Origin of the sequence: Staphylococcus sp. 17KM0847, from assembly GCF_013463155.1 — a bacterium.
GTDB lineage: Bacteria > Bacillota > Bacilli > Staphylococcales > Staphylococcaceae > Staphylococcus.
Genome location: NZ_CP040781.1, coordinates 519042 through 576712 on the forward strand (window position 1 = coordinate 519042; position 57671 = coordinate 576712).

Consider the following 57671-nt stretch of genomic DNA (forward strand, 5'->3'; position numbering starts at 1 on the left):
ATATCAGATGTCATCGTACCGAACTTTGATATCATCTCATTAATTTTTGTAGTGACTTCATTAGGTAATTTATCACGTTGCTCCAAAGCAAAATTAATTAAAGTTTGTGTTTCTCGTTGAATATAAGGGAGTTGATGAATTAAATTTTCAATTTGTGTGGCAATGACTGGTCCAACGACACCAACTATTGCACCACCCATAGCAGTGAGTGCAAGTAAAATGATTGTAATACTTGCCCATCTCGGAATATGTCTTTTTTCCATCATCTTTTGGAAGGGTAGACAAATGTAAAAAAGAAAGCCACTAAGTAGTAAAGGGAGTAGAATAGATTGGATGATGACGACGATAGGTTTAAATATGAAATGAACATCTAAAAATAACTTGATAAGTAAAAAAAGTAGCAACAAGGCTACACCGGAACGAAACCAAACTTTATTGGTCATTACTGTACCTCCTATATTATAAAATACTCATTATACAGTATATCCCAAAAACAATAAGCAATAAAGATACAACAAGACATAAAACAATGTTTCTAAGTAAAAAAAGTTGGTCATTTAAATGGTACTATAATTGTAAATTGAGAGAAGTAAATATCAGTAACATAAATTAAATTTGAAGAATAGAGTAGCTGTTTAATAGCATTTTGAGTTGTGTAATTGCTATCAAAAGATAAGTCTATCCTTATAGTTACTTTTAAGATTTTATTGCACGGAGCTTATTTTATGTGTATACTTATCTCATATTTATCAGAAAATTTTTGAAATTAGTTTTTTAAAATAATGGGGGTATGTGTATGGTCGAAACAATCGTGGGATGGTTGAATACAATTGTCTGGAGTAAGCCGCTTGTATTCGGATTGTTACTGACAGGTATTGCATTTAGTCTGATGACACGCTTTTTACAATTGAGGCATTTTAAAGAGATGATTCGTTTAATGTTTCAAGGTGAAAAGTCACCAACCGGTATTTCAAGCTTTCAAGCGATTGCGCTGTCACTTGCAGGACGTGTCGGTACAGGTAATATTGTAGGGGTTTCAACGGCGATTTTTATCGGAGGACCCGGTGCAGTATTTTGGATGTGGGTGACCGCATTTTTAGGTGCAGGTACAGCATTTATTGAGTCTGCACTTGGACAAATTTTCAAGAGAGAAGAAGATGGTGAATATCGAGGAGGACCGGCATACTTTATCGAGCAAGGTATTGGGGGTAAGTTCGGTAAAGGATACGGTATCTTGTTTGCTGTGGTAACAATTCTATCAGTAGGTTTATTGTTACCGGGTGTACAATCTAATGCAATTGCAAGTTCTATGCATAATGCATTCGGACTACCGTCTTGGGTCATTGCATTAGTACTGGTTATCATTTTAGCACTTATTATTTTTGGTGGCGTAAAATGGATTGCAACAGTTGCAACAGCTGTCGTACCTGTAATGGCTATCTTATACATATTAATGGCAGTCGTTATTATCTTTTTAAATATTCAACAAGTTCCAGCGTTATTTGCACTTATCTTTAAATCAGCATTCGGCATGGAAGCAGCCTTTGGTGGGATTATTGGTGCAATGATTGAGATTGGTGTGAAAAGAGGTTTATATTCTAATGAAGCAGGTCAAGGAACAGGACCTCATGCAGCAGCAGCAGCAGAGGTATCACATCCTGCAAAGCAAGGGCTAGTACAAGCATTCTCTGTTTATGTAGATACACTATTTGTTTGTACAGCAACAGCGCTAATTATTTTAATTTCAGGGACGTATAATACGACAGATGGGGGTACAGCGTCAGATGGGAGTCCTCGTTTGATCCATGATGCAGGTGTTTACGTCCAAAATGCTGATGGTACTAAAGACTACTCTGGTACGGCAATGTATGCACAAGCAGGGATTGATAAAGCTTTGCAAGGATCGAATTACCACTTTGATCCGATGTTCTCAGGGTTTGGTTCATATTTCATTGCAATAGCGTTATTCTTCTTTGCTTTTACAACAATTTTAGCATATTACTATATTGCAGAAACCAATGTCAGCTTTATTACGAATCGTTTATCACAGGGACATAATCACTTTTGGCGTAATGTTATTCGCGTTGTACTCATTGCAGCAACTGCCTATGGTGCAGTAAAAACAGCAGATGTGGCTTGGGCGATGGGGGATCTCGGTGTAGGTATGATGGCTTGGTTAAATATTATTGCCATTTGGATTCTATGTAAGCCAGCGCTAAAGGCACTTAAAGATTTTGAAAAGCACAAAAAGCAACATGGTACAGGTAAAACAGCGATTTATCGACCTAATCCAGAAGAATTACCTAATGCAACATTTTGGTTAGAAGATTATCCAAAGCGTTTACGTGAAGAAGGTTATGACATATTTGATAAAAAATAAAGCATCTTAAATGAATGTGTGAGGCGTCTCTTGATACAATAGCCATAATTGGTATGAGGAGGCGCTTTTATATGTCGAATTTTAAAGTCGGTGTTGTTACAGAGACACAGTTTTCAAGTGAGTATTTAGAACGTGATATTACACTTTCTATTTATTTACCTCAAGATTATTCAGAGCGAGCACGTGCAAAAGTAGTATTCTGTTTTGATGGGCGTGATTTTTTACGCTTTGGACAGTTGCATCGTGTATATGAAAGATTGCGTCAACAAGCAGAAGTAGAGCGAGCTATTTTTGTGGGATTTCATTATGAAAGTGTAGCAAAGCGTCGTATAGAGTTTCATCCACAAGGTAGTCAATCTGCAAATACCGTTAAAGCAGTTGTACAAGAAATCTTACCTTGGATAGATCGTACATTTTCAACTTATAATATGGCAGAAGGGCGTATATTACTTGGAGATAGTTTGGCTGGGAGCATCGCTTTGATGACAGCTTTAGTGTATCCACGCCTTGTGAGCCAAGTCGGTGTATTGAGTCCTTATTATGATGATGTTGTAGAAACGTTATTTCAACGTTGTCAATTTCGTGAGCAGTTATCGATTTGGCATGTCATTGGTCAAGAAGAACGTGATTTTCAATTACCAACAAGTGGCGAACGTGCCGACTTTTTAACACCTAATCGTACATTGTCTGCACGAATTCAAGAAACATCAGCTCATTATTATTATGAGGAATTAGACGGTGGACACAACTGGAAAACATGGCGTCAAGTGTTACCTGATTTGTTAATATATTTTTTAGGTAACTAATAGTCTGAAATTTTGCTATAATGGAAATAAACATAAACAAAGGAGGAATTTCAATGATTCTAGGATTAGCGCTCATTCCATCAAAAAGTTTTCAAGATGAGGTCAATGCTTATCGCAAGCGTTATGATAAGCAATATATTAAAATTCAACCTCATGTCACAATTAAAAGTCAATTCGAAATAGAAGATGAAGCACTTAGCAGTGTAAAAGCAGAAATCAAAAAGCGTTTAGAAGGTACAGAACCAGTTGTTGTACACGCAACGAAAGCATCAAATTTTGCACCGACAACGCATGTCATCTATTTTAAAGTTGAAAAAACAGATGCACTCGAAGATTTGTTTAAACGTTTCGATGGTGAAGATTTTTATGGTGTTGCAGAACATCCATTTATTCCACACTTTACAATTGCACAAGGTTTAACAAGTCAAGAGTTTGAAGATATCTATGGTCAAGTTCGTTTAGCAGGTGTTGATCATGAAGAAACGATTGATCAGTTAACGTTGTTACATTTTGATGAAGACGCAGATAAATGGAAAGTAATCGAAACATATCAATTAGGCAAATAATTAAAAAAGAATCTGAGATGTCATTCATACAATCTCAGGTTCTTTTTTTATGTTGTAATTGTTTAAGAAAATAAATGCCATAAAAACCAGATAAAAAGAAAATGAGTAGCGCTGCAAAATAAAAAGTAACGATAGGACTGCCTAAAGTTTGCGCAAGTGGGCCACCTAATATTGGTCCAATCATTGCGCCCAAACCTTGAATACTATTAAAAACGCCCCAAGTTTCCTCTTGTTCAGATGGATGGATAAATCCTGCCATAAACGTATTCCAAGCAGGTAGCAGCAGGCCATAGAGTAACCCTATAAAAAAGGCGATAATCCAAACGATAACAATTTGTGTAACGAAAGTAAATGATACAATAGCACAACCGTAACAAAGAAAACCGATCACAATCATACTGTACATAAAGCGATGCGCATAATGATCTATAATTTTAGATAAACCGAGCATAGAAATCGTACACCCTAAGCCACCAATAATAATTGCGCCAGTATATTCAACAGTAGTTACCCCAACAATATTAACAGCATATTGGGGGAGAACTGGGATTAATGCACTGATTGCAATGCCTTGGAGTAAAATGCCAGGAAATAGAACAAGATGACGTTTAGAGACACTTACAATTTGTCGTAATTGTTGACGTACATTTTTAGTTTGATAGTCTGTGAGTCGCACTTTAACAAAGAAGTAGAAAATAAAGGCAAGTGCAACAAATAATGGCATTAGAAAGTTGAATTCTATTGGATCATTTTTAAAAATAAGGTTCATACTGATCATGCCTACAAGTAGCCCTGTCAGCCAAGCAAAGTAGACAAAGCCCATTTGCTTACCACGAGAACTTTCATTGACATTTGCTAAAGTAACTACCCATATAGGGCAAACAGCAATACCAAGCATGAGCGCACTCGTAATCAATATTATTGGTGAAGTCGGTAAAATAATAACTAAGGATAGGCTGATCAAAGCAAGTATAAAGCCGAGTGTTAAGACAATTTTAGGACCCCAACGTTTGAGGATGAAGCCTATAAAAAAATTAGAAACAGCATCAGCAATAAAATGGATAGAAATAGCAGCTGAAGTAATACCAACAGCAATTGAAGTAGCTGTTGGTAATAATGGTAAATAACTTAAAACATACATGCCTCTTGCAAGTTCCATAAGAAACAGAACAACAATTAATAAATAAAAGTTTTTCATATATTTATTTGACGAGTAGTTTTGCATATAAAGGAACCTTTCCATAAATATTCTCATATTGTGCTGTATCATATAATAATTCAATCAAGTCATCACAAAGTTTTTGCGTTGCATTAGGAATGTGCGCTGACATCATTTGTTGTACCATAGTATGACGTTTCTGAGGATTTTGTGTTAAATCCGTTACAATTTCAATGGCCTCTAGCGGTGTGTGCGCAATTTTTCCGAAACCTTTGTTTTCAAAATAATAAGCATTTTCGAGTTCTTGACCGGGTGCAGGATTTAAAAAGATCATTGGTATTTTGCGTGTTAGACCTTCTGAGATGGTAATACCGCCCGGCTTAGTAATCATGAGTTCACTTGCAGCCATCCATTCATTCATATGTTGTGTATAACCGAGTATGCAGACGTTGGATACATTTTGGAAGGTCATAGAAAGTTGACGTTTTAACTCTTTGTTTCGTCCACAAATCATGACAACTTGTACTTGAGGATTACGTGTGATTAAAGATTGAATCATTTGATCAAATCCCTTTGAAACACCGAAAGCACCTGCAGACATCAAAAGTGTTGGTGCATCAGGATTAAGGTGGTGTTGTTCTAACCATTGTGTACGATTAACTTGTGTTTCAAATTGTTCCGATATTGGGATACCAGTTACCTTTATACGATGGCTTGGGATACTGATGTTTTCCAGTTCAGATTTAAGGTCATCGGTCGCTACATAATAACGTGTTGAGTTAGGTGTAATCCAATTTTTGTGCATACGATAATCGGTCATAACCGTTGCAATAGGAATGTTCATATTAAATTGTTGTGTCAATACAGACATAACAGGTGTTGGAAAAGTTAATAAAATTAAATCTGGCTTTTCTTTGAGTAATAAATTAAGTAGTTTATTCAGACCATAATATTTATAAAAACATTTATCCAGCTGTTCAGGACGACTGTAATAAAAGGCTTTGTATGTACGGCGAAAATACTTAAAACTATTGATATACCATTTTTTGCAGAGCGTTGTTAAAATAGGATGTGCTTCTAAAAACAAATCGTGCTCAATGATTGTCACATTATCAAGTTGCATATTGTTTAGACGTTCTATGATACTGTTAGTAACTTGTAGATGTCCGTTACCAAAGGAACCAGTCAGTATCAATACTTTTTTCTTTTGAGTACTCATGTGAGCGATCCTCCATGTATAGTTTAGACGTCAATACGCCTTAATGAATCATACAGTTTGCACGATTGAAATGTTAATGTACTAATAGTGTACAGTATCTTAAAAAGTTTGTGAAAAGATAAATCATCTTAGAAATAATGGTTTGAGTTGTAACAAAATAAAGTTAGAAATGCGCATTAATCAATGCATCTGTATGGAACTTAAATCGGTATGAAAGTCTTAATGGTCAATATACATTTCAATGTTCATCGATGCCAGTCATTTTAAAATCGTTCATACGTTTAAGTCATTTCACATCGTATGCCTAAAGCGTACGAAAATGACTAAAGTTATGCATGTTTATGATTAATGACTCTAATCATTCTACTATCTTAATATATTGCATTGAGGGATACAATAGATAGCACGATATTATGAACTGTATTATTTCTGGTGGTTATCTATTGTTTTATTAGAGAAATAATAGTGATCTTATATAAATTTAGAATGAAACGTGTATAATAAATGAGTGTATAAAAAAGGAGAGATATGCGTGAATGCTCAGGAACTTTTTAAACATATATTAATAAAAAATGTGTTAGGAACACTCGATCGCGATATAGATGATATTACGACAGATTCTCGTACAGCACGACGAGGCAGTATATTTGTTGCATCAAAAGGATACACAGTTGACAGTCATCGATTTGTTCAAGATGTGGTAGAACAAGGTTGTGAATTGGTCGTTGTCAATCACAAGATGACGTTAAATGGTGATGTCACACAAGTTATCGTACCCGATACATTACGTGTAGCGAGCCACATTGCACATCGTTTATATCATTTTCCAAGCCAACAACTAACAACAATTGGCGTAACAGGAACAAATGGCAAAACATCTATTGCAACAATGATGCATCATATATTCCGTAAGTTAAATAGAGGTAGTGCATATTTAGGGACAAATGGCTTTCAAATTAACGAGCATATTACAAAAGGTGAAAATACAACCCCTGAAACAGTTACACTGACTAAAAAAATGCATGAAGCTGTTGAAGCAGGTGCTGAGGCTATGACTTTGGAAGTATCATCGCATGGATTGAGTTTAGGACGTTTAAGTGGTGTGACGTTTGACATTGCCATTTTTTCTAATTTAACTCAAGACCATTTAGACTTCCACGGTACGATGGAAGCTTATGGACATGCAAAGTCGTTATTGTTTAGCCAACTGGGTCAAGATACTTCTAAAATAAAGTATGCCGTTGTCAATCATGATGATCCATTTTCTGATTATTTAAAGACGGTAACACCTTATGAAGTGATTACATATGGTATCAATAAAGAAGCACAGTTTACAGCTAGGAATATTGAAGCGACATTACAAGGTGTGACATTTGATTTTGCTACACCATTTGGCGTATACCCTGTACAATCTCCGTATGTTGGGGAGTTTAATATTGCAAACTTGATGGCAGCTATGCTTGGAGTATGGGTGACAGGTGCCTCTTTAGAATCAATTACACAAGTGGTATCAACTTTAGAACCGGTTGAAGGGCGATTAGAAGTGCTAGACCCCTCATTACCGATTGATTTAATTATTGATTATGCGCATACGGCTGATGGGATGACCAAGTTAATTGATGCAGTCCAACCTTTTGTTAAGCAAAAGCTTATCTTTTTAATTGGTATGGCAGGTGAACGAGATTTAACAAAAACACCAGAGATGGGGCGAGTTGCTTCTCGTGCAGATTATGTGATTCTTACACCAGACAATCCTGCTAATGATGATCCTAAGATGTTAACAGCAGAGCTTGCAAAAGGGATGACACATAATAATTATGTTGAATTTACTGATCGTGCAGCAGGGATTCGTCATGCAATTGATGTAGCAGAGCCAGGAGATACTGTTATTCTTGCTTCAAAAGGACGAGAGCCTTTCCAAATTATGCCAGGACATGTCAAAGTACCACACCGTGATGATTTGATTGGTTTAGAAGCAGCATATCAAAAGTTTGGAGGGCGTCCCAATGAAAATTAGAGAGAGTCATAGCGAACAATATTCAGCAAAAGTATTTATATATGACAATAAGAAAGAAGATTTTTTTGTTGTTGCAGTGCCAGATTTGTATTGGTCTATTCAAATCAATGATGATTTATATGGTGATGCATTAACAGACCATTTAGCGATACATCTTTTCAATGTATTAGATGAGGAAGAGGCGCAGATACTTGCTTTACGCATTACGCAATGGGTACAAGAAACATAAAATTGAAGGAGTTTTAAGATGAGTATAAAAGAAGAGGTAACAGCACGTAAAACTTTTGCCATTATTTCACACCCAGATGCTGGGAAAACAACGTTAACAGAGAAACTGTTATATTTTAGTGGTGCCATTCGTGAAGCAGGTACTGTTAAAGGGAAAAAAACAGGGAAGTTTGCGACAAGTGACTGGATGAAAGTAGAACAGGAACGTGGGATTTCTGTGACAAGTTCTGTCATGCAGTTTGATTATGATGATTATAAAATTAACATTTTAGATACACCGGGGCACGAAGACTTTTCAGAAGATACCTATCGAACATTAATGGCGGTTGATAGTGCTGTCATGGTTATCGATTGTGCCAAAGGGATTGAACCTCAAACATTAAAATTATTTAAAGTATGTAAAATGCGTGGGATTCCGATTTTTACTTTTATTAATAAGTTAGATCGTGTTGGTAAGGAACCTTTTGAACTACTCGATGAGATTGAATCAACACTAGGTATTGAAACCTATCCAATGAATTGGCCAGTCGGTATGGGACAAAGCTTTTTTGGTATTATTGATCGTCATGACCGTACGATTGAGCCGTTTCGCGATGAAGATAATATGCTCCATATTGATGAGAACTATGAATTAAAAGAGACACATACTATTGTAAATGATAGTGCATTTGAACAAGCAATTGAAGAGTTAATGCTCGTTGATGAAGCAGGGGAAGCATTCGATCAAGAGGCATTAATGCGTGGAGATTTGACACCTGTTTTCTTTGGTTCTGCGCTTGCAAATTTTGGTGTTCAAAACTTTTTGAATGCGTATGTAGATCATGCACCGATGCCACATTCACGTCAAACAGAAGAAGATGTTGAGGTAAGTCCTTTTGATGAACAATTTTCTGGTTTTATCTTTAAAATTCAAGCTAATATGGATCCAAGACATCGTGACCGCATTGCTTTTATGCGTGTCGTTAGTGGTGCTTTTGAACGCGGTATGGATGTTAAACTCCAGAGAACAGGAAAAAAATCAAAAATCACACGTTCAACTAGCTTTATGGCAGATGATAAAGAAACAGTCAATCATGCAGTTGCAGGTGATATTATTGGATTGTATGATACAGGTCATTTCCAAATTGGAGATACACTTGTTGGTGGCAATCAGAAGTTTCACTTTAAAGCATTGCCACAGTTTACCCCAGAGATTTTTATGAAGGTATCTGCTAAAAATGTCATGAAACAAAAGCACTTTCATAAGGGGATAGAACAACTTGTTCAAGAAGGTGCTATACAGTATTATCAATCACCACATACGAATCAAATTATTCTTGGGGCAGTAGGTCAGTTGCAGTTTGAGGTGTTTGAACATCGTATGAATAATGAGTACAATGTGGAAGTTGTAATGGAGCCAGTCGGTAAAAAAATTGCACGTTGGATTGAAAACGAAGAAGACGTTCAAGACAAAATGAATTCAAGCCGTTCGATATTAGTAAACGATCGTTATGGGAATAAAGTCTTCCTCTTTGAAAATGACTTTGCAACACGTTGGTTCGAAGAGAAGTTTCCAGAAATTAAGCTGTACAGTTTGTTATAAAGTATTTTAAGGGCAACATGAAGTAATATAGAAATATAATCGTCTTTAGTTGTTATTTCTTTGATGAACCTGTTATAATGTTGTAATCACAATTAAATACCTATGACTATGTGTCAGAGGGGAGTAACTTGATTAACAATTATACTGTTAATAACACTTTGTCGTCATTACGAAGCGCAAATCTTCCGGTAAAGTGGGCATATCTATATATGCTAAGTGAGACCTTTGCTATTAATTTAGCATAGGTCTCTTTAATTTTGTCATATTATATGGAACATAGTATGTACCTTGTTAAAAGAAAAGGAGTGGTCTATTCATGGATCCAAGTTTATTGTTATCTTATGGTTGGGTTGTTATTGTACTTGTTTTTTTAGAAGGCTTACTAGCTGCAGATAATGCGATCGTTATGGCTGTAATGGTACGTCATTTACCACCAAAACAACGTAAAAAAGCATTGTTTTATGGTTTACTAGGTGCTTTCATTTTTCGCTTTATAGCGCTATTTTTGATTAGTATCTTAGCGAACTTCTGGTGGATTCAAGCTGCTGGTGCGGCATATTTATTATTTATGTCTGCCAAAAATCTCTATCATTTCTTCGAGAATAAAGATAAACAGCAAGAAACACCAAAAGATATAGACGATGAGGATATGGACTATCATAAAGAAGTAAGTCCTAAAACATTTTGGAGTACAGTAGCAAAAGTTGAATTTGCAGATATTGCTTTTGCGATTGATTCAATGCTGGCAGCGTTAGCAATTGCAGTGACATTACCTAAAATTGGTGTACATTTTGGGGGTATGGATGCAGGTCAGTTTGCTGTTATGCTTACAGGTGGTTTAATTGGTGTCGTATTGATGCGTTTTGCAGCAACATTCTTTGTAGAGTTTTTAAATAAATATCCCGGTTTAGAAGGCGCTGCTTTTGCAATTGTAGGATGGGTTGGTATCAAACTTGTTATTCTTGTATTAGCACATGATGATATTGGTATAATCCCTCATGACTTCCCACATTCAGCAACATGGCAAATTATTTTCTGGGTAGTTATGATTGGACTCGTAGTGATTGGATGGTTTACATCTGTTGTAAAAAATAAAAAAGCAAGCCATTAGTGATTGATAGAAATGCACGTACTTACTTTTGAGGAGGTATGTGTGTTTTTTTATGGTTCTTCATCTTTTGTGGTGGGATGGCATGTGCTGTCTCACCTTTTTTGGTATACAAAAAGCGCATAGGTCTCTATATTTTTGGGTGCCTAAACCCAAATTAAAGGAGACATAATGCGCCTATGTGTAATGATATATTAAAACGACTTAAAATAAAAGACAATATATACAAGTGGTAGATGTTCAAGATGATGTTGAAGTACGAGGGCAGCTCTCTACAGTCATTTATGGTACGCTTTCATATACACCTCGGTGTTGTGAAAAATGTGGACATAAGAATGGGGGACACATTCATAAACATGGTAAGCGTATATCTCGTTTAACGTTGTTAAAGTCTCAAGAATCCTATGTTTACTTTAATCTAGCGAAACAACGGTATAAGTGTCAGTACTGTCAAAGCACCTTTACAGCTTCTACAAATATTGTGGAAGAGAACTGTTTTATTACGAATCGTGTGAAGCTGGCCATTCAGGACAAGCTGACACAAGTGCATTCTGAAGTTGATATTGCGAAGGATTGTTGTGTGTCTCCGAGTAATGTGAAATGATACATTCACCAAACAGCACAATCATTGACAGTTCAACCATCATCACACTTACCCTAACATATATCAATAGATGAGTTTAAGCGTGTCAAACATGTTTCTACAGCTATGAGCTTTCTTTTTATCAATAATGAAACCCATCAAATCATAGATATATTAGAAGACAGACGTATTCATCAACTCAAAGTCTATTTTTATCGCTTTGACCATCGGGAACGATTGACTATTAAAATAGTTACTGCTGATATGTATGAAACTTACATTCAATTCTACATTAATGAAAAAATCAGTAAATTCATAAACAAATAAAAGATATAACACAGATAAGATAATGAGCTAAACATTCAGAAGAATGATCTTTAAAATAGTTTTTTATTTGAAAAACGTAGTTTTACTTATAACACAGAAAATTAAAGGATATAACTTTTAACACAGTATTAGATGGCGGACGTTTTTTATTTTATATATAGCTTCGTTCGTTTATATGGTAAAATTTATGTGTTGAATTTATTTTAATAGGGGTGGATAAATTGAAAACGTACTTATTATTATTAGGAGCAGAACAATTTTTAAGGGAAAGATCGTATGCTGGTGGAAAGTCGTTAGGAAATTTTGAAATATGGACTTCGATTAAAAATGCTAAGTATAACTATAATGCTTACTTTGATTTTTGTTTGAATGCAGATCCTTTAAATTATGATGATTTAAAGAAACAAATTGATTTTTATAAAACTAAAGGATATACTCCTAAATCAGTCATACCATTAAATGATTGGACTTTAAAAATAGCAAATAGACTTAATAAAGAATATGATTTGCCTTACTTAGATGAAGATGTAATTGAAGCTTGTAGAAATAAGAAAGAAATGAAAAAGTTATTTGAATTTTCTAAGATCCCTACTGCTAAGTCTAGAAACTTCTACAACGAAACTCAATTAATACAATTATTAAATGAATTTACGTTTCCAGTAATTATTAAACCTGTAGATTTTGGTGGAAGTGGGGGAGTTTATCTAGCAAATAATCAAGAAGAGGCTTTAAGCGCTTATAATAAATCTCAAAAAAATAATGGATAAGTATGCTGATGCGTTCAAAGTAAGCTCAAATGAGTTTTTAGTTGAAGAATTTATTGAAAGTGACGACGAAGTTTCAGTTGAAGTACTATGTGGAAAAGGTTTTTATAAGGTTATAACTGTTACCGAAAAATACTTATCACCTAAACCTTGGTTTACAGAAATGGGACATGTCGTACCTAGTCACAGATATAGAGATAGGAGTATTATTAATCTCGCAATAAATGCTTGCAAATCGTTAGGCATTAATCGAGGTGTAGCACATGTTGAAATTAAGGTGAAAGGCAAAGAGCTATATGTTATAGAAGCAGCTGCAAGACCTGGAGGAGATGCCATTATGGATTTAATTGAATCTTCATATGGTATAAATCCTTACATGTTGCATATTTCTATGTATATTGATAATACTCAAAACAATAATTATGAATTCACTCCAACCCAAACGTCGGCTATAGCATTTATGAAAGCGCCAGTTGGAGAGATAGTTGATATAAAACTTCCTGATATAGCAGGGGATCCAGAGATAATAAGGGTGAATATTTTCAAAAAAATAGGTGATAAAGTTGGGGATCCTGAAAACTGGAGCCATAGAGAAGGTATAGTACAATTTACTTTTCCAGGAATATCAGTAGAAAAAGATTATAAGCATATAGAAAAAAGTGCTAAATTATCAAAAGAAATTTTTGGGTACAAGGAAAGTATAAATGAATAGGTATTTAATTATTACTGCTATTTATCGGTTTATTTGTGGAGGATTGATATTATTAATTAATTGGGAGTTAGCAAATCCAAAATCAGCTATCGACTTAGCAATATCAACAGTACTATCGTTTGTACCAGCAATATTTACGCCGTTTATTATAAATTTCAAATTAAAAAAGCTTTCGGGGAGTTTTTTGAGTAAATACTCTTTTTTTGCGATATTTTTAATAGTAATGACAATCTCATTGATATATACAAATTCAAAGATACTTATACTTTGTAACTTTATTTTATGGACAATATTTTTTCTTCTTGAAACTAGTTTTGAGTTATGGTTTGCTGAACTGGTAGAAAATCAAAGTGAAGCTTTTATAAATAAATATAGCTCTTTATCTATGACTGTAAATCAAGTAGCTTTAATGATTGGTCCATTGTTTGTAACTCTTATAGTTAAATATATCAACTTGACAACAATTTTTATCGTATATAGCCTATTATATTTACTACTTTTTTTCTGTACAAATGGTCTAAAGCCATTACAAAAAGAATTTGCAAAAGCAAATATGAAAATAGAATCAATAAAATTATCACATTATTTCATTAGTATGCTCATGTGGCCAATATTAGGAACCATTAACTTTATGCTACCTATATATGTAACGTATCAAAAAGGTGGAATTTATGAAGTAGCATTTTTAGATAGTGTATTAGGTATAGGAATGGCTTTAGTGGGGATAGTTCTTAGTAAATATTTATCATTGAGAACCAATAGTATATTGATGTACCTTAGTTTTATGTTACCTATTTTGTGGTTTTTATTTGAAGGATCTTTTTTTGTAAGACTTATTGTAATGTTCTTGTGCGGAATATCTTTTGGTGGTGCTAGAATAATTTTTAGAAAATTAGTAGTTATGAGCTATTCAAGTGGAGCGACAAAAAGAATATATTCTTTAGGAAATGCACTAGGATTACCCATACTAGCATTCTGTATTTATATCGGAACACTAAATATATCTACGGTTTGGTTACCATCATTTTTGTTATTGATAGTTTTATTAATTTTGTTGAATATTCAGTATAAGAAAGGGCGTACTTTAAGTGATAAATAATCTTCAAAAACACAAAGATAATTATGGTGTTACTTATTTTACGTCTACTAATATCGATGTCTAGGAGATATTCAGTAAATTGTATGGAATGAGTGAGCCAATAGATTACAGTGAAATAGATTCAAATGATATCTTTCTTATACAAGTACAAACTATTAAAAATGAATACTACCGTGTCAATTAGACACTAAAAAATAAAAGTTATTTATCCAGCTGTGCTTGTATATTTTTATCTTTTATTTTGAGTCGTTTTAATGTATCATTACGCATAGGCGCATTATGTCTCCTTTAATTTGGGTTTGGTCACTTAAAATTATAGAGACATATGCGCTTTTTGTATACTAAAAAAGGTGAGACAGCATATGCCATCCCACCACAAAAGGTGAAGAACCTTTTTTTATTTGGAATAGATTCAAGCAAAAAATAATTTTTCGATATCATAAAGGAAATATTACAGAAATTTAAGAACGAATGTGGCATAATAGTAGGAAAGATATTCACAAGGAGGGCGTTCAATGGATCGAGATAAAAAGCATGTGATTCCACGACGAAAGTATGGAAGAAAGCGTCGTGAATTTTTTCGCAATGAAGAGCGAGAAGCGCGAATCAAAGCACAACAAGAAGCAGATGCACTAAAGGCGGAAAAAGAAAAAGCACAAGCTAAAAATAATGAAGAGCGTGTAAAAGATAACTTACGAAAAGCACGTATTGAAAAGTTGACGCATGAGGAAAATAAAAAAACTTCTAAACCAACAGCTACTTCGCAATTATCTAAAGGCGTATCAAAAGAATATAAGGAACGAGATCCTCGTGACAACAAAGGGTTAGAACATACGTCTGAGGAGCAGCCGACAACAGAGCAGGCACGTGTGCAACAAGAGCTGTATAAGCAGCAAGCAAGTGATATTCAAAAAGAGCAAACCGTCAAATATGAAAAAAGTAAAAATAATGCCCAAGAACAAGTACATCAAACAACCCAATCTCATCAGAGACATCATTATACGTTTAAAAAAGATTGGACAGAAAAGATTACGAAGTTTGTGACACGTGAATGGGCAAAAATATTAATTGTATTAGGCGCTGTTCTGATTTTATTATTACTATGGGCTATTTTTCATAATGTGAATCAAAGTGGTGGTGGTAATAGAGATATGATGCAAGAAGCACATCACCCAGCAGCTAAAGACCAAGCCTTCACACAAACAATGAAAAATGCGAATGAAGCTATTAAATCTGTTGTTGCAGTTGAAAACAATCAAGAAGTAACACCTGAGACGGTTCAAGATGCAACTGAACAAGTACAGGAAAAAAATGAAAGCGGGTCAGGTGTCGTCTACAAAAAAGTGGGCGACACGCTTTACATTTTAACGAATGCACATGTTGTAGGAAATAAAGAAAAGCATGAGCTGACATATGATAATGGTAAGACAGTTACAGGGACAGTTATCGGTAAGGATAAGTGGTCAGATTTAGCCGTTTTGACAGTGAAAGCTTCTAAGGTTAAAAAGGGAAAGCTAGTCCCTTTTAAACAAGGAGATGCAGAAGCTTTAATATTAGGAGAACCTGTCTTGGTTGTTGGAAATCCATTAGGCTTAGATTTTCAGAACACAGTTGGTCAAGGTATTGTTTCAGGGTTAGAGCGTAATGTTCCCATTGATATAGATAAAGATAGTGAATATGATATGCTGATTCGGGCGTTTCAAGTTGATGCACCCATTAACCCAGGTGATTCGGGAGGTGCAGTTGTTAATAAAGATGGACAGTTGATCGGTATAGCATCATTAAAAATCAGCATGCCGAATGTTGAAGGGATGGCTTTTGCAATTCCAATTAATGATGCGATAAAAACTGCTAAAAAATTAGAAAAAGATGGAGAAATTAAATATCCTAATACGCGTGTGAACTTAAAAGATGTTGCGACACTTTCGCAAGCTGAACGTGACACATATAATATTGATAAAAAAGTAAAAGAAGGTACTGTTGTGGAAAACATCGCTCAAGATAGTCCGGTAGGTGATTCAGGATTGAAAAAAGGTGATGTTATTACAGAATTAGATGGTAAAAAAGTAAAAGATAAATTGGTTTATCGCCAGCAATTGTTCCATCATATCGATACCGATAAACCGATTAAAGTAAAAGTATTACGTGGTGATGAGGTGAAAGTCATCTCGTTCAATTTGTAAGATGTTGGAGTGAGTCATCATGTCAATTGTTAAGCAGTTGTTAAAAAGATCAAGTCCACAACAAGGTATTGTGATGTATTACTTATTTGCAATTGTTACCGCTTTTTTATTATTGAATTTACCGGGTGTGCATAAGCATGGTGTTAAAGTAGCACCAATCGATACACTTTTTGTTGCTGTATCAGGTGTAAGTGTGACAGGCTTGACACCAGTGAATATATCAGAAACATATTCCGCTTTTGGCTATATTGTACTGTTGTTTATTCTAAATATTGGTGGTATTGGTGTCATGGCAATCGGTACACTGTTATGGGTTGTGTTAGGCAAGCATATTGGTATTCGTGAACGTCAGCTAATCATGTTAGATAATAATAAAGATTCTATGAGTGGTACTGTCAAACTCATTATTGACATTGTACGTGCGATTTTAGCGATTGAATTGGTAGGTGCAATATTGTTAGCATTTTATTTTTATCGCGATCTACATGATTTAAAAGAGGCAATCTTGCAAGGTGTTTTCGTCTCGATATCAGCAACAACAAATGGTGGTTTAGATATTACAGGTGACTCTTTAATCCCTTATGCGAATGATTATTTTGTACAAACAATTGTTATGTTCTTAATCGTGTTGGGTTCCATTGGGTTTCCAGTATTATTAGAGATTAAAGCATATATTAAAAATAGAATTCCAAACTTTCGCTTTTCACTTTTTACCAAAGTTACAACGACAACATATTTAATTATTCTTGTTATCGGGACGTTAGGTATCTTATTGATAGAAACGAATGGTGTATTCAGAGGGGAAACTTGGCATAAAACTTTTTTCTATGCCCTTTTTCAATCCGTCACTACGCGTAGTGCAGGTTTACAAACTTTTGATGTTTCCCAGTTTTCTGACGCAACAAATTTATTAATGGGCGGTCTAATGTTTATCGGATCATCACCAAGTTCTGTTGGTGGTGGTATTCGCACAACAACATTTGCAATACTTATATTATTTATACTGAACTATAAACCCAATGCTGAGAAGTCAGCAATTAAAGTGTTTAATAGAGAAATACATGTTCAAGATATTCAACGTTCTTTTGCAGTATTTATTATTGCAGTCTTTTTTACATTTATGGGTACGTTTATCATGATGATAAATGAAGCGGGAAGTATAGACTTTATCCAAATTTATTTTGAGATCATGTCAGCATTTGGAACATGTGGATTATCAACAGGGATTACATCAGAACTTGGAAGTATATCTAAAGTTGTACTCATGATTTTAATGTTTGTGGGACGTGTAGGTTTAATTTCATTTATTATTATGATTAGTGGTAACCGAGAAGCAGTGAAATATCATTATCCTAAAGAACATATTCAAATTGGTTAGTCTATGAATCTAACGAAAAGCTATTGTAACTTTAATATAAGCATACTATCGGTAAAACTTATATTAATATTACAATAGCTTTTTATAAATCATATGAGTTTGACTGAAAATTAAACTTTAAGAGCTTCTAAAAATATTTCTTACTTTATATAGAAATGTAGTTACAGAATAATTTATAACATGTAATTTTCAAATACGTGTCTACTCAAAGCATTTGCTAATATATTAGAAGAAGATAATAACATCAAATGTAGTGCATCATCTAGTTTAATTATATCACCAGAACGTATATCATTTAAGCTGTCTTCTACAATATCTTTGTCAGTAATTTTAATATTGTCTTCTAAATCAATGGGATAATCAAAGGCAACGAGTAGAGTTAATAATTTTGTGATACTGGCTGGGTTGTTTCTCGCGTGTTCATTTTTAGAAATAAGACTTGTGGGCATCAGTTGAGTAAATAAGATTGGGTTATATAGAGGGTATTTGAATACAGTATATGTATGTGCATCTATTACACTAGAATGTTCAGGATTTGTAATATGATCTATAATTTGTTTAGCTTGATAGAACCTATTACCTTTTACTTTCAATAGTGTAACAATATAGATATGCTCATTATCATAAACTAATACACTTAAATTTTTGATGAATCCAATAGTACCTGTTTTTCCCCCTAAAATACGATAATGTTTGTATTGTACTTTGTCGTTCACTGTTGTTTTAATATTTATTTCTCTATTGTTATCCCCTTTTATTTTTATAGAATATTGTTTTTTCTTCCAAATTCTAACTATATTATGATTAAAACTTGCATGGAGTGTTAATAAAGATAAGTCATAACTTGTGGATAGTTGGCCTCTTGCAGTTAGCCCAGATGGATTTTTAAAAGTTGAATGATGCATGCCTATACTTTTGGCCTTTTCATTCATTTTCTCTACAAATTGTGGTATTACGGATTGTTGCATCATAATATCATTCCTTTGCGTTAAATTTTATAGATTAATTAATAATGAGCATATATTATGTCGAAAAATTTTTTGTTTATAGTATTCATTGTAACATTTGATAATATTTACTTGTATTTATATTATAAATTAATATAAATAAAGAAGAATAAATGCAACTTGGAGCGCTAAAAATGTGTTATTGGTTTTTAAAGGGGATAGAGCTTAGCTTTATTTGATTTAGCTCCATGTTAAAATGAAGATAAAGTGATGAGATTATCAAAGTGAGGAGAAAAATGTTATGCGCAAAAATGATGAGGTGCGTATTCAAATATTAGCAACATCTGATATACATAGTCATATACTCGAAGGGCATGAAAGATCTCATATTTATCGTGCAGGTACGTATATTGAATTCGTACGTGAACAATATGCACATACGCTGTTATTAGATAATGGTGGGAGTTTGGCAGGGAGTATGAGTGCTTTTTATTATGCTATTGTTGCACCATATAAACGTCACCCGATGATTAAATTGATGAATGCATTAGATTATGACGCTAGTGGTATAAGCACCAATGAATTCAAGTTTGGTTTGGATTTTCTTAATCGCTCTGTTGCGTTGGCACGTTTTCCGTGGTTGTCGGCAAACATCACGTATGCAACCACAAGAGAGCCTTATTTCTCAACGCCTTATTTAGTGCGTGACTATGAGGGTGTTCGAATTGTGGTAGTGGGCTTAACTTCTGACGTCTTGGTGAGAAATGAATATATTGAGATGGAACGTGATATTGCAGTGGAACATGCTTCTACTGACGCTAAACGTTGGATTCGTTATATTTATGAAGTAGAAGAACCAGATTTTTTAGTAGTGCTATATCATGGCGATGATGAGAAGGAAAATCAAATAGCAGGGAAGATAGATACCAGTCAAGCAGAAATGATTATGAAAGAAGCGGGCATTGTAGATTTGATGATTACGGGACATCAATATGAAACAACAATTGATTATGATGGTAGAACAGTCTGTGTACAAGCAGGTCAAAATGCAGAAAAGTTAGTACATATTGATGTTGCATTTCGTAAGAGACGTAATACGAATGAATTATTAGAGGTTATACCTAAAATTGTAGAATTAAAGTCGTATGAAGAGCATACAGGATTATTGTCGTTAACTCATTATGACCGTAAAGCATTACGCAAATGGGCATGTCAGCAAGTTAGTATCAAGCCTATCGCAGCTCATTTTACATCGTGGCATGCATTAATGGAACAACAAAGACATCCTTTTATTCAATTATTACATAATAGTATGAAAAGTGTTGCCGAGTGTGATATAACATGTGTGCATTTACCATTGCCTCATTTTGGAGGGCTTTCAGGATATATTGATAATCAAACATTATATCAAGCTTATCCTCACCCTGATAAACCGATCGAATTAGTGTTAACAGGTAAGGAAATTAGACAACTTATCGAAATTACAGCTGATCAGTTGGTGGTAGAAGCAGGAAATTTATCATTAAACAGCACCCAAGATCCTACGTTATACTTATTTTGGTCGGGGTTTAATTATACAATTGATATGTCTAAACCCTCTCACCAAAAAGTGGTCGATTTATCGTTGCGTGAAGATTATGCATATCGTATAGCGATGACAGATTATTGCTATCGCCATTACCAAAAATATCTAAATCATCCTACAATCCATCATAGTTATACGGTATCTATGCCAGAATTGATGGCACAAGTGTTACAAACGTCAGACCCTATAACGATAGAAGATGAGTCAGTAAAAATAATTAATATAAAAGCTGAATAGTATCTTAGAAGTCCTCATCTATACGATAATTTCATTAAGAAATCTGCGAGTGTGATATTTATTAAATAGGATCAATGATCAAAGAGGATATATCATCTATGAGAAAACGAAAAGGGATTTAAAAAGGATTAAAATAGAAAAATAGACGTGATAGAACGATGAATGAGCAAGTTGGATAGATGGTGGCTATCTGAGTATAAGGAGGTGGTGCCTATGGTGGCATTACCGAAATCTTTAGAAAGGAGAAGCCTTTGTGGTGTCTATTGTAGATGCGCTAAGTTTGATGATAGGTTTCGTTACTTTTATCGTTACTTTAATCGGCTTAGTCATCGCAATCGTTAAATTAGACCGTAAAAAATAACCATCTAACATATACTTTGGCGAGTAATTAGATGGTTTAATATCATTTAATAAAAGCCACCGTCTTTCGAACGGGCTCGTCGGGGCATGTTAGCGCATGCCTCTTTTCATATTTAATGTAACATACTGAATTGATATAATCAACTTTAACCGTCATCTATTTAATTAGGTGGCGGTTTTATATTGGAGGCATTTATTATGAAATTAACTGAAAGTGAAAAGTTTGAAGGGATCGGCGAAGTAACAGAGCAGCAAATTAATGCGATCAAAACAGAAGAACATGAGAAAGATGAATTTATTGGCTTAAAAGCTGATGAGGAGGTAAAAGTTTATGAGTTACAATATCGTTAATATGTGGACACCTGCACACTTACATCCATTCAAATGCCCGTACTATATGCAACCAACGAAATTGGCTATTCATAATACAGGCAATACAGCATCAGCACGTAATGAAGTAGCGTATATGAATAGTAACAGTAATTATGTATCTTATCATGTAGCTGTGGATGACAAAGAAGTAGTGCAAGCGATTCCGTTCAATCGTAATGCCTTCCATACTGGTGATGGAATCGGATTGTCATCTGGTAATCGTACTGTCATTGGTATCGAGATTTGTTACTCGATGGATAATGGATACAGTGGTGCGAAGTCAGAACGTTATAAAAAAGCGGAAGACAATGCAGCTTTATATGCAGCACACGTGTTGCATCAATACGGCTGGGGTATTGATCGTATGTATCAGCATTACTGGTTTAGTGGTAAAGATTGTCCACATAAAATGCGCGCTACTGGTACATGGGCAGAATTTGAGAATAAAGTGCAACATTATTTGAATCAGATTAAAGCTGGTAAAACGCCTACGACGCCACAAGCTAAGTCTACAGCATCTAAGGTAGGACAATGGCAACGTAACAAATATGGCACGTTGTGGAAAGATGAGAAATTTACATTTACTGCAAATGCTGATATTTATGCTCGCTTAGAAGGTCCTTTTAGAAGTTGTCCGTTTGGCTACACGTTTAAAAAAGGGCAGTCTATAAATTACGATGAACTGATGTAACAAGATGGGCACGTGTGGATTGGTTATAACTATAACGGTAAGCGATACTACTTGCCTGTTCGCACATGGAATGCTCAAACTGGTGATGTAGGTAAGCTTTGGGGAACGATTAAATAGTTTTAAAAATTAAGGGTGGCTGTAATGGTCGCCCTATTTTTTTATGCAAAAAATTAGAAGAAAAGTTAAGGGAAAATAGTAGATGAACGTCTTCTATTATGCTATAATATATTTAGGAAGTGAGGGGAAATGAGGATAAAAATAAAAGCACCCAAAAGCGTAAAGTTCTCGATTAGAATTGACCTGATAGTAATTCAAATCGAATTCGCTTTTGAGTACTAGACCCAAGAGGGGCAAAGCCCCTCTACACTATAAATATAACATATTCCTCATTTCAAATATATGAAAATTACGGTAAAGGTACGAAAATCAACAAGACAAGAAATGGTAAAAGGGTTAATTGAATGGTTTATGATAGCTCTAATTGTAATAATGATAAGAAAGTGGGTGTTTTAGATGAACGGTATCAATGATGTAAAAAAAACATTACAACTCTTATTAGAATCTGATATAACATCTTATCAGATTGAAAAAGAAACACGTGTAAGTAGAGCAAAGATTGGACGATTACGAAATGGCAAAAATAAAATAGAGGATCTAACTTTAGATACTGCTGAAAAACTATACAATTACCAAAAGGAGTTGGAAAAAGATGAGAGTAAGGATTGAGGGCGATACTTATCTGCATGACTTAGAAGTTTCAGGTCACAGATACTCACTTTACAGTCTTGTGGACGAGAAAAAGTGGGCGATTGACGATGATATCGACTTCATCAAAGAAATGGTTATTGCTAAAAGTAAGACTCCTGAACCAATAATTGAAAGCAACAAAGTTGACGAGCTTTTCAATTTTGAGCATCATGGCGCAGATAGCCAAAAACTTACTCCTTATATAAATGAAAATAAATACCATTTTGTTAAGTTGGAAGATGGGTTTCAAAAATTCATACAACTTAACCAAGACTTGTTCGATGAAAGAGAAAAGATTGTCGAACGTATGAAGAATGAATAAATCTAAAAACCCAGCCTGAAAAGTAGGAGGGGTTAAATTTTTTAATTGACACTTTTTTGACACGTAAAATAACAAAACCCCTTGAAATCAATGTTTCAAGGGGTTTAAAAACGGAAACGGAGGGATTTGAACCCTCGCGCCGCTTTCGCGACCTACACCCTTAGCAGGGGCGCCTCTTCAGCCAACTTGAGTACGTTTCCATGGCTCCACAGGTAGGACTCGAACCTACGACCGATCGGTTAACAGCCGATAGCTCTACCACTGAGCTACTGTGGAATAATAAAATTTCCGAACACAAATATTATTATAACAATATCATCAGATAAATCAAGAGTTAAGTTAAAAAAGTTAACAGAACATTTACACCATCTAGGTAGATGTTCTGTTAACGTTACAAGTTTAAATGCATTTAATATATAAGTATGGTTTTGTAGAAAAAGATATTAACAGAATAAGGTGTTATTTATAAAGGATAAGAATGAATCGTTTGTTTGAGATGGCTAATAGTTTTTAAAAGGAGGATCTTCAGCAATCTTTTGTTTATATTGCCAATGATCAGTGGTTAGAGCGAGTCTCATTTCTCTGAAGGTAGATACAAACTCTCTAATAACACTCACAAGTTCATCGTGTTGTGTTTTATCGTACTTTTTGACAAGTTCACCTGATTTAATATCTTGTCTTATCAGTGCATAAGCGAGTTGAATACCGTTTTGATATTGATGTAAAAGTGTGTATTGAGAGACTTCAACTGTTAAACAATGACCACTATGTAAAATAATTTTAGATTTTCCATCTTTTTTATCTTCGATCTTTTGTACATAGTCAACATTGACCCAACAATTTTGTGGAATACGATCTGAGTGAGTGGAGAAAAAAGTGACGGCTTGAGGATTGGGGATAAAAATAGGAGGTTTACTTGAAATACCGGTCAGTAACTTTACTTCTGCTTTGATATGATGGTAGGTGTTATGACGATAGCGACAAGCGTATTCGATAAATCTGGCAGGTCTCATATTTTTAATGACTTTTTTGCCATTACTATATAAGATTTCGGTTCGCGTATACGTGCCTTCTGGACCGTTAATTGGCTTGATGAGCATGATGTGCTGATTAATAGTATGTTGAACACGTGGATATTGGTGCATAGGAATCATCCTTCCAAATATAGTGTTTCTCTTTTTATAAAACTAATTATAATTCTATATTAAATGTTGTCAATATTAAGTTTACATATTAACGTATCATACACGCCGCATTTCTATTCTTCTTAAACTTAAAAAAATTCAGAAAATTTATTGCAATTTAATCTTCTATTAGGTATACTGTTTAATATCAAATAGCAATAAACAATCATATGGAGGAGGCAACATCATGAAACATCAAACAGATATAAAGCAACATGTACCCGTCAATCCTATGCAAGCTGTTAATCGTCTTGGTGCAGAACTTGTTATTGAGGCAGCGCTTAAACACCATAGAAAGGTTGAGTTAGAACGACTGATTGATGAAGCGTTAAAAAATAATAATAAAGAGGCATTTATGACACATACAAATGAATACATTCAATTGGAGGCGCAAAACATTGGTTAATTCCTCGAGTCATTCCAAATTACATTGAAACAGGGCTACTCAAATAAAGATGAATAGCCCTGTTATTTTATACCATTAAATCAATGAGTTCGTCACGTGGAATAGCACCAAAGTAATGATGAATGTCATAGTCATGCAAGGCTTTATCAATAGCAGCTCTTTGATGTGTGACGCCCTCTAAAGCAGATTCTAATTCTGTAATATCTCCTTCACCAAAAAAGTCACCAAATATTTTAGCATGGTGAATTGTTCCTTTTTTAACATCTAATTTAATTTGAACAAATCCTTTTTCAAATTTATGCTCTCTTTCAAAGTTATATTTTGGATTTTTACCATAATTCCAATCCCAAGTGCGGTATTTGTCATTAGCAAGTTGTTCAATATTTTGCCAATCTTCATCAGTTAATGTGTACGTTTCTACTTGTTCATCACCGAATAATTGTTTTAGAATAATAGATTTAAATGTATCGATATCAATAGGCGCTTCTAAAAATTCAGTAATATTTGCAACACGCTTACGCACAGATTTTACGCCTTTAGATTGAATTTTAGCAGGATTAACTTTTAATGCATTTTGAACTTCATCTAATTCACTATTCAACATGAGTGTACCATGACTAAACATACGATCTTTAACTTTAACCATAGCATTTCCTGAGATTTTTGCTTGTCCCACTTGAATATCGTTGCGTCCAGTCATCTCTGCATCTACACCCATTTTATTTAGGGCATCGACGATAGGTTGTGTGAATTTTTTGAAGTTGTGGAAACTTTTACCGTCATCTTTAGTAATAAAACTAAAGTTGAGGTTGCCAAAGTCGTGATATACAGCACCGCCCCCTGATATACGGCGAACGACATCGATATGATGTTCGTCGATATAAGCTTGATGTACTTCTTCAATTGTATTTTGATTTTTTCCAACGATAATAGAAGGACGATTGACGTAGAACAAGAAGTAGCTTTCATCATGATCCATTGGCACTGTTTTTAACACGTATTCTTCCATTGCCAAATTGAGTGTTGGATCTGTATTGTTATTATTGCTAATGAATTTCATGTTGCATTCTCTCCTTTATATCCTAGAATATGCCCTTACTTCAGTTATGCACTATTTTGTTCTTTTTTTCCAATATTTTAACTTTATAATGATAAGAATATGGATAAATCCTAAAATATGATACAAATTGTTTATTTAGAATGTAAATTTTAGTACAATATAGGCTAGTTGATGACTAAAGGGGGCGAATGTGATGACAATAGCAGAAGTAGGAGATATCGTAGAATTCCGCGATGGTTTAAGAGGGAAGGTCGAGAAAATCAATGATAACTCGGTTATTGTAGATTTAACGATTATGGAGAATTTTGCAACACTCGACTTACCAGAAAAAACAGTTATTAATCACAAGCGTTACAAAATTGTAGAACAAAAAGGATAAGGTACCATGAAAAATATGAACAAACCGCTACTTTGGTTTATTTCTAGTTTTATTGTCTTCCATGTTATTTTATTGATGATGTGGGGAGAACATGTTGTATATTGGCAGCTTTATACGGGTATTATGCTTATTGCAGGTATTAGTTATGTCTTTTATCAGCGTGATATTGCATCAAAACGATTGCTAACATCTATCGCAGTAGGTCTTGTCACGGGTGTTATTCTTGTTCTTATACAAGTTGTTTTTTCTTGGATTACAAAAGATTTAACATACACATCATTGATTAAACAACTGTCGCGAACGGGCGTTTACTTTAAATGGCAGATGTTAATCACATTGCTATTTGTGATGCCGTGTCATGAACTTTACATTCGTTCAATATTACATAAAGAATTGGATCGCAGGTTTCAAAAGGCATGGTTAAGCATTTTATTATGTGCAATCACTTCCAGTACCTTTTTTATATATTTAGACCGTTGGTGGATTGTTGCTTTTATCTTTATATGCCAGTTGATACTCGGTGTAAGTTATAATTATACACGACGTACTGCTACAACAACTGTTGCTCAAATTGTAGCGGTTGTTATTTTACTCATTTTTAATGGTTGACTTAGGACTAGAAGTCATTGCTTATAAAATAGATAAATATATTAAAGCGGTAGTAAGTGCTTTGTATCGAAATGGTTTGAATCATGATGGACATAAGTATTTCCTATTAAAACACCTTATCTTATGACAACACAGTTCTTATTTGAGATGTATTTGCTCAAATAATAGAGCTGTGTTTTTAAGTTGTCCGAAGTGATTCATTTTAATGCTATACTTATAATATTAATATAGAAAATAATCGAATTCTGAAAGGAAGCATATATAAGATGATCAGGTTAGCAGAAGAAAAAGATATTCATGCAATTGCTAAATTAACATATATTATTTGGAAAGATATGGAGTTAGAGATTGTTGAACGTTATCCAGTTGAGCAGGTGATAGCAGCAATAGAACAAAGTACGACTGATGTTCATTCACGTAATCATTTAAGTCACATTTATGTATATGAAATCGATGGAGAGGTAGCGGGAATGATTGTTGCATATTCTGGAGCAAATGAGCAAGTGTATGAATCGGCATGGACGGCGTTACCTATTGCTAAAACTTTGCCTTTATCAACAGGAACGCCATTACCATTGATGGAGGCGGATAAAGAGGATTTATATATTGAATCTGTTGCAACATTTCCTGAATATCGAGGAAGAGGTGTAGCACATCAGCTTATGAATACGTTAATCACTTCTAAATCAGGTGCAACGTGGAGTCTGAATTGTGATTATAAAAATGAAGGTGCTTTACACCTTTATAAAAAGTTAGGGTTTAAAGTGAAGAAAGAAAAAATATTGTATGGTCATCGTTATCACTATATGACATACACATGTGAGGCATAGTATGATGTTAGAGCTTAAAGATGTGAGTTATTGTATTGCAGATCGACGTATAATAGAGAACATATCGTTTAGTGTGAATAAAGGAGAGGCAATTGCTGTTACGGGTCCTTCTGGTAGTGGGAAAAGTACATTATTACGCATTGTTGCAGACTTAATTAGTCCCACTGAAGGAACCATTTATTTTAAAGGTCAACCTTATGAAAACTATAAGCCCGAAGACTTACGTATGCATATTAGCTATTTGCCGCAAAGTGTAGAGTTGTTTGGAGAAACAATTGCTGATAATATGGCTTTTCCATCTATTGCACGAAAACAAAACTTTGATATAGACAGAGCTAAGACTTTGTTAGCATCAGTAGGTTTAAAAAAGTATAAATTGACAGATTCGGTACACCATATGTCAGGTGGAGAAAAACAACGCGTTACGCTTGCACGTCAATTGATGTATACACCTGACATTTTATTATTAGATGAAGCAACAAGTGCGCTAGATTCTAAAAATAGCTTACAAATTGAAAAACTTATTTTTGATATGGTTAAGCAAGGAACATCTGTATTATGGATTACACATAATGAAGCACAAAGTCGACGTTATTTTAATCGTCAAATTGTTATACAAAATGGTGAGTTGCATAAGGAGGTTAGTCACTCATGATGAGTACGACATCATTAATGTTAACAGCACTATTATTGCTTATTCCTATTGTAATCTCTTTCAAAGAACGTTTGCATATTGCGAAAGATTTAATAATTGCGGCTGTACGAGCAGTGGTTCAATTGGTGATTATTGGCTATTTGTTAGAATTTGTATTTAATTTGAAAGAACCATGGATTGTTTTAGTGCTTATTGTGGTGATTATGATTAATGCTGCAGCGAATACAAGAAAACGCGCATCGGAAATTATGAAAAATGTTTTTTGGATTTCTTTTGTTGCAATTATGTCAGGAGCATTATTATCCCTTGGTGGTGTATTATTAACTGGTGCAATTAGTATGAAGCCTAATGAATTAATTCCAGTTGCAGGAATGGTAGGGAGTAATGGTATGATCGCCATTAATTTAAGTTATCAAAACCTAGATCGTATTTTTACGAAAGAAATAGAATCTATCGAAGCTAAGTTATCATTAGGTGCTACTCCAGCATTAGCAGCAAAAGATGCAATTCGTGAAAGTATAAAAGTAGCGATTGTACCTACGATAGATTCAGTGAAAACATACGGTTTAGTATCGATACCAGGTATGATGACTGGGCTCATTATCGCAGGTGTTGCACCATTACAGGCAATTAAATTCCAATTAATGGTCGTGTTTATTCATACAACAGCAACTATTATTTCAGCATTTGTGAGTACATATTTGAGTTATCGTCAATTTTTCAATCAGCGTCATCAACTGATACAAATTAAGCAATCTGAATAAAACTTGAAGTGTAAAAATAAAAAGATGCGTATTTTAAAATTTAAAAAGCAGGGTAAGATAGGAACTTTTTGATTCTATCTTACCCTGCTTCAATTAGCAAAGTTATAATGTTTTTATACTTAAATACCAGCTAATAATGCACTAATATAAATACCTAATGCATATAATAGACCGAAAAAGGTATTTGTTTTACCCGACGCAGCCATTGCAGGCATCATAGATTGTGGTGTGTCATTTTTCTTAAAACGACGATACACTTTTATAGGCATAGGAAAGCTGAGAAGGACAAGCAGATAAAAGATTGAACCACCGTCTTTAAAGAACACCGTATAAATAACAAAAACATAAGCGAAGATATAGCAAGCTGCCAAAACGTAAAGTGAAAGTTGTTTGCCTAACAAAATAGGTAAAGTCCGTCGTCCACTTTGTTGGTCTTTTACGCGATCACGGATATTATTTGCCATATTAATCAAACCAATCGTTATTACAATTGGAATACTTATCCAGACTGCATAACTTTGAATATTTCCGGTTTGAATATAGAAGGCAATCAAGATAATGAACATCCCCATAAAAAAACCGGAGAATAACTCGCCTAATGGTGTCCATGATATTGGAAGAGGCCCACCTGTATAAAGATAACCTACTGCCATGCAAATAATGCCCACTGGTATGAGCCAGAAGGAAGTTTGTGATGCAAGGAAAAGTCCTAATAATGCCGCAATAACATAAAAAGCGACTGCTAAGTTAAAGACAGATTGAGGTGTCATACCATGTCTTACAATAGCACCACCAATACCGACAGATTCCTGATCGTCTAATCCTTTTTTGTAATCATAATACTCATTGAACATATTCGTTGCGGCTTGTATTAATAAACATGCTAACAACATAGCAAGAAATCGTCCAATAGAAAGATGGTCTTCACTGCCTAATAAAAAAAGTTTGGCAGTTGCACTACCGACTAATACAGGGACAACAGAAGCTGTCAATGTATGTGGTCGCATGAGTAACCAATATTTACGTAATGATGAATGTTGTTCAAATTGCGTTCCCATATTTATAAAAACCTCGACTAATAATATTTATAACATAGCATTAGTATAGAAAAGTTTAACATTGAAATCAATGGCAACTTTAAATGTTAAAGCGTATACGTCCCACAATTTCTAATAAAAATGTTAAAATAAAATAATGGAAAAAATTAGATGATAATGATGAAAGAAGTGAGAAAGAGATGACTGTTGACGCTCGTGAACAGGCAATCATAGAAGCGGTAAAACAAGCAAATCAGCAATGGGTTTCAGTAGAAGTGAAATTATCTCAAACGATGGATCCAATCACTTTGTTTAATGCGACTGAAGAAGCATCAGGCAATCGCTTCTACTTTCGCCTAAATAACAATGATACAGCATTTTTTGGATATCGAAGTGCTGCGCAAATTAAAAATGATTCACCTAATAGACATTCAGTTTTTGAAGCATGGCAAAAAATTAAAAGTGATATTACTTATATTCATCCTGATAGTGATCAGCATCATTTGCGTATTTGTGGAGGTTTTCAGTTTTCTACGCAGCGTACAGGAGAAGCGTGGCAAACTTTTGGTATGAATCATTTCATCGTCCCTGAGGTATTGATTACTCAAGACGATAATAGTGCATATTTAACTTATACAGTTCAACGTGCCGCTTTTTCTATCGATGATTTTCATGCACTTGTCACATATTTTGAAGATTTGAAATATCTTCCGGCTGACTTAAAAAGTATCCCTGAGGTGAAATATATTGAGGATGTACATCGAGAAGCATGGCAAAAACTTGTTGACGACACAGTGACGCAATTAGGAGTGGATGAAAAAATTGTGTTATCACGACAGCGTCATATTGTGTTTGAAAAAAACATACCTATAAGCACAGTTTTATATCAGGCACTTCAAAATGAAAAAAATAGCTATTTATTTGTATTAGAGTCAGAGAAAGCTACTTTTGTATCTCAAACACCGGAACAGCTTTTCAGAGTGGCAGACGGTAAGCTATTTACTAAAGCTGTCGCTGGAACGATACGTCGTACGCATGATGAACAGCAAGATACTGAACAATTAGCACGCTTTTTAAAAGATCGAAAAAATTTAGGAGAGCATCAAATTGTTGTAGATAGTATTCTGGAGGATATCCGACCATTTGTTACAGAAGTCCATTATGATTTAACGCCTAACATCCTAAAGAATGACCACCTTTATCACTTATACACAGAAATAGGTGGGTCACTTGCTATGCACTCTTATATGGGATTGATTGATGTTTTACACCCGACTCCTGCATTAGGAGGATACCCTAAAGCGATGGCACAACAGTATATTGATGCACATGAATTTAATGCACGAGGCTTGTATGGAGCACCAGTTGGCATGATAGACATTGACGATAATTGTGAGTTTGTTGTAGCCATTCGTTCAATGTTGATCAATCAGAATCAAGCGACACTTTTTGCAGGAGCAGGAATTGTGAAAGATTCAGATCCTGTATCAGAAGTAGAGGAAACAGCTTTGAAATTTAGTCCTATGATGGACGCATTAGGAGTGAAGAAAGTTGACTAAGCATCAACAATATTTGACAGAACAAGTATTTCATTTTGCATCTGAACTTTATGCCTATGGTGTTCGTGAAGTTGTGATTAGTCCGGGGTCTCGTTCGACACCACTTGCATTAGCATTTGAATGTCATCCTCATATTAAAACGTGGATTCATCCAGATGAACGTAGTGCTGGTTTTTTTGCATTAGGTCTTATTAAAGGGAGCGAACGTCCTGTTGCCTTACTGTGTACATCAGGAACTGCAAGTGCCAATTATGTACCAGCTGTTGCAGAAAGTGATATTAGTCGTTTACCACTTATTGTCTTAACAAGCGATCGACCACATGAACTGCGCGGTATTGGGGCACCTCAAGCAATTAGCCAAGTTAATATGTTTGAAAACTATGTACGCTATCAATTTGATATGCCATTAGCTGATGGTACGATGACGTGTATTGAAACAAACCAGTATCAGTTAGAACGTGCAAGCCAGTATTTTAATGGTCCACAACAAGGACCTGTACATTTTAACTTACCATTTCGTGAACCATTAACACCTGATTTAACACGAACGAATTTATTAACTACGCATACTTATACACAGCCACATTATCAAAAAAATATCGATGCAACGGTTATAGAACGTACTTTGAGACAACCTAGAGGACTTATTATTGTAGGAGATATGCAGCACCAAGATATTTCACAAATTCTGACGTTTGCTACGGTATATGATTTGCCTATTCTAGCAGATCCATTGAATGGTATTCGAAGTACACAGCATCCTAATGTGATAGCAACATATGATTTGTTGTTACGAGCAGGTTTAGAAATAGAAGCAGATTTTATTATTCGTGTTGGAAAACCTGTTATTTCTAAAAAATTAAATCAATGGTTAAAAGAAACAACAGCCGAGCAAATACTTGTACAGAACAGTTCAAATAGAGACGCTTTCCCAAAAAAGCCAGATTACTTCTTTGAAATGTCTGCCAATGACTTTTTTAGATCTTTAGAAACCATACCGAGTACTTATCGTAAAATGTGGTTGAAACACTGGCAAGAAATGGAACATCAAGCACGTATGGAAATAAAAGGACATCAGCAACAAGCCATAGGAGAAGCAGCGTATGTGAGTCAATTGTTGGATAAGTTGAATGAAACAGATTGTTTGTTTGTCAGCAATAGTATGCCGATTCGTGATATTGATAATCTTTATTTTGAACATACATCACGTATTTATGCTAATCGTGGCGCAAATGGAATTGATGGTGTTGTATCAACAGCATTAGGAATGGCAGTGCATCGTTCAGTAACATTGTTGATCGGTGATTTGGCATTATATCATGATATGAACGGATTATTAATGTCAAAATTAAATGATATTCATATGAATATTGTATTGTTAAACAACAATGGTGGGGGAATATTTTCATATCTTCCTCAAAAAGAACAAGCCTCTGACTATTTTGAGCGCCTGTTTGGCACACCGACTGGATTGGATTTTGAACAAGTCGCTGTGTTATATGACTTAGGCTACAATAAAGTAAATGATAGAGGGGCTTTTCAATATACAGATTTATCTAAAGTATCCTCACATTTGATAGAAATAGAAACAGATAGAGACGCTAACTTTCAAGCACATCAGCACCTCTATCGACGTTTGCGTGAGGTGACGAATGTTACATTATAAATGGCATCCTGCAGAGCAATCAACAAAAAAGACATTAGTTATGTTGCATGGTTTTATTAGCGATCAAAGTACTTTCGATGCCCATATTAAACCATTAACTGCCCATATGAATGTAATATGTGTTGACTTGCCGGGGCATGGTCAAGATACATCGCCAATAGCAGAGGAATGGTCACTGAAATGGATTGGTGAACAACTTCATCAGATACTTGCATCATACACGGATTATGAAATATATATGCATGGTTATTCAATGGGAGCAAGAGTAGCCTTGAATTATGCATTAATATATGGCCATACACTCGGAGGACTTATACTTGAGAGCGGTACAGCGGGTATCCAAGACGATAACGCAAGACATGAACGACGACTTATAGATCAAGCACGTGCAAAAGTGTTAAAATTAGCAGATATTCAATTGTTTGTACATGATTGGGAACAGCTGCCACTTTTTCAATCGCAGCGCTTTTTATCACTAAATGAACGACAGAGAATACGTCAAATGCGATTAGCACAACAACCACATCATTTGGCAAAAGCACTTATTGATTACGGTACAGGAAATATGCCTAACTTATGGCCACAGTTGCCCAACATAAACTGTCCGACCCAACTCATTGTTGGTGAATGGGATGAAAAGTTTGTGGATATCGCACAGCAAATGGCACGTAAGTTATCAAATAGTACACTTCACATTGTACCTAATGTAGGTCATACAGTTCATGTGGAAGATTGTGATAAATTTGATACAATAGTACTGGCATTTATTTTAGCTTAATTAGAGGAGGTTGACCCATGGCGAGACAATGGGAAACACTAAAAGAATATAAAGAAATTAAATATGAATTTTTTGAAGGCATTGCTAAGGTTACAATTAACCGACCACACGTACATAATGCTTTCACACCGAATACGGTACAAGAAATGATCGATGCGTTTACACGAGCACGTGATGACGAGCGTATAGGTGTTATTATTTTAACAGGTGAAGGCGATAAAGCTTTCTGTTCAGGTGGAGATCAGAAAGTGCGTGGTCATGGGGGTTATGTAGGAGATGACCAAATTCCACGCTTAAATGTATTAGATTTACAGCGTTTGATTCGTGTTATTCCTAAACCTGTTATTGCGATGGTTAAAGGCTATGCAATCGGTGGAGGTAATGTTCTACAAGTGGTTTGTGACTTGACAATTGCTGCAGACAATGCAAAGTTTGGACAAACAGGCCCTAAAGTGGGATCATTTGATGCAGGTTATGGTTCTGGTTATTTAGCACGTGTTGTAGGTCATAAAAAAGCACGTGAAATTTGGTACTTGTGTCGCCAATATGATGCACAACAAGCATTAGATATGGGAATGGCAAATACAGTAGTACCACTTGATAAAGTTGAAGACGAAACAGTGCAATGGTGTAAAGAGATATTACGTCATTCACCGACAGCATTACGTTTCTTAAAAGCGGCTATGAATGCAGATACAGATGGTTTAGCGGGATTACAGCAATTTGCCGGAGATGCAACATTGCTTTATTATACAACAGATGAAGCCAAAGAAGGACGAGATGCATTTAAAGAAAAACGTGACCCAGATTTTGACCAATTCCCAAAATTTCCATAAGAATTACAAAAAACAGGCAATGAAACATGCTTAGAAAAGGTTTCATTGCCTGTTTTTTTAATTAAAAGCATGAGGGTAGTGTGTTTGTAAGTATGTTTTTAGACGAGACATACCTTCTTTGAGTTGTGTCATATCATAAGCATAAGAAATACGAATATGACCATGTCCACAGTCTGTAAAGGCGGAACCAGGAACGATTGCGACATGGGCTTTTTCCAGCACATCTACACAAAATGCATAGTCATCATCTGTAAATTTTTGGATATTTGGAAAGATATAAAATGCCCCTTGTGGAATTGATGAAAGTGAAAATCCCATATCGGTAAGTGCAGTAACCAAATAATTACGGCGCTCAATATAGGCATGATTCATTTCTTGAGGTGCATCGACCGCTTCTGTTAAAGCAGAAATGGTCGCTAACTGAGACGGGACATTAGCACATATGCAGTTATAGGCATGCATGAATGTCAATTTTTCAATAAGATACTCAGGACCCGATAAAAAGCCGATACGAATCCCTGTTGCTGAGTGTGATTTACTAAGTCCGTTGATTAATAGCAATTGATCATGTAATTCAGGAAAACTTGCAAAAGATATATGACGTTGATTAAATGTATTTTCTGCGTAGATTTCATCGCTAATAACAAAAATAGGTAAAGTTTTTAATAAATCAACGAGTGCTTGAACTTCATGTTGTGTTAAAGTCATCCCAGTTGGATTGGACGGATAGTTTAATAGAATTGCACGTGTTTTCTCTGTGAGATGTTCTTGAATAGCTGTTGGTGTTATTTTAAGTCCAGTATGACGTGTATCAATAAAGACAGGTACACCCCCGAGAGACTGAATAAGTGGAATATAACCTGCATATACAGGTCCCGGCAACAGGACTTCATCACCTGGATTAATAATACAGCGCAATGAAGTATCTAGTGCTTCTGATGCACCATTTGTAATAATGATTGATTCTGGGTTGTGGTGAATATTAAAGCGTGTTTTGTAATAGTGTGATACGGCTTTTCTAGTTTCAAGTAATCCTTTGTTATGTGAATATGTTGTATGATTATGTTCGATAGCTTGTTGGTATGCTTGCTTTACAAGACGTGGCATTGGAAAATCGGGTTGTCCTACGGTTAAATTCACGACATCTTCCATTTGACCAATTCTACTTGAAAATTGTCGAATACTGGGTGCTTTTAAATGTTGACTAAGATGATTAAGTTCAAGTTTCATATGTATCAAGTCCTTTATATTAAAAATGATTTATTTACAAGGATACCACATTAAAATAAAGACAGAAAACTTAATTTATTAGAAACTTTAAAATAATAATAATCGGATTGAAAACATCAATGCTTGGGTGTTTTCAATCCAATTATGTACTGCTAGTATGATTTGAATGTAGAAGGGCGTTTCAGTTGAACAAAGGGGCTGGTCCATTTAGCAATAAAATCCGTTGACCAAATCCACACAATAAAACACGATAATAATATATTGTAGAGTAATCCCCAAATAGGATGTGCGTCAATAAATGGATAAATTTGTTGTCCACGAATGATCCCTATAAATACACCGTGCAACAAATAAATATACATAGTCCTTGAACCAATATAGGTAAACCAATAGTGACGTTCAGGTACTAAATTGAGAAATGCTAGCATTGATGTCATAATAATAAAATAGAGTAACAAACGCTTGAATGGGCTTAAAATAAGGTCTATACCATCAAGTGCTTTGTAAGGTGAGCTTGCTAATAACCAACTTGAATCGATAGGGTGTATATAATAAATGATAAAAAAGGTCAGCATAGTAATGAGTGATACGGGTATGAATTTTTTATTTCTTATGTATTGACTGAACTGACTCGTATTGAGTAAATAGCCAACATAAAAAATCGGGAAAAATACAAGTGTTCGAGACCAACTTAAATAGCCGTCTACATTTGTCGAAAAACCAGACAGTATGGATACCATAATAGCAATAGGTAAAACATACTGTGGTTTGAACTGACGTATCACAACAATGATAACATTGAAGAAAAAGAGTGTAAGTAAAAACCACAATGCAAAGACAGGATCAAATACATCTAAGTAGACTTTACTATTTTTACCTGTGAAAAAATAATAAAACGAGAAAAAAGCAAAAAAGATTAAATAAGGGCCGAGTAACTTTTTTCCAACCTTTTCAATATAGCCTGCACGTCCCACATCTTTTGCAAAGTAACCAGAAATGAATAGAAATGCAGGCATATGAAAACTATAAATCAATAAATACAGTGCAGTTAAAAAAGGTTGATCGCTCGTATAAGGTTGAATTAAATGACCGAATACGACTAAAGTAATAAGGATTGCGCGTGCATTATCAAAAAATGCATCCCTTTTTTGTACATTTGTCATAATGAGTGAACTCCTTTATTTATCATTCATTACTAAATGTAGTATAACTGCTGTAATAAATGCAATGAATAAACAATAAATAAAGTATATGAAAAAGTGAAGATAAGTATAACCTTATAATATATACTAGTGAATTTGTATTGCTTATATCTTATATTTAAAGTGCTTTATCTTAATTTTAACTTGTAAAACATTATAATAGGAATAGTATTGAGTAAATATTTCTCATTTTTAAGGATATATGGTAAATTGAAAAAAGTACCGTAAAACGAGTGGTATAATTTAAAGTAAAGGATATATAGTGATGACTGACAATAACTTTTCAGAGTTGAAACGATTGCAACATCCACCGAGGTATTTACCGGGCTTAGATGGTTTACGTGCAATATCAGTAATAGGTATTATTATCTATCATTTAAGTGCACAATGGTTACCAGGCGGTTTTTTAGGAGTAGATACCTTTTTCGTCATTTCAGGCTATCTCATTACCTCTTTACTCTTATTTGAATATGATAATTATGGGCGAATTGATCTCATAACATTTTGGATTAAACGATTTAAAAGACTGATACCAGCGATGCTATTTGTAGTGCTTATTTCCGTCATTTATGTCGTCTTTTTTGAACCAGAAATATTAAAGGCAATTAAAGGTGACGCCGTAGCAGCATTAATTTACGTATCAAACTGGTGGTATATTTTTCAAGACATTGATTATTTTGACCAGTTTAAACCTATGCCACTTAAACATTTATGGTCATTGGCAGTGGAAGAACAATTTTATATTTTTTACCCATTAGTATTATTATCTTTATTAAAAGTATTGAAAAAAAAGAAATGGGTTGTCTGGACATTATTGATTATTTCACTATTGTCAGCAGCTTGGATGTTTTATCTATCGATGCCAGATGCAAACAATTCACGCACATATTTTGGAACAGATACACGTTTACAAACACTACTCATTGGAGTGATCTTCGCATTTCTTTGGCCAGCGTTTAAGCTTAAAGCTAAACCTTCTATGGTAAGTCGCAGCATAGTAGATATTTTAGGTAGTAGTGCTTTAGTAGGATTACTCGTTCTTTTTGTTATTGTAAATGAACAGCAATATTGGTTATATAGTGGAGGTTTTTATGCCATATCACTATTGACATTATTGATTATTGCAAGTGTTGTGCAACCTCAAGGGTTACTTGCAAAAGCAATGGGAAATCCACTGTTTGTTTATATTGGCAAACGTTCATATAGTCTCTATTTATGGCATTTTGTAATCATTACGTTTGTTCATAAACACTTTGTAGCGGGTCAGTATCCTTTTTATGTATATATTATTGATGTTGTATTAACACTATTGATGGCAGAAATTTCTTATCGCTATATTGAAACACCATTCAGAAGATATGGTTTACGTGCATTTTATATGAAAGAAGCACGTGTGACCTCTCTTATTCGAACACCATTAATTTTAGCGGCAGTAGTTATGACCACTTTAGTATTGTCAGGTCAGTTTGATAGCTTTGCAAAGCAAGATCAAAAAGCAGCAGTCTATAAGACGTCACAACCACAAGAAAAAAAAGAGCCTGAACCTGATACAGTCAAAGAAGAAAGTGAAAAATCAACTGATACATCATTTGAAGCTAAGAAGTTGTCACCATTATTTATCGGTGACTCTTTAACAGTAGGAATGGGATACTATTTAGATGAACACTACACCACACCAACAATTGATGCACGTGTTGGAAGAACGATGGACGAAGCACTTGATGTAGCTTCTAACTATGCTTCATACAATAAAGAAGGTCAGCAAGTTATTATTCAAATTGGGACGAATGGAGACTTTGATCAGAAACAAATTGAAGCACTCATTAAAATGTTTGATAAAGCTGATGTATATGTGATTAATACTACTGTACCAAGAGATTACCAAGGGCATGTTAATGATTTATTAGCGAAAACAGCAAAAAAACATAAAAATGTTACACTAGTAGATTGGTATTCAGCAGGTATTGGACATACTGAATTTTTTGCGTATGATGGTATTCATTTAGAGCATCCAGGTATTGAACGTTTAGTCCAAGAGCTAGATAAAGAAATTGAAAAAAATCAAACTAAATAAGTATCAAAAGTCATTAATAGTTCTTTAAAAAGGATATTAATGGCTTTTTATTATAAAGATGTTTGATCAGCTATTGTCAATATTTTATATCTTTCGTGATTTACGTAATGAAAGGTGAGGGTATATATTAACAAGCGTAAGTTTGAATATCATAAAAGTTAGACATTATTGTGTCATACATAAAAAAGATAAACCTGATAAAATAGGACTCATCTTTCACATGATGTGTATGTATTCGATAGCGTAATTAAAATAATAATTAGGGGTGTTTTTTTGAAATTTACCAAGTTGACAACACAAGAGTTCGAAAATTTTATTCGCAATAAAAAAGTGCATTATACACAATCTACTGCACATTATGAGTATCGAAATAAGTACCAACACGACGCACATCTCGTTGGTGTAAAAGGAGATAATGGAGAAGTTTTAGCAGCATGTTTGTTGACAGAGGCACCATGTTTTAAGTTTTTTAAGTACTTTTATACACATCGTGGTCCTGTAATGGCATATGATAATGATGAAATTGTTTCATTTTTCTATCAGAATTTAAGTACATATTTAAAAAAGCAGAGAGGTTTGTATATACTTACTGACCCATATCTTCTTGAAAATATCCGCGATGCAAAAGGAAATATTATTGAAACACATACGAATGATCAATTTATAAGGGTAATGGAAAATTTAGGCTATCAACATCAAGGTTATACGGTAGGTTATTCATCTATGAGTCAAATTCGTTGGTTGTCAGTATTAGATTTAAAAGATAAGTCAGAAGACCAATTGTTAAAAGAGATGGACTATCAAACACGACGAAATATTAAAAAAACATATGAAATGGGCGTAGAAGTTAAGACTTTATCGATTGAAGAGACAGAACGCTTTTTTAAACTTTTTCGTATGGCAGAAGAAAAACATGGATTTAAATTTAGAGAGCTACCATATTTTAAGCAACTCCAAAAAATGTACGGCAAACAAGCACAATTAAAACTAGCATATATTGATTTAAAAAAGTTACTTCAAACGTATGAGCAACGTATTCATGAGTTGACAGGGGCATTAATAGATGTTGAAAAGGCTTTAGCTGAAAACCCTAATTCTAAGAAGAATAAAACAAAATATAAACAATTAATACAGCAACTTGACAGCCAAAAGAAAAAAAGAATACAAACTCAAGAACGTATCAGTACAGAGGGTGAGTTACTAGATTTAGCAGCAGCCATTTATCTTCATAATGATTATGAAGTATATTATTTATCGAGTGGTTCCAATCCGGACTATAATGCATATATGGGGGCATATCGTTTGCAATGGGAAATGATTCAGTTTGCTAAACAGAATCACATTGATCGCTATAACTTTTATGGTATTACTGGAGATTTTAGTGGAGAAGCTGAAGATTACGGTGTACAGCGATTTAAAGAAGGCTTTAATGCACATATAGAGGAATATATTGGAGATTTTATCAAACCTATTAGGCCACTGTTTTATCGTATTTACAAGCGTTTAAGAGGATAGGGTTCTCAAGGGGTGTTCACCTTTTGAGATGGGATGATATATGTAGTCTCAACTTTTTGAGGATAATATCTCCATAAATTTAAGTGTTTAAATAGAATTAAAGAGACATAGATGATGTTATTGTTTCTATTGTGAGATGTCTTGCATGAGTGATAAAGAAATGATGATATTTAAAAGAGTGTAAAGCTCACCATGATGACATACCTAAAAAACCAGCTGCTGTACTTCACTGTACAACAGCTGGTTTTTGAAGTTGATTTGTTATTTTTGATATGTGTCAATATCGAAATATTTACCGACTTCACCGATTTGATCGTAGAAGTTTTTCATACGTTTTGCATTATGACTTGCCCATGTAATATCAGTGGCATATTGGTGTACTGCTGGATTTTGAGGGTTCCAGCGCATGCGATACAATGTATTTTGACCGGCACCAATATATTTTTCTTTGATAAATTTAGCTCCGCCAACAATAGATTTGCGCACAGTATCCCAGCCATATGATTCAGCTGTTTTGAAACCATTGCGTACAGCGTCGTGATCAAATGCACCAACACCAAACATGTTGTAATATTTTTTACGACTATCTGTTACCACTTTATCATTGCTTGTAACATAGCCACCATTTGATAATTTAGATGTACCATTACCTGTTTCAAGTAAAGCATGTGAAATTAAATAGATTTCATTGATATTATGTGTAATCGCTGCTTCTCTAAAAGCTTCACCTTGTCCATTTAAAATACCTTTGTTTTTTAATAGCTTATCTAAGTCCGTAGCATTTAAACCTTGATATTGATCGAGTTTTAAAAATTGATAGATTTCATTTGGATCTTTGGCAATGCGTTGCGTGTCCATAGCACGACGCGTTTCTTCACGTGTTGCATTTTCCCATTTGCCAGCGGTACGCTGAATTTGTGGCTTGGGATTAAGTGCATACTGTTTATTAAGTGATTGGTTTAATGAATGATTGACAGCATAATATTTGACTAATTGTGAACGTAAATCAGCTGCTTTAATCCATCCTTTTGTACCATCTTGGAAAGCGCCATAATGCCAAGTGATACCATTGACTACTTTAGATTGTTGAACTGAGAATACATCTTCATAATATTTTTTTAATGCGCCAATCGCTTTTATGTCGCCAGCTTTAGCATAAATGAAACCATTTTCATTAAAGACAAAATAATCATTAGATTGATTTAATGTAATGCCAGATGTGCTAGGCTGCATAGAAGTACGTGTAAATTTAGTTTGAGACGCTATCATTTTTACGGGTGTCAAATCTTTTTGGTTAATCCATCCTGTTTTGCGGTTTACGTTACCATAGACGAACGTATCTTTACCAACAGCAATCGACTTAGATGCGTTAAATGTACGATTTGCTACTTTTTTCAATGTATCAATTTGTTGTTTAGCTGTTCCCCAAGGCATCGCATAAAGACCAGATGTATTGTGATTAACAGTGTACTGCGTTTTTGTTTTTTGTGTTTGACCTAATGTACGTTTAAAGACGTCATCGGCCTTTACCCAACCAAGAGGTGTTTTACCATTCGTATTTTGAAGTAATACATAGTCTTGATTGTTTGCAGATGCTGTTTTAGTAATTTTGTATGTTTTATCCGCAAATCTGGATGCATCCTTTGATGTTTTGTCATAAACAGATGCTTTAAGCCCATTATTCGTTGATTTGAGTTGGCCAATTTGCGAAACGTGCTGACTCACACTTGTTACAGCTTTAGGAACGGATAATATATTTTGGTTAACCCAACCCGCCATGCGATTAACCGTACCATAAACATAAGTTGTATTTGCTACTTTTTGTTGTTTTACAGCTTTAAAAGTTTGATTGTGCTTACCAGCTACTGTACCTGTTATTTGTTTACTTGTTCCCCAAGGTGTTGCAAATAAATTTGTACCACTTGGAATAGTGAAGGTTTTTTGAATATTACGTGCTGCTTCACTTGAGCGATATTTAACATCTTGTTGTTTGACCCAACCTAAGTGTGTGCCAGATTGATAGTCAGTTACTAAATAATAGTTTTGACCATTTAATGATGCTTTTTTTGTAACACGCATCGTTTGATTTGTTGCTGTTGTCTTTTTACCGTGTTGATCGTATACAGAAACGTGTAATCCATTATTTTTAGTGTTGATACGCCCCATACCGGTATCATTAGTGACTTTTAATGGTGAGATAATAGATGATTTTGTTGGTGCTTTAGGCGTACTTGCAATATTGTTGGCACTGATCCAACCCGTTACTTTATTTACTGTACCAAATAACCAATTCGTATTACCGACTGTTTGTTGTTTCGTTGCTTTAAACGATTGATTAGATGTTGTAGATGTTTTACCAATGACTTGTGATTTTGTTCCCCAAGGCACATTGTAAACAGTTGTACTTGGCTTTACAGTGTATTTTTTATTTAATGTTTTTTCAGGTTGAGCACTTTGATAACTTGTATCATTTTTTTGAACCCATCCAAGCAATGCGTTTGTTTTAGCATCAGACATCAAGTAGAATGTTTTACCATTTAAATTTGCTTCTTTAGTGACTTTTAGTGTATGACCTGTTTGATTGGTAGGCTTACCTTTTTGATCATATACAGTAGCGAAAAGTCCTTTATTTGTTTGATTAATACGACCGTAACCTAAATCTTGAGTAACAGTAAGGTTATTTTTGCTCACGGCAGGGCGTGATGATGTATGAGTTGTTGATGTATTCACTGTAGGTGTATTTGTTTTAGAAAATGCAGGGGCTGTAATACCCATTTTTGTTTGATATTTTTCAAGGATAAGATCGTAAAGTTCATTGTAACTATAACCACGAGAATTCAAGTATCCGTGTGGATCGACATGATCTGTACCACCTAAATGTTTTGAAACAGCAAGGTGTGTCCACACTGTTCCTCTGCCATCATATTCTGCACTATCTGGTTTTAAGCCATAGTATTGAAGGTTTGTAGCAACGTAATCCGCCATATTATTCATTTGACGTGCAAAAGAGTCATAGTCATGAACGTGTACAAGCTCCATATGGATAAAACGTTGATTGGCAGCACTACCAGCACCCCAAGCTAAATAATCTGTAGGTTGTGTTTCAATAATGCGATTACCATCAATAAACCCATGAACAAAAGCACTATTATAATTACGTTTCATATAACTAATCTCACCATCAATTGTAGATGAGTCATTGGCAGTATCATGAATAATAATGCCTTCAGGTTTACCAACACCATTACGATAGCCATATTTAGGGAAATGATTTGAATAATCTTGTTCATACGTTGGTACTTTATAGTTTTTATTACGAATATACGTATTGATTTCAGAATTAACCGTTGGCTTGTAAGCAGGTGTTGTTACTGAACGTGGGGCAACAGCTGAACGAAAGGCTGTTGCCGTTGTTGCAGAGCTGCCTTGACCTCCAATACGAGGTGGTGTAGCTTCATTTGGATTATTTGCAACTTCTAAAGCTTTGGCGTTGTCTACTGTCGTTGCTGTATCTTCTACTGTTTGAACGTTATTTTGAGATGTTGTAGCTACTTCTTCTTGATGAACCATCTTGTTTGCTGATGTGTCCATTTCTGTATTGTTATATGTAACAGGTGTTATTTCACCTTCAGTATGCATGTCAATATCATTTTCAGCAATAGGTGCTTCGTCTTCTGTTAAATTTGTTACATCTGTTTGTTGAGACTCAGCTTCTGATGTTTCAGGTGAAGCTGTTGCTACATTTTCATCAGTAGAAGTAACATCCGAAGTTTGAAGGCTTGATGTTTCGGTAGGTGTATTGTTTGTAGTATCTACTTTTGAAGGGTCATTATATGTTTGCGTACCAGAGATCGGTGTTTGTCCTTCAATAGTTTGTTGTTTCGCAACTTCCCCTTGTTGTGAAACGGTAGTGTCATCGAGTACATTGACTGGTGTTTCTTGTGTTTGAACGTTTTCAGCAGCATCTGCGTGCTGGGCAGTAATTGCTGTTCCTGCAATTGTTAAAGCAATGATAGAAGGGGTTTTATACCCAATTTTTTTAACCATGTTACGACTCCTTTTGAACAATTGATTTTATAAGTTTAATAACTCTATTATAGGGTTTTGAGTAGGAAAATAGTGCTTTTTAACTAGATTGTAATTTAACTTTAATATAGGAGAAAGTTGTAAAATATTGTACTAAAAATTTTATATTAAAATTAATGGTTATGATAGCATTTGCAGTGTATTAAAGTGTTTTAGACATATATCTATGCGGAATGCCTGCATCCATAAATGTATCTCCATACACACGATAACCTAAAGACTCATAGAAGGGGATAGCATGCGTTTGAGCACCAAGTTTAAAATGAGAAAAACCATGTTGCGCTGCTATTTGTTCTAAAGCTAAAATAAGTTGTTTACCAATGCCTTGTCCTCGGTATGCTTTCATAACAGCTACTCTTTCGATTTTAGCGGTATCATCCACACTACGATAACGTGCAGTTGCCATAGGTTTTCCTTCTGAGTCATAACCAATAATATAATGCGCAGTTGATTCGTATTCATCTATTTCTTCATCACGAGAAACGCCTTGTTCTTCGATAAAAACGGCCTCTCGGATGGATAATACATCTTGATAGGATTCTTTAGTAGTTACTTCTTTAAACATAAAGTGTCCTCCTTGTTAAAGTGATGTAATTAATAATAGATAAATTTGATACCATCTGCAATTGTTAATGGTTAATGTAAGAAATACGTAAGAAAAAAAGTTGATATAGTAATAGGATAATATAGCAGCGAATGAAGATTGAAAGAGGAGTAGAACTATTAATATCTCATCACGCTCTTTAGCGTACACACTAAGAATAGAATAGGGATGAAAAGGATTTAAATATTTGTAGTTTTTTATAGTGGTTCAATATGTGTTTGGATTATTGTGGGTCAGAGGTAACAAAAAAGAATGGGGGATTTTAAGATAAAAATAAAGGAGTTGAGATTAAAAGTGTATTTTAACCCCAGCTCCGTAAGATATATTTAAAAAGTACTACTGTGCATTTTGTCTAACTAATGCAGTGTATTGCCAGAAAATGCGCATTTGTACGATATTCCAATTGTTCATCCCCATTGTATAGCCAGAAGGTTTGAAAATCTGGACGTCGGTTACTTCCAAAGCTGCTGCTACAAGATATTGTATAGGGACGCTTAATTTTGTCATTTCAGGCGTAAGCCCCTCTTCGTTATAAACCCATGAAAAAGGTAATGGTGCATTAAATACATCGATTGCATCAAAAATTTCAGGAAGAGCAACAATGTAGCAGGCTGCATTGATAATTGGATTTGTTTCACTGTCAGTGTAGTAGAGTAACAATGCTTCATAGTTTTCACGATGTGCATGATTGACATAGAACAATTCTTGACGGAAGTGGGCCATATCTTTACTATGGATAATTTGTTGTTCGAGCATATTAAACATGCCATCAATTTGTTTTAATTTTTCGTGTGTATGGCGTGCCATAGGTGAACCTCCTCATTTCGAACATTAATAATAATCTGCAAAATCCTCGGTATATAGGGATTCAGATTGCTCAGTGTTATATGACGCTTCAGGAGCTGTTGTGTTTTCTGTATCAGATTCAGCTGTGTCTTCTGTACTATTGTTATCGCTTGTATTACTTTTATCTTGAGGCAGAAAAGCTTCATCTATTAAAGAGGTATCAATCTCTGTAAGTGGGAAAATACTGCCATAATAATCAGCAATACGGCTCATTAAAAAGTCATCACGTACTAACGTTTTTAAACCTAAATCTTTGCGCAGTATATTAGATGTTTTAATGAGTTCTTTTTCATTCGGATAGATATAATAAATACCATTCAGTAATTCATTATCGCCTTGAAGTTGTTGTGTTTTAATTGCAACATCACCTGTTAAATATATTTTGGCTAGTGATTGAATTTCTTTGTACGTTAAGTTGTGTTTAGAATTTTTTCCTACAATTTCAATAATGTCATCGAGTTTATGAAGTGAATTCGTTTCTTGAGCTTTGCGGAATAAAATTTTTAGAACTTCCATTTGTCGTTCGCCGCGTTTTAAATCGGAATCTTGTTTTCTCGTACGTGTAATCGCCAAAGCTTGATCACCATTTAACAATTGTTTTCCCTTTTTGAGTTTTATACGTCCCTGATCTGTTGTATTAGGTTCGTTTAAATCATAGGGGACGTCGTATTCAATACCGCCAAGCTCATCTACCGTTTTTACAAATGCTTCCATATTAATTCGTATATAGTAATCAACTGGTACGTTTAAGGTTGCTTCTACGGTGTCCATTGATGCTTCAGGACCACCGTAAGCATGTGCATGAGTAATTTTATCGTTATAGCCAACTTGTGGGATATAGCTTAGTGTGTCACGAGGAATACTTAACATTCTGATTTGTTTTGAGTCGGGATTAAATGTTGATAAGATAATGGCGTCTGTTCGTGATTGTGATGTACTTTGACCATTTTCTCGTCTAGAACTACTGTCATCAATGCCTAAAAACAGAATAGAGACAGGATCTTTTGATGCATTAACTTCTGTATTTCTGAGTTTTGATTGACGCATGTCAGATTCAGAGAAAGAATGGTCGAAAGCCCCTTTGGATGAACTGAATAACATATAAGTAAAAATTGCAGGAACAATGATGAGCATTAGGGATAATGCATATAATAAATATTTAAGTCCTCGATTCATCGATAATTGCTCCTAGTTAATGTTGTTTTACATATGATTACTTATTGTATAGTATTTAATAGACGATTTTCAATCATTTGAAATATTTTACAGCTTAAAACTAAGGTGTATAGAAGGCTTAATTGATAGAAAAAACCTAGTGAATAGAAGTATAGGGTTTAATTGTTAAAATTTTATGTCATTTTCAATATCGATCACGAGTATTACATTTTGTTCGCAAGACTTGATGTTATAATACAGATGATGTTTCGGAGGTTAGAATAAGATGTATTAAAATTTTGGTCTTCTTTCTCTGATTTTATTTATAACTTAATAAGAAAGGTGTTTGGCATTATGTATGCAGAATGGTTAGCACGTTTGGACGAAAGTATGGTACGTGATTTTTATGAAGTGCAAACGGATGAAGAGCGAAAAGCAGGTTTTGATGATACACTTTCTTTTGGAACAGCAGGTATTCGTAGTACATTCGGTTTAGGGCCTGGTCGTTTAAATAAATTTACAATTCGAAAAGTTGCACTAGGTTTGGCACACTACTTATTGACAAAGAGTGTAACCCCCACAGTAGTTGTTCATTTTGATACGCGTTTGTTGTCTGCATCATTTGCAGAAGAAATATCTAAAGTGTTAGCGACAGAGGGCATACAGGTAATATTACCAACGACATATAAATCAACACCTGAGTTGTCATTTGCGGTGCGTTATTTAAATGCGGATGCAGGCGTTATGATTACCGCAAGCCATAATCCAAGCCATTACAATGGGGTCAAGGTTTATGGCGCAGATGGGGGTCAGCTGTTACCAGAGCAGTCAGCGTGTTTGAGTGATTACATTAATAGTATTAATGCACCTTTGGCAATAGAAGCACATTCACTTGAAATATTAAAAAAGCGTAAAAAGATTTTGCCACTTAAACCAATCGTGACAAATGCTTATCAGAATAAAGTTTTATCATTAGTAGGGAAGATATCTGATAGAGGAGCTAAAATTGTTTTAACAAGTTTGCATGGTACAAGTTTACCGTTAGCCACGCATTTATTGACAGCGGCAGGCTTTACTAATTATGTTGTTGAAGAAGAACAATCGCAGCCTAATGGACACTTTCCAACTGTTAAGAGCGCAAATCCAGAGGAGCAGTCTGCTTTTGATCATGGTATTGTACTTGCACATAGAGAGAATGCATCATTAATTATTGCGACAGATCCGGATGCAGATCGTTTTGGTATTGTTGAGCGCTACGAAGATGGAACAACACGTTATTTTAATGGGAACGAGATAGGTTTACTATTAATGAAGTTGCGTCATGATACGATGAAGTCGACTAAAAATCACTATTATGTAGTTAAAACAATAGTAACAAGTGCGCTCAGTGAAGTTTTAGCACGTGCTTTGAATATTGAAACGGTCAATGTTTTAACAGGTTTTAAATATATTTCTAATATTTTAGAACAAAAGTCAGATCAACTGGATCAACTTGTTCTCGCCTACGAAGAAAGTCATGGATATCTAACATTTCCGTTATCGAGGGATAAAGATGCCATTCAGTTTATCCCTCTACTGGTAAAGTATAAACAACAGCTGACAGCACAAGGATTAACATTCAGAGACGTATTGAATACGATTTATGAACAATTTGGTAGTTATCATGACTTAACACTATCTCCTCAATATGATGGAGAAGCAGGACGTCATAAAATAGAACAAGTCATGACATATTTCAGACAAAATACTTTTAAGCAACTGGCAGGTTTAACAATAAAAACGAAAGAGGATTATTGGACGAGAGAGATTACTGATATGAAGACAGGTAGTTTAGCTCAGACGACTTTGCCGCAAGCGGATGTTATTCGCTATACTTTTGAAGAGGGTTTTATAGCGTTAAGACCTTCAGGTACAGAACCGAAGATGAAAGTTTATTTTTCATTAAATGTTGATTATTTTGATGATATCGTACAAAGGTTTCAAGAGGCTTACTTAGATTAGCAATGATCATGATACAAATAAGACTTTAGACTGATATTTTAAATTTACGCATAAATTATTTTAACGAGGGTATTAATCTAACAAACAAATAATTGGAGGCGTATTATGAAATTTAAAATATTAACACTTTTACTTTCGGCAGGTATTGTTTTAGCTGCATGTGGTAATGATAAAGATGACAGTCAACAAGCCAATCAACAAGATGATAAGCAACAAACAACACAATCATCAGATCATAAAGATACAAAAGATGATGATCAACAGGAAATGGATGATACAAAAACAAATCATACAACAGGACAAACAATTGCAGTAAAGGACATTGAAACAGATCCTAAACAAGCGATTGAAACAGCACAAACAGATTTTGATGGTAAGCTGAAAAAAGTAGAATATAAAAATGATATGGGTGAATGGGTTTATAAGGTTGAACTTGTAAATAATAAAGAAGAAGCTGAAGTTAAAGTTTCAGATAAAGACAATAAAGTATTACATACTGACAAAGAGATGGATGAACATCAAAATATGGATGATACATTAGAATATAAAGAAGCGATTTCGTATAAGGAAGCCGTGAAAAAAGCACAAAATGAAATGAACGGTGACTTAAAGCAATGGCAATTGAGTAAAGATGATGGAAAACTCATATATGAAGTAGAGCTTATTGATCAAAATAAAGAAATTGAATTCAAAATCGATGCCAAAACAGGTGAAGTGCTTGAAATGGAGCATTAAATAAAGCCGTTTACTTATTGAGGTGGGATAGTATATGCTGTCTCACCTTTTTGGTATACAAAATTATAATCTCAAGTGCCTAAATGAAAGGCTCCATGATATGCTTATGTGTAGTGATATATAATTCGAAATAAAAAGTTTTAGTATTCAACCTATTAATATTGTGATCTGTAAGCAAAGTATTATAGCGATTAACAGTATAATCAATAAAGCGAGCTAGGAATGATTCTAGCTCGCTTTATATGCGTTGTATTAAACTGCAACACTTAAACGTGGTACGAATGTTTCAAAGTGAATTCTATTTTCGTCTACACCAAGTTCTTGCAACTCTTGAATCATTGATTGTAAGAATGGCGTACCTCCACAGATATAAACTTCTGTGTCATCTGTTAAATAATCTTTAAGTTCAGCAGCTTTTAAATAACCTTCTTGATCACGTAAATGTGTATGAAGTTGTGCTTCTTTAGCTTCATTAGTGATTTTATCAAGTTCAGATTTAAATGCAACATCTTTTTCTGAGCCAGCTACATTGATAAATTTAACATTAGATCCTTGTTGAGCTGCATGACGATACATAGATACTAATGGTGTAACACCAACACCAGAACCTAAGAAGAGTTGTGGTTTTTCAGGATTGTGTACTTGGAATCCTCCAACTGGTGCAGATAGATTGATCATATCGCCTTCTTTGAATTCATCGTGAAGGATTGTTGATACTTCACCTTCATGGTTTTCACTTACTTCGCGACGTACACCAAATGTAATAAAGTTTTTACCACCATCAATGATAGAATAGTGACGTTTTGCGCGATATGGTAATTTTTCGCTTTCAACATCTACTGTAATATATTGTCCTGGTATAAATTGGCTTAAATCTTGTTCGTCTGATACAACAGTGAATGATTTGATATTGTGTGTGATTTGTTCAATTTTGTCAATCTTAAATGGTTTAAATCCTTCCCAAGCCATACCAGCATAGATGTCTTTTTCAATAGAAATAAATGCATCAGCAATGACACCGTATGCTTTAGCCCATGTTTGGATAATAGGGTGGTTTTCATCTACACCTACAACATCTTGAATCGCTGCCAATAAATTTTCACCAACGATAGGGTAATGCTCTTCGCGTACATCTAAAGCACAGTGTTTGTAACCAATTTCTTTAACGACTGGCACGATGGGTGTAAAGTCTTCGATATTCATTGCAGCTGCTAATACAGACTGTGCAAGTGCTGTTGATTGGAATCCTTTTTTCTGGTTGGTTTGGTTAAACATATTACGTAGTTCAGGATGTTGATTGAACATTCTATTGTAGAAACGTGATGTGATTTCTGTTCCTTTTTCTTTTAATACAGGAACAGTTTCTAAAATAATCCCTTTTTCTTCTTGTGTTAACACAGCAAATCACTCCTTAAAGGTATTTACAATATATATTATTCACTTAACCATATTAGAACTCAAGATAAATGTATGAGTCATATGGAAGTGATATAATCAACAATAAAAATTTAAAACTTTAAGCCCATAGTAGGATATCATCTTGCTCCAAAAGCTGTATAATAGTCTTCAAACAGGACATTCAGAATGGAGGACAACAAAATAACATGAATAAATTACTTCAATCATTATCAGCCATAGGTGTCTCAGCAACACTTGTTACACCAAACCTTAGCGTGGAAGCAACAACGAATACTGTTCCATTTATCAAAGGTCTAGAAGATGAAGTCGTTAAAGTTGGTCAAACTTATAACCCATTAGCTGGTGTTACTGCGTATGATAAAGAAGACGGTGACTTAACTGATAAAATCAAAGTCAACGGTTACTTCGATACGTCTAAAGAGGGGACTTATCAACTTGAATATCAGGTGATGGATTCAGATGGAGCCATTGAAACATCATCACGTACAATCAAAGTTGTCGATGCACCTCAATAGAGTATTGTTTTTAAGGTAGGATGTTCGGTGAAGTGTCTCCTCATTCTACCTGTTTTATATTTCCTTCTATGGTTCTGCTGTTTATGTTATACATTTTTTCACAATCTCACTATTAGCAAATTCCCTATATCTCTAAATCAAAACCCCTGTTTTTATTGATAAACATTTTCAATTAGATATATTAAGAAAGCGCTACCATTCCTTGGTAACTCTATTATTCATCATATTTTGGGTATAATCTAGTTGTTTAAGGTATTTCACAAAATGTACACATATTTTTAAGGGTGCTTTCAACCCACGCCACGCCTAGAATGGTAGGATCTTCTATTATTTTTATACAACAAAATGACAAAAAGCCTCTTGTAAATATTACATATTATTTTAAAATTGGTATAAGCCCTACATTTGTAGTATTAGGAGGTTAAAAAAGTGTCAAAATTAAAGTCTTTGCTTCTAGCGTTTGGAACGCTCTTTTTACTTGCGGGCTGTTCTGATGTAGAAGTCTTAAACCCGAAAGGGCCGATGGCAAGCGATCTAAGATTTTTAATTATTTATTCAATCATCTTTATGGTTGCCATTATTGTTGTTGTACTTGTTCTGTTCGCTATTTTCACTTGGAAATATCGCTATACGAAAACAACAGAATCAGGAAAAGTACACCATAACGCTATTCTGGAAACAGTGTGGTTCATCATTCCTGTATTTATCTTAATTGCATTAATGATTCCAACTGTAAAAACGCTCTATGATTTTGAGGAGCCACCAAAAGCTGAGGATGATCCTATTGTGATTTATGCAGTAAGTGGTGGTTATAAGTGGTTCTTCGCTTATCCTGAAGAAAAAATCGAAACAGTTAACCACTTAACAATTCCTATGAAACGTCCGATTACATTCAAACTACAAGCTATGGATGCAATGACAAGTTTCTGGATTCCTCAACTTGGCGGTCAAAAATATGCGATGACTGCTATGACGATGGAGTGGACATTACAAGCTGACGAAGAGGGTACATATCGTGGACGTAACTCTAACTTTAACGGTGAAGGGTTCTCACGCCATACTTTCCAAGTTAATGCTGTAAGTCAAAGTGAGTACGATGCATGGGTGAAAAAAGCGCAATCTAAGAAAGTACTTGACCAAGATACTTTCGATAAACAACTATTACCTATCACGGAAAACAAAGAATTAACTTTCAGTGGTACGCATATGGCATTCGTTGATCCGGCTGCTGATCCGGAATATATCTTCCATGCCTATAAACGCTATAACTTTGTTCAGAAGGATATGAACTTCCATAAAGATCCAGCAGAGGGCGTTTTAAGCGAACCAAATAAACCAGCACGTAAAGTGACGGTTACAAATGAAAACTATGCACGACATGGTATGAAGCCTGCTATCTTGAAGAACAATGAAAAATATAACAATGAATTCAAGAAAGAAGAGGAACATACAATGGACGAAATGGAATCAATGCATGAAGGTGCCAAAAATGCTGAGGCACACAAAGATCATAAAAGTGGAGGTGGACATTAATGTTGAACTTTCCATGGGATGAGCTTATCGTACAAGGTAACTGGATGATTACCTTAGCTCAAATCAGTGCACCGTTCTTAGTAATTGGTGTCATTGCTGCAATTACGTACTTTAAGCTTTGGGGATATTTATACAAGGAATGGTTCATGTCAGTCGACCACAAAAAGATTGGTTTAATGTACTTAATCTGTGCTGTGTTAATGTTTGTACGTGGTGGTATTGACGCAATTCTATTACGTATTCAATTAACAGTTCCAGACAACCCATTCTTAGAGTCAAATCACTATAACGAAATCTTCACAACGCACGGTGTTATCATGATTATTTTCATGGCAATGCCACTTGTAATTGGTTTAATGAATATCATTATCCCATTACAAATTGGTGCACGTGATGTTGCGTTCCCATTACTTAACAACGTTAGTTTCTGGCTATTCGTAGCAGGTATGTTACTATTCAACCTTTCATTTATTATTGGTGGATCACCTGCTGCAGGTTGGACAAACTATGCACCATTAGCAGGTGAGTTTAGTCCAGGACCGGGTGTTAACTATTATCTTATCGCAATTCAAATTTCAGGTATTGGTACCTTAGCGACTGGTATTAACTTCTTTGTTACAATCATGCGCTTAAAATCACCAAGTATGACATTTATGCAAATGCCAATGTTTGTTGTAACAACATTCATTACAATGTTAATTATCTTATTAGCATTCCCAGTATTAACTGTGGCACTTGCAATGATGACTACTGATAGAATTTTCGACACTGCATTCTTCACAGTAGCCAATGGCGGTATGCCAATGCTTTGGGCAAACTTCTTCTGGGTATGGGGGCACCCTGAGGTATACATTCTTGTCTTACCAGCATTCGGTATTTACTCTGAAATTATTCCAACATTTGCTCGTAAACGTTTGTTCGGCCATCAAAGCATGGTATGGGCAACTGGTGGTATCGCATTTTTAAGTTTCTTAGTTTGGGTTCACCATTTCTTTACAATGGGTAATGGTGCATTAGTTAACTCATTCTTCTCAATTAGTACAGCGCTCATCTCTGTACCAACTGGTGTAAAAATCTTTAACTGGTTATTTACACTACACAAAGGACGTATTACGTTTGAATCACCAATGTTATTCTCACTAGCATTTATTCCGAACTTTATTATCGGTGGGGTAACAGGGGTTATGCTTTCAATGGCATCTGCAGACTATCAATACCATAACTCTTATTTCTTAGTGGCACACTTCCACTATACAATTGTTGCTGGTGTGGTATTCGCATGTTTTGCAGCTATGATTTTCTGGTATCCAAAAGCAATGGGATACAAGTTGTTTGAAAAACCAAATAAATGGTTCTTCTGGCTCTTTATGATTGGTTTCAATGTGACTTTCTTACCTCAATTCATCTTAGGTCTTGATGGTATGCCACGTCGTCTATACACATATATGCCAGAAGATGGTTGGTTCTTATTAAATGTTATTTCAACAATTGGTGCAGCTATTATGTCTATCGCATTCTTAATCTTTGTTGGTAACATTGTTTACAGTCACATCAAGGCACCTCGTGAAGCGACTGGCGATAACTGGGGTGGCTTAGGTCGAGGCTTAGAGTGGTCAACAGCATCAGCAATTCCACCTAAGTATAACTTTGCCATTACACCAGATTGGGATGACATTGATACATTTGTTGAAATGAAACAACATGGTAGACACTATTTAGACAACCATAATTACAGTGATATTCATATGCCAAACGATACACATATCGGTTTCTGGATGGGGGTATTCTTCTTCATTGGTGGTTTCTTCTTAGTATTCGAAACACTTCTTCCAGCCATTTTATCATTGGTCGGTATCTGTGGATTAATGATTTGGAGAAGTTTCCAAGAAGATCACGGTTACTATATCCCTGCTAGCGAAGTTGCTGAAAATGAAGCACGTTTAAGAAAAGCACGTCAGGAAGAAAGGGAGGCTATGAATCATGAGTAATAAATCAGTAACTACCATTGATTCACGTACGCATGAAGGAAATTTAAATAAGCTTGGTTTCTGGATCTTCCTTACAGCTGAATTTGCACTTTTTGGTACGCTTTTCGCAACACTATTAACACTGCAACATGGTGGTGGCTATGGTGGCATGATGACAACAGAGTTGTTTGAGTTACCACTTGTGTTGATTATGACATTCTTATTATTAGCCAGCTCATATACGTGTGGTATTGCGATTTACTATATGCGTCAAGAAAAGAAAAACTTATTGTTGATTTGGATGGCGATTACTGTGTTATTAGGTATCGGATTCGTTGGTTTTGAGATTTTCGAATTCGCACACTATGCACATGAGGGTGCCAACCCAACAATCGGCTCATACTGGTCAAGTTTCTTCATCTTACTTGGCACACACGGTTTACACGTATCATTAGGTATTGTGTGGATTACAGGCTTATTGATCCAAGTTGCGAAACGTGGATTGAACAAATATAATGCACCGAAGTTATTTATTTCAAGTTTATACTGGCACTTCTTAGATGTTGTCTGGGTCTTCATCTTCACTGCCGTATATATGATAGGGATGGTGTATAGCGGATGAGTACTTTAGTAAAACATACAATAGGCTTTATCGCCTCAATTATATTGACATTACTTGCAGTTTTCGTAACTCTTTATACATCGTTGGCGTTAAATGCTAAAATTACAATTATTTTTGGTTTTGCATTTATTCAAGCCTTTTTACAACTTCTTATGTTCATGCACTTAACTGAAGGTAAGGATGGGCGTTTACAACTTGCAAAAGTTATTTTTGCCATCATTATTACACTTGTTACAGTTATTGGAACATATTGGGTTATGCAAGGTGCACACGGCTCTCATATTTAATGAGAGGTTGTGTACGCTAACAAAAAAGCAATTGGGACACCTTTTAGGATCCCAATTGCTTTTTTTGTTAATATTTTTCTTTCTAAACAATTATTCTAAGCCACGACGCATTTTTTCAGCAATTAATGTATTATTCAAGACCATTGTGATTGTCATTGGTCCAACACCACCAGGTACAGGTGTAATCGCACCTGCAATTGTTTTAACATCATCGTATTCTACATCACCCTTTAACTTGCCATTTTCATCAGGTGTATTTCCAACATCGATAACAACAGCGCCTTCTTTTACATCATCTTTTGTGACCATACCTGGACGACCAACAGCACTAACGATGATATCTGCATTTTTTAAATGTTCATGGATGTTTTGACTGCGTGAATGTAAAACCGTAACTGTCGCGTTTTGCTGTGTGAGTAGCTTGGCAACAGGTTGTCCTACAATATGGCTACGTCCAATAACAACAGCATTTTTACCTTCTAAATCAATATCTGCATGTTTGAGTAATTCCATAACGCCAAGTGGTGTACAAGGAATAAGCTTTGCTTCATCTAAGTATAAACGCCCGATATTAATAGGATGAAATCCATCTACATCTTTATCTGGGTGGATAGCGTCTAGTACTTTTTGTTCGTCAACTTGCTTTGGCAGTGGTACTTGTACAAGAATACCACTTACGCTTTCATCATTATTTAAGCGATCAAGTTCTTTTAAAACATCTTCTTCTGATGTATTTTCATCTAAA

The 57671-nt window shown here is 34.8% G+C and carries 53 protein-coding genes, 2 tRNA genes, 1 pseudogene and 1 riboswitch (2 of these 57 cut by a window edge); of the genes and pseudogenes, 39 read left to right on the top strand and 17 right to left on the bottom strand.

Annotated elements, in window-relative coordinates; genetic code table 11:
- A protein-coding gene (cozEa, locus tag FGL66_RS02485) for a lipoteichoic acid biosynthesis protein CozEa (RefSeq protein ID WP_180810044.1) crosses the window boundary here: on the bottom strand, window positions 1-443 show its beginning. 655 nt of this gene lie to the left of the window's left edge; 443 of the gene's 1098 nt are visible here — the first part of the coding sequence; the start codon lies at window positions 441-443; its stop codon lies off the left edge, out of view.
- A gap of 353 nt (window positions 444-796) precedes the next feature.
- Here cozEa and FGL66_RS02490 point away from each other — a divergent pair, with 353 nt between their 5' ends.
- The 3 genes from FGL66_RS02490 (at window position 797) to FGL66_RS02500 (ending at window position 3752) form a co-directional block, all read left to right on the top strand.
- Entirely contained in the window at window positions 797-2380 is a 1584-nt protein-coding gene (locus tag FGL66_RS02490; protein ID WP_180810045.1) for an alanine/glycine:cation symporter family protein, read from the top strand.
- Between the two features lie 71 nt (window positions 2381-2451).
- Entirely contained in the window at window positions 2452-3186 is a 735-nt protein-coding gene (locus FGL66_RS02495) for an esterase family protein (protein ID WP_180810046.1), read from the top strand.
- 53 nt (window positions 3187-3239) lie between these two features.
- A complete protein-coding gene (locus FGL66_RS02500) occupies window positions 3240-3752 on the top strand; it encodes a 2'-5' RNA ligase family protein (protein ID WP_180810047.1) in 513 nt (170 codons plus the stop codon).
- A gap of 34 nt (window positions 3753-3786) precedes the next feature.
- Here the strand turns inward: FGL66_RS02500 and ltaA are convergent, their stop codons facing one another.
- Together ltaA and FGL66_RS02510 are read right to left on the bottom strand one after the other, a co-directional pair.
- Complete coding sequence (gene ltaA / locus FGL66_RS02505) at window positions 3787-4977, bottom strand: lipoteichoic acid biosynthesis MFS flippase LtaA (protein ID WP_180810454.1); 1191 nt, start codon at window positions 4975-4977, stop codon at window positions 3787-3789.
- Complete coding sequence (locus FGL66_RS02510; protein ID WP_180810048.1) at window positions 4955-6130, bottom strand: diglucosyl diacylglycerol synthase; 1176 nt, start codon at window positions 6128-6130, stop codon at window positions 4955-4957. The genes ltaA and FGL66_RS02510 overlap by 23 nt, the downstream gene beginning before the upstream one ends.
- A gap of 532 nt (window positions 6131-6662) precedes the next feature.
- On the opposite strand from FGL66_RS02510, the gene FGL66_RS02515 reads away from it, so the two are divergent.
- The 11 genes from FGL66_RS02515 (at window position 6663) to FGL66_RS02560 (ending at window position 18111) form a co-directional block, all read left to right on the top strand.
- Entirely contained in the window at window positions 6663-8147 is a 1485-nt protein-coding gene (locus tag FGL66_RS02515) for a UDP-N-acetylmuramoyl-L-alanyl-D-glutamate--L-lysine ligase (RefSeq protein ID WP_180810049.1), read from the top strand.
- On the top strand, window positions 8137-8376 hold the full coding sequence (locus FGL66_RS02520; protein ID WP_180810050.1) for a YueH family protein: 240 nt from the start codon (window positions 8137-8139) through the stop codon (window positions 8374-8376). The genes FGL66_RS02515 and FGL66_RS02520 overlap by 11 nt, the downstream gene beginning before the upstream one ends.
- Before the next feature lie 18 nt (window positions 8377-8394).
- Window positions 8395-9957: a peptide chain release factor 3 gene (locus tag FGL66_RS02525; protein ID WP_180810051.1), complete on the top strand. Its 1563-nt coding sequence runs from the start codon at window positions 8395-8397 to the stop codon at window positions 9955-9957.
- A 106-nt stretch (window positions 9958-10063) separates the two neighbouring features.
- A riboswitch (yybP-ykoY riboswitch) is annotated at window positions 10064-10171 on the top strand.
- Window positions 10172-10273: 102 nt separating this feature from the next.
- Window positions 10274-11068 carry a TerC family protein gene (locus FGL66_RS02530; protein WP_180810052.1) on the top strand — a complete coding sequence of 265 codons (795 nt, stop codon included), beginning with the start codon at window positions 10274-10276 and terminating at the stop codon, window positions 11066-11068.
- A gap of 226 nt (window positions 11069-11294) precedes the next feature.
- Complete coding sequence (locus FGL66_RS02535) at window positions 11295-11669, top strand: transposase family protein (protein ID WP_180810053.1); 375 nt, start codon at window positions 11295-11297, stop codon at window positions 11667-11669.
- Window positions 11670-11735: 66 nt separating this feature from the next.
- The gene (locus tag FGL66_RS09910) at window positions 11736-11975 is read left to right on the top strand and encodes a transposase (protein WP_374757676.1); all 240 of its coding nucleotides are present in this window, start codon (window positions 11736-11738) and stop codon (window positions 11973-11975) included.
- A gap of 221 nt (window positions 11976-12196) precedes the next feature.
- Entirely contained in the window at window positions 12197-12742 is a 546-nt protein-coding gene (locus tag FGL66_RS09700; RefSeq protein ID WP_258007297.1) for an ATP-binding protein, read from the top strand.
- Entirely contained in the window at window positions 12735-13451 is a 717-nt protein-coding gene (locus FGL66_RS09705; RefSeq protein WP_258007298.1) for an ATP-grasp domain-containing protein, read from the top strand. The genes FGL66_RS09700 and FGL66_RS09705 overlap by 8 nt, the downstream gene beginning before the upstream one ends.
- On the top strand, window positions 13444-14550 hold the full coding sequence (locus tag FGL66_RS02550) for an MFS transporter (protein WP_180810054.1): 1107 nt from the start codon (window positions 13444-13446) through the stop codon (window positions 14548-14550). The genes FGL66_RS09705 and FGL66_RS02550 overlap by 8 nt, the downstream gene beginning before the upstream one ends.
- A gap of 515 nt (window positions 14551-15065) precedes the next feature.
- Window positions 15066-16733, top strand: coding sequence for a S1C family serine protease (locus FGL66_RS02555; RefSeq protein ID WP_180810055.1), 1668 nt, complete (start codon window positions 15066-15068; stop codon window positions 16731-16733).
- Window positions 16734-16752: 19 nt separating this feature from the next.
- A complete protein-coding gene (locus FGL66_RS02560; RefSeq protein WP_180810056.1) occupies window positions 16753-18111 on the top strand; it encodes a TrkH family potassium uptake protein in 1359 nt (452 codons plus the stop codon).
- A gap of 173 nt (window positions 18112-18284) precedes the next feature.
- On the opposite strand, the gene FGL66_RS02565 is transcribed toward FGL66_RS02560, so the two are convergent.
- A complete protein-coding gene (locus FGL66_RS02565; RefSeq protein WP_180810057.1) occupies window positions 18285-19082 on the bottom strand; it encodes a D-alanyl-D-alanine carboxypeptidase family protein in 798 nt (265 codons plus the stop codon).
- 277 nt (window positions 19083-19359) lie between these two features.
- Here FGL66_RS02565 and FGL66_RS02570 point away from each other — a divergent pair, with 277 nt between their 5' ends.
- The 6 genes and pseudogenes from FGL66_RS02570 to FGL66_RS02595 all read left to right on the top strand — a co-directional run bounded on the left by FGL66_RS02570 (window position 19360) and on the right by FGL66_RS02595 (window position 23372).
- A complete protein-coding gene (locus FGL66_RS02570; RefSeq protein ID WP_180810058.1) occupies window positions 19360-20880 on the top strand; it encodes a bifunctional metallophosphatase/5'-nucleotidase in 1521 nt (506 codons plus the stop codon).
- A gap of 253 nt (window positions 20881-21133) precedes the next feature.
- Complete coding sequence (locus FGL66_RS09710) at window positions 21134-21241, top strand: putative holin-like toxin (protein ID WP_258007299.1); 108 nt, start codon at window positions 21134-21136, stop codon at window positions 21239-21241.
- Between the two features lie 197 nt (window positions 21242-21438).
- Window positions 21439-21591 carry a hypothetical protein gene (locus FGL66_RS02580; protein ID WP_180810059.1) on the top strand — a complete coding sequence of 51 codons (153 nt, stop codon included), beginning with the start codon at window positions 21439-21441 and terminating at the stop codon, window positions 21589-21591.
- Window positions 21592-21637: 46 nt separating this feature from the next.
- A pseudogene (locus FGL66_RS09845) lies at window positions 21638-22420 on the top strand (SH3 domain-containing protein).
- Window positions 22421-22816: 396 nt separating this feature from the next.
- Window positions 22817-23029: a hypothetical protein gene (locus FGL66_RS02590; protein ID WP_180810060.1), complete on the top strand. Its 213-nt coding sequence runs from the start codon at window positions 22817-22819 to the stop codon at window positions 23027-23029.
- Window positions 23013-23372, top strand: coding sequence for a hypothetical protein (locus FGL66_RS02595; RefSeq protein ID WP_180810061.1), 360 nt, complete (start codon window positions 23013-23015; stop codon window positions 23370-23372). Before FGL66_RS02590 ends, FGL66_RS02595 begins: the two co-directional genes overlap by 17 nt.
- Before the next feature lie 111 nt (window positions 23373-23483).
- Here the strand turns inward: FGL66_RS02595 and FGL66_RS02600 are convergent.
- The 3 genes from FGL66_RS02600 to FGL66_RS02610 form a co-directional block, all read right to left on the bottom strand.
- A tRNA-Ser gene (locus FGL66_RS02600) sits at window positions 23484-23572 on the bottom strand.
- A gap of 1 nt (window position 23573) precedes the next feature.
- Window positions 23574-23648: transfer RNA gene (locus FGL66_RS02605), tRNA-Asn, on the bottom strand.
- A gap of 224 nt (window positions 23649-23872) precedes the next feature.
- Window positions 23873-24517: a competence protein ComK gene (locus FGL66_RS02610; protein ID WP_180810062.1), complete on the bottom strand. Its 645-nt coding sequence runs from the start codon at window positions 24515-24517 to the stop codon at window positions 23873-23875.
- A 226-nt stretch (window positions 24518-24743) separates the two neighbouring features.
- Between FGL66_RS02610 and FGL66_RS02615 the strand changes: the two genes are divergently transcribed.
- Window positions 24744-24962: an IDEAL domain-containing protein gene (locus tag FGL66_RS02615; RefSeq protein ID WP_180810063.1), complete on the top strand. Its 219-nt coding sequence runs from the start codon at window positions 24744-24746 to the stop codon at window positions 24960-24962.
- A 67-nt stretch (window positions 24963-25029) separates the two neighbouring features.
- On the opposite strand, the gene lplA is transcribed toward FGL66_RS02615, so the two are convergent.
- The gene (gene lplA, locus FGL66_RS02620) at window positions 25030-26022 is read right to left on the bottom strand and encodes a lipoate--protein ligase (protein WP_180810064.1); all 993 of its coding nucleotides are present in this window, start codon (window positions 26020-26022) and stop codon (window positions 25030-25032) included.
- Between the two features lie 193 nt (window positions 26023-26215).
- Here lplA and FGL66_RS02625 point away from each other — a divergent pair, with 193 nt between their 5' ends.
- From FGL66_RS02625 to FGL66_RS02645, 5 genes are all read left to right on the top strand, one after another.
- Complete coding sequence (locus FGL66_RS02625) at window positions 26216-26401, top strand: YkvS family protein (RefSeq protein WP_180810065.1); 186 nt, start codon at window positions 26216-26218, stop codon at window positions 26399-26401.
- Between the two features lie 6 nt (window positions 26402-26407).
- Window positions 26408-27010 carry a CPBP family glutamic-type intramembrane protease gene (locus tag FGL66_RS02630; protein ID WP_180810066.1) on the top strand — a complete coding sequence of 201 codons (603 nt, stop codon included), beginning with the start codon at window positions 26408-26410 and terminating at the stop codon, window positions 27008-27010.
- Window positions 27011-27276: 266 nt separating this feature from the next.
- Entirely contained in the window at window positions 27277-27840 is a 564-nt protein-coding gene (locus tag FGL66_RS02635) for a GNAT family N-acetyltransferase (protein ID WP_180810067.1), read from the top strand.
- Between the two features lies 1 nt (window position 27841).
- Window positions 27842-28495: an ABC transporter ATP-binding protein gene (locus FGL66_RS02640; protein WP_258007300.1), complete on the top strand. Its 654-nt coding sequence runs from the start codon at window positions 27842-27844 to the stop codon at window positions 28493-28495.
- The gene (locus FGL66_RS02645) at window positions 28492-29259 is read left to right on the top strand and encodes an ABC transporter permease (protein ID WP_180810068.1); all 768 of its coding nucleotides are present in this window, start codon (window positions 28492-28494) and stop codon (window positions 29257-29259) included. The genes FGL66_RS02640 and FGL66_RS02645 overlap by 4 nt, the downstream gene beginning before the upstream one ends.
- A 119-nt stretch (window positions 29260-29378) precedes the next feature.
- Here FGL66_RS02645 and FGL66_RS02650 read toward each other — a convergent pair whose 3' ends face one another.
- Entirely contained in the window at window positions 29379-30317 is a 939-nt protein-coding gene (locus tag FGL66_RS02650; protein WP_180810069.1) for a 1,4-dihydroxy-2-naphthoate polyprenyltransferase, read from the bottom strand.
- Between the two features lie 179 nt (window positions 30318-30496).
- On the opposite strand from FGL66_RS02650, the gene FGL66_RS02655 reads away from it, so the two are divergent.
- From FGL66_RS02655 to menB, 4 genes are read left to right on the top strand one after another with little or no spacing between them, the layout of a single operon-like run.
- Complete coding sequence (locus tag FGL66_RS02655; protein ID WP_180810070.1) at window positions 30497-31855, top strand: isochorismate synthase; 1359 nt, start codon at window positions 30497-30499, stop codon at window positions 31853-31855.
- A complete protein-coding gene (gene menD / locus FGL66_RS02660) occupies window positions 31848-33521 on the top strand; it encodes a 2-succinyl-5-enolpyruvyl-6-hydroxy-3-cyclohexene-1-carboxylic-acid synthase (protein WP_180810071.1) in 1674 nt (557 codons plus the stop codon). Before FGL66_RS02655 ends, menD begins: the two co-directional genes overlap by 8 nt.
- Window positions 33508-34299, top strand: coding sequence for a 2-succinyl-6-hydroxy-2,4-cyclohexadiene-1-carboxylate synthase (gene menH, locus FGL66_RS02665; RefSeq protein ID WP_180810072.1), 792 nt, complete (start codon window positions 33508-33510; stop codon window positions 34297-34299). The genes menD and menH overlap by 14 nt, the downstream gene beginning before the upstream one ends.
- 17 nt (window positions 34300-34316) lie before the next feature.
- On the top strand, window positions 34317-35135 hold the full coding sequence (gene menB / locus FGL66_RS02670; RefSeq protein WP_180810073.1) for a 1,4-dihydroxy-2-naphthoyl-CoA synthase: 819 nt from the start codon (window positions 34317-34319) through the stop codon (window positions 35133-35135).
- A 57-nt stretch (window positions 35136-35192) separates the two neighbouring features.
- On the opposite strand, the gene FGL66_RS02675 is transcribed toward menB, so the two are convergent.
- Both FGL66_RS02675 and FGL66_RS02680 read right to left on the bottom strand, forming a co-directional pair.
- The gene (locus FGL66_RS02675) at window positions 35193-36365 is read right to left on the bottom strand and encodes an aminotransferase class I/II-fold pyridoxal phosphate-dependent enzyme (RefSeq protein ID WP_180810074.1); all 1173 of its coding nucleotides are present in this window, start codon (window positions 36363-36365) and stop codon (window positions 35193-35195) included.
- A gap of 152 nt (window positions 36366-36517) precedes the next feature.
- Window positions 36518-37528 carry an acyltransferase family protein gene (locus FGL66_RS02680; RefSeq protein ID WP_180810075.1) on the bottom strand — a complete coding sequence of 337 codons (1011 nt, stop codon included), beginning with the start codon at window positions 37526-37528 and terminating at the stop codon, window positions 36518-36520.
- A gap of 304 nt (window positions 37529-37832) precedes the next feature.
- Between FGL66_RS02680 and FGL66_RS02685 the strand changes: the two genes are divergently transcribed.
- Window positions 37833-39641, top strand: a complete 1809-nt coding sequence (locus tag FGL66_RS02685) for an acyltransferase family protein (RefSeq protein ID WP_180810076.1) — start codon at window positions 37833-37835, stop codon at window positions 39639-39641.
- A gap of 273 nt (window positions 39642-39914) precedes the next feature.
- On the top strand, window positions 39915-41156 hold the full coding sequence (locus tag FGL66_RS02690) for an aminoacyltransferase (RefSeq protein WP_180810077.1): 1242 nt from the start codon (window positions 39915-39917) through the stop codon (window positions 41154-41156).
- 261 nt (window positions 41157-41417) lie between these two features.
- Here the strand turns inward: FGL66_RS02690 and FGL66_RS02695 are convergent, their stop codons facing one another.
- The 4 genes from FGL66_RS02695 to FGL66_RS02710 all read right to left on the bottom strand — a co-directional run bounded on the left by FGL66_RS02695 (window position 41418) and on the right by FGL66_RS02710 (window position 47868).
- On the bottom strand, window positions 41418-45203 hold the full coding sequence (locus FGL66_RS02695) for an N-acetylmuramoyl-L-alanine amidase (protein WP_180810078.1): 3786 nt from the start codon (window positions 45201-45203) through the stop codon (window positions 41418-41420).
- 181 nt (window positions 45204-45384) lie between these two features.
- Window positions 45385-45807: a GNAT family N-acetyltransferase gene (locus FGL66_RS02700; protein WP_180810079.1), complete on the bottom strand. Its 423-nt coding sequence runs from the start codon at window positions 45805-45807 to the stop codon at window positions 45385-45387.
- Between the two features lie 375 nt (window positions 45808-46182).
- Window positions 46183-46653: a DUF2538 family protein gene (locus FGL66_RS02705; RefSeq protein ID WP_180810080.1), complete on the bottom strand. Its 471-nt coding sequence runs from the start codon at window positions 46651-46653 to the stop codon at window positions 46183-46185.
- Between the two features lie 24 nt (window positions 46654-46677).
- Window positions 46678-47868 carry an LCP family protein gene (locus tag FGL66_RS02710; protein WP_180810081.1) on the bottom strand — a complete coding sequence of 397 codons (1191 nt, stop codon included), beginning with the start codon at window positions 47866-47868 and terminating at the stop codon, window positions 46678-46680.
- A 333-nt stretch (window positions 47869-48201) separates the two neighbouring features.
- Between FGL66_RS02710 and FGL66_RS02715 the strand changes: the two genes are divergently transcribed.
- Both FGL66_RS02715 and FGL66_RS02720 read left to right on the top strand, forming a co-directional pair.
- The gene (locus FGL66_RS02715; protein WP_180810082.1) at window positions 48202-49848 is read left to right on the top strand and encodes a phospho-sugar mutase; all 1647 of its coding nucleotides are present in this window, start codon (window positions 48202-48204) and stop codon (window positions 49846-49848) included.
- Window positions 49849-49953: 105 nt separating this feature from the next.
- Window positions 49954-50583 (top strand): PepSY domain-containing protein, encoded by a 630-nt coding sequence (locus tag FGL66_RS02720; RefSeq protein WP_180810083.1) that lies wholly within the window; start codon window positions 49954-49956, stop codon window positions 50581-50583.
- A gap of 252 nt (window positions 50584-50835) precedes the next feature.
- On the opposite strand, the gene FGL66_RS02725 is transcribed toward FGL66_RS02720, so the two are convergent.
- A complete protein-coding gene (locus FGL66_RS02725) occupies window positions 50836-51981 on the bottom strand; it encodes a globin domain-containing protein (RefSeq protein WP_180810084.1) in 1146 nt (381 codons plus the stop codon).
- A 206-nt stretch (window positions 51982-52187) separates the two neighbouring features.
- On the opposite strand from FGL66_RS02725, the gene FGL66_RS02730 reads away from it, so the two are divergent.
- The 5 genes from FGL66_RS02730 (at window position 52188) to qoxD (ending at window position 56926) form a co-directional block, all read left to right on the top strand.
- Window positions 52188-52517, top strand: coding sequence for a DUF5011 domain-containing protein (locus tag FGL66_RS02730; protein WP_180810085.1), 330 nt, complete (start codon window positions 52188-52190; stop codon window positions 52515-52517).
- A 429-nt stretch (window positions 52518-52946) separates the two neighbouring features.
- The gene (gene qoxA / locus FGL66_RS02735) at window positions 52947-54050 is read left to right on the top strand and encodes a cytochrome aa3 quinol oxidase subunit II (RefSeq protein ID WP_180810086.1); all 1104 of its coding nucleotides are present in this window, start codon (window positions 52947-52949) and stop codon (window positions 54048-54050) included.
- A 2-nt stretch (window positions 54051-54052) separates the two neighbouring features.
- Window positions 54053-56038 carry a cytochrome aa3 quinol oxidase subunit I gene (gene qoxB / locus FGL66_RS02740; protein ID WP_180810457.1) on the top strand — a complete coding sequence of 662 codons (1986 nt, stop codon included), beginning with the start codon at window positions 54053-54055 and terminating at the stop codon, window positions 56036-56038.
- Window positions 56031-56639: a cytochrome aa3 quinol oxidase subunit III gene (gene qoxC, locus FGL66_RS02745; RefSeq protein ID WP_180810087.1), complete on the top strand. Its 609-nt coding sequence runs from the start codon at window positions 56031-56033 to the stop codon at window positions 56637-56639. The genes qoxB and qoxC overlap by 8 nt, the downstream gene beginning before the upstream one ends.
- On the top strand, window positions 56636-56926 hold the full coding sequence (qoxD, locus tag FGL66_RS02750; RefSeq protein WP_180810088.1) for a cytochrome aa3 quinol oxidase subunit IV: 291 nt from the start codon (window positions 56636-56638) through the stop codon (window positions 56924-56926). The genes qoxC and qoxD overlap by 4 nt, the downstream gene beginning before the upstream one ends.
- Window positions 56927-57016: 90 nt before the next feature.
- On the opposite strand, the gene folD is transcribed toward qoxD, so the two are convergent.
- Window positions 57017-57671, bottom strand: the 3' portion of a protein-coding gene (gene folD, locus FGL66_RS02755) for a bifunctional methylenetetrahydrofolate dehydrogenase/methenyltetrahydrofolate cyclohydrolase FolD (protein ID WP_180810089.1). The gene runs 203 nt beyond the window's last position; 655 of the gene's 858 nt are visible here — the last part of the coding sequence; its start codon lies off the right edge, out of view — the gene reads right to left on this strand; the stop codon is at window positions 57017-57019.

Excerpts from the sequence above, each read along its gene's own strand:
- FGL66_RS02490 (WP_180810045.1), top strand. The coding sequence starts at position 797 with ATGGTCGAAACAATCGTGGGATGGTTGAATACAATTGTCTGGAGTAAG.
- FGL66_RS02495 (WP_180810046.1), top strand. The coding sequence starts at position 2,452 with ATGTCGAATTTTAAAGTCGGTGTTGTTACAGAGACACAGTTTTCAAGT.
- FGL66_RS02500 (WP_180810047.1), top strand. The coding sequence starts at position 3,240 with ATGATTCTAGGATTAGCGCTCATTCCATCAAAAAGTTTTCAAGATGAG.
- ltaA (WP_180810454.1), bottom strand. The coding sequence starts at position 4,977 with ATGCAAAACTACTCGTCAAATAAATATATGAAAAACTTTTATTTATTA.
- FGL66_RS02510 (WP_180810048.1), bottom strand. The coding sequence starts at position 6,130 with ATGAGTACTCAAAAGAAAAAAGTATTGATACTGACTGGTTCCTTTGGT.
- FGL66_RS02520 (WP_180810050.1), top strand. The coding sequence starts at position 8,137 with ATGAAAATTAGAGAGAGTCATAGCGAACAATATTCAGCAAAAGTATTT.
- FGL66_RS02525 (WP_180810051.1), top strand. The coding sequence starts at position 8,395 with ATGAGTATAAAAGAAGAGGTAACAGCACGTAAAACTTTTGCCATTATT.
- FGL66_RS02530 (WP_180810052.1), top strand. The coding sequence starts at position 10,274 with ATGGATCCAAGTTTATTGTTATCTTATGGTTGGGTTGTTATTGTACTT.
- FGL66_RS09705 (WP_258007298.1), top strand. The coding sequence starts at position 12,735 with ATGGATAAGTATGCTGATGCGTTCAAAGTAAGCTCAAATGAGTTTTTA.
- FGL66_RS02550 (WP_180810054.1), top strand. The coding sequence starts at position 13,444 with ATGAATAGGTATTTAATTATTACTGCTATTTATCGGTTTATTTGTGGA.
- FGL66_RS02555 (WP_180810055.1), top strand. The coding sequence starts at position 15,066 with ATGGATCGAGATAAAAAGCATGTGATTCCACGACGAAAGTATGGAAGA.
- FGL66_RS02560 (WP_180810056.1), top strand. The coding sequence starts at position 16,753 with ATGTCAATTGTTAAGCAGTTGTTAAAAAGATCAAGTCCACAACAAGGT.
- FGL66_RS02565 (WP_180810057.1), bottom strand. The coding sequence starts at position 19,082 with ATGATGCAACAATCCGTAATACCACAATTTGTAGAGAAAATGAATGAA.
- FGL66_RS02570 (WP_180810058.1), top strand. The coding sequence starts at position 19,360 with ATGCGCAAAAATGATGAGGTGCGTATTCAAATATTAGCAACATCTGAT.
- FGL66_RS02580 (WP_180810059.1), top strand. The coding sequence starts at position 21,439 with ATGAAATTAACTGAAAGTGAAAAGTTTGAAGGGATCGGCGAAGTAACA.
- FGL66_RS02590 (WP_180810060.1), top strand. The coding sequence starts at position 22,817 with ATGAACGGTATCAATGATGTAAAAAAAACATTACAACTCTTATTAGAA.
- FGL66_RS02595 (WP_180810061.1), top strand. The coding sequence starts at position 23,013 with ATGAGAGTAAGGATTGAGGGCGATACTTATCTGCATGACTTAGAAGTT.
- FGL66_RS02610 (WP_180810062.1), bottom strand. The coding sequence starts at position 24,517 with ATGCACCAATATCCACGTGTTCAACATACTATTAATCAGCACATCATG.
- FGL66_RS02615 (WP_180810063.1), top strand. The coding sequence starts at position 24,744 with ATGAAACATCAAACAGATATAAAGCAACATGTACCCGTCAATCCTATG.
- lplA (WP_180810064.1), bottom strand. The coding sequence starts at position 26,022 with ATGAAATTCATTAGCAATAATAACAATACAGATCCAACACTCAATTTG.
- FGL66_RS02625 (WP_180810065.1), top strand. The coding sequence starts at position 26,216 with ATGACAATAGCAGAAGTAGGAGATATCGTAGAATTCCGCGATGGTTTA.
- FGL66_RS02630 (WP_180810066.1), top strand. The coding sequence starts at position 26,408 with ATGAAAAATATGAACAAACCGCTACTTTGGTTTATTTCTAGTTTTATT.
- FGL66_RS02635 (WP_180810067.1), top strand. The coding sequence starts at position 27,277 with ATGATCAGGTTAGCAGAAGAAAAAGATATTCATGCAATTGCTAAATTA.
- FGL66_RS02640 (WP_258007300.1), top strand. The coding sequence starts at position 27,842 with ATGATGTTAGAGCTTAAAGATGTGAGTTATTGTATTGCAGATCGACGT.
- FGL66_RS02645 (WP_180810068.1), top strand. The coding sequence starts at position 28,492 with ATGATGAGTACGACATCATTAATGTTAACAGCACTATTATTGCTTATT.
- FGL66_RS02650 (WP_180810069.1), bottom strand. The coding sequence starts at position 30,317 with ATGGGAACGCAATTTGAACAACATTCATCATTACGTAAATATTGGTTA.
- FGL66_RS02655 (WP_180810070.1), top strand. The coding sequence starts at position 30,497 with ATGACTGTTGACGCTCGTGAACAGGCAATCATAGAAGCGGTAAAACAA.
- menH (WP_180810072.1), top strand. The coding sequence starts at position 33,508 with ATGTTACATTATAAATGGCATCCTGCAGAGCAATCAACAAAAAAGACA.
- menB (WP_180810073.1), top strand. The coding sequence starts at position 34,317 with ATGGCGAGACAATGGGAAACACTAAAAGAATATAAAGAAATTAAATAT.
- FGL66_RS02675 (WP_180810074.1), bottom strand. The coding sequence starts at position 36,365 with ATGAAACTTGAACTTAATCATCTTAGTCAACATTTAAAAGCACCCAGT.
- FGL66_RS02680 (WP_180810075.1), bottom strand. The coding sequence starts at position 37,528 with ATGACAAATGTACAAAAAAGGGATGCATTTTTTGATAATGCACGCGCA.
- FGL66_RS02685 (WP_180810076.1), top strand. The coding sequence starts at position 37,833 with ATGACTGACAATAACTTTTCAGAGTTGAAACGATTGCAACATCCACCG.
- FGL66_RS02695 (WP_180810078.1), bottom strand. The coding sequence starts at position 45,203 with ATGGTTAAAAAAATTGGGTATAAAACCCCTTCTATCATTGCTTTAACA.
- FGL66_RS02700 (WP_180810079.1), bottom strand. The coding sequence starts at position 45,807 with ATGTTTAAAGAAGTAACTACTAAAGAATCCTATCAAGATGTATTATCC.
- FGL66_RS02705 (WP_180810080.1), bottom strand. The coding sequence starts at position 46,653 with ATGGCACGCCATACACACGAAAAATTAAAACAAATTGATGGCATGTTT.
- FGL66_RS02710 (WP_180810081.1), bottom strand. The coding sequence starts at position 47,868 with ATGAATCGAGGACTTAAATATTTATTATATGCATTATCCCTAATGCTC.
- FGL66_RS02715 (WP_180810082.1), top strand. The coding sequence starts at position 48,202 with ATGTATGCAGAATGGTTAGCACGTTTGGACGAAAGTATGGTACGTGAT.
- FGL66_RS02720 (WP_180810083.1), top strand. The coding sequence starts at position 49,954 with ATGAAATTTAAAATATTAACACTTTTACTTTCGGCAGGTATTGTTTTA.
- FGL66_RS02730 (WP_180810085.1), top strand. The coding sequence starts at position 52,188 with ATGAATAAATTACTTCAATCATTATCAGCCATAGGTGTCTCAGCAACA.
- qoxC (WP_180810087.1), top strand. The coding sequence starts at position 56,031 with ATGAGTAATAAATCAGTAACTACCATTGATTCACGTACGCATGAAGGA.
- qoxD (WP_180810088.1), top strand. The coding sequence starts at position 56,636 with ATGAGTACTTTAGTAAAACATACAATAGGCTTTATCGCCTCAATTATA.